Annotated in this window: 68 protein-coding genes and 2 pseudogenes (1 of these 70 running past the window's edge); 53 read left to right on the forward strand and 17 right to left on the reverse strand. The window is 72.1% G+C overall.

What is annotated here, in order from left to right; all coding sequences use genetic code 11:
• Positions 1-427 carry the 5' portion of an EAL domain-containing protein gene (locus tag G472_RS33795; RefSeq protein WP_169732826.1) on the reverse strand. Its footprint begins 2,582 nt before the window's first position, so only the first 427 of its 3,009 coding nucleotides appear in the window; its start codon is at positions 425-427; its stop codon lies beyond the left edge, outside the window.
• Positions 428-654: 227 nt separating this feature from the next.
• Here G472_RS33795 and G472_RS33800 point away from each other — a divergent pair, with 227 nt between their 5' ends.
• Both G472_RS33800 and G472_RS33805 read left to right on the forward strand, forming a co-directional pair.
• On the forward strand, positions 655-1,674 hold the full coding sequence (locus G472_RS33800) for a GntR family transcriptional regulator (protein ID WP_084536716.1): 1,020 nt from the start codon (positions 655-657) through the stop codon (positions 1,672-1,674).
• A gap of 45 nt (positions 1,675-1,719) precedes the next feature.
• On the forward strand, positions 1,720-2,163 hold the full coding sequence (locus G472_RS33805) for an NUDIX hydrolase (RefSeq protein WP_035692793.1): 444 nt from the start codon (positions 1,720-1,722) through the stop codon (positions 2,161-2,163).
• Here the strand turns inward: G472_RS33805 and nikE are convergent.
• The 6 genes and pseudogenes from nikE to G472_RS38175 all read right to left on the reverse strand — a co-directional run bounded on the left by nikE (position 2,160) and on the right by G472_RS38175 (position 6,202).
• Entirely contained in the window at positions 2,160-2,969 is an 810-nt protein-coding gene (gene nikE, locus G472_RS0117125) for a nickel ABC transporter ATP-binding protein NikE (RefSeq protein WP_029009362.1), read from the reverse strand. The genes G472_RS33805 and nikE overlap by 4 nt on opposite strands.
• A pseudogene (locus G472_RS38170) lies at positions 2,966-3,515 on the reverse strand (ATP-binding cassette domain-containing protein); the annotation flags it as partial. The pseudogene G472_RS38170 and the gene nikE, both read right to left, overlap by 4 nt.
• A 52-nt stretch (positions 3,516-3,567) precedes the next feature.
• Complete coding sequence (locus G472_RS33815) at positions 3,568-4,278, reverse strand: ABC transporter permease subunit (RefSeq protein WP_245593516.1); 711 nt, start codon at positions 4,276-4,278, stop codon at positions 3,568-3,570.
• Complete coding sequence (gene nikB, locus G472_RS0117140; RefSeq protein ID WP_029009363.1) at positions 4,275-5,219, reverse strand: nickel ABC transporter permease subunit NikB; 945 nt, start codon at positions 5,217-5,219, stop codon at positions 4,275-4,277. Before nikB ends, G472_RS33815 begins: the two co-directional genes overlap by 4 nt.
• A gap of 15 nt (positions 5,220-5,234) precedes the next feature.
• A complete protein-coding gene (locus tag G472_RS38875; protein ID WP_156927153.1) occupies positions 5,235-5,387 on the reverse strand; it encodes a hypothetical protein in 153 nt (50 codons plus the stop codon).
• A 290-nt stretch (positions 5,388-5,677) separates the two neighbouring features.
• Positions 5,678-6,202, reverse strand: coding sequence for a helix-turn-helix domain-containing protein (locus tag G472_RS38175; RefSeq protein ID WP_084536717.1), 525 nt, complete (start codon positions 6,200-6,202; stop codon positions 5,678-5,680).
• Positions 6,203-6,415: 213 nt separating this feature from the next.
• Here G472_RS38175 and G472_RS0117155 point away from each other — a divergent pair, with 213 nt between their 5' ends.
• Genes G472_RS0117155 through G472_RS0117165 form a run of 3 tightly spaced genes read left to right on the forward strand, consistent with a single transcriptional unit; the run spans position 6,416 to position 8,111 of the window.
• Positions 6,416-6,715: a helix-turn-helix domain-containing protein gene (locus G472_RS0117155; protein WP_029009365.1), complete on the forward strand. Its 300-nt coding sequence runs from the start codon at positions 6,416-6,418 to the stop codon at positions 6,713-6,715.
• A 2-nt stretch (positions 6,716-6,717) separates the two neighbouring features.
• On the forward strand, positions 6,718-7,656 hold the full coding sequence (locus G472_RS37315; RefSeq protein WP_051340936.1) for a ParB/RepB/Spo0J family partition protein: 939 nt from the start codon (positions 6,718-6,720) through the stop codon (positions 7,654-7,656).
• 2 nt (positions 7,657-7,658) lie between these two features.
• Positions 7,659-8,111 (forward strand): hypothetical protein, encoded by a 453-nt coding sequence (locus G472_RS0117165; protein WP_029009366.1) that lies wholly within the window; start codon positions 7,659-7,661, stop codon positions 8,109-8,111.
• Between the two features lie 15 nt (positions 8,112-8,126).
• Here the strand turns inward: G472_RS0117165 and G472_RS38880 are convergent, their stop codons facing one another.
• Complete coding sequence (locus G472_RS38880; protein ID WP_156927154.1) at positions 8,127-8,582, reverse strand: hypothetical protein; 456 nt, start codon at positions 8,580-8,582, stop codon at positions 8,127-8,129.
• A gap of 100 nt (positions 8,583-8,682) precedes the next feature.
• Between G472_RS38880 and G472_RS0117170 the strand changes: the two genes are divergently transcribed.
• The 15 genes from G472_RS0117170 to G472_RS0117240 all read left to right on the forward strand — a co-directional run bounded on the left by G472_RS0117170 (position 8,683) and on the right by G472_RS0117240 (position 16,727).
• A complete protein-coding gene (locus G472_RS0117170; RefSeq protein WP_029009367.1) occupies positions 8,683-10,767 on the forward strand; it encodes a transposase domain-containing protein in 2,085 nt (694 codons plus the stop codon).
• Between the two features lie 70 nt (positions 10,768-10,837).
• Positions 10,838-11,602: an AAA family ATPase gene (locus G472_RS0117175; protein WP_051340937.1), complete on the forward strand. Its 765-nt coding sequence runs from the start codon at positions 10,838-10,840 to the stop codon at positions 11,600-11,602.
• A 3-nt stretch (positions 11,603-11,605) separates the two neighbouring features.
• Positions 11,606-12,193 (forward strand): hypothetical protein, encoded by a 588-nt coding sequence (locus G472_RS33825; RefSeq protein WP_051340938.1) that lies wholly within the window; start codon positions 11,606-11,608, stop codon positions 12,191-12,193.
• A 3-nt stretch (positions 12,194-12,196) separates the two neighbouring features.
• Positions 12,197-12,523 carry a hypothetical protein gene (locus tag G472_RS0117185; RefSeq protein WP_029009369.1) on the forward strand — a complete coding sequence of 109 codons (327 nt, stop codon included), beginning with the start codon at positions 12,197-12,199 and terminating at the stop codon, positions 12,521-12,523.
• Entirely contained in the window at positions 12,520-12,894 is a 375-nt protein-coding gene (locus tag G472_RS0117190; RefSeq protein WP_029009370.1) for a hypothetical protein, read from the forward strand. The genes G472_RS0117185 and G472_RS0117190 overlap by 4 nt, the downstream gene beginning before the upstream one ends.
• Positions 12,891-13,019 carry a hypothetical protein gene (locus G472_RS40625; protein ID WP_281173346.1) on the forward strand — a complete coding sequence of 43 codons (129 nt, stop codon included), beginning with the start codon at positions 12,891-12,893 and terminating at the stop codon, positions 13,017-13,019. The genes G472_RS0117190 and G472_RS40625 overlap by 4 nt, the downstream gene beginning before the upstream one ends.
• A gap of 7 nt (positions 13,020-13,026) precedes the next feature.
• Positions 13,027-13,836, forward strand: a complete 810-nt coding sequence (locus G472_RS33830) for a DUF3164 family protein (protein ID WP_051340939.1) — start codon at positions 13,027-13,029, stop codon at positions 13,834-13,836.
• An 8-nt stretch (positions 13,837-13,844) separates the two neighbouring features.
• Positions 13,845-14,165 (forward strand): hypothetical protein, encoded by a 321-nt coding sequence (locus G472_RS0117205; protein ID WP_029009371.1) that lies wholly within the window; start codon positions 13,845-13,847, stop codon positions 14,163-14,165.
• Positions 14,158-14,436 carry a hypothetical protein gene (locus tag G472_RS0117210; protein WP_029009372.1) on the forward strand — a complete coding sequence of 93 codons (279 nt, stop codon included), beginning with the start codon at positions 14,158-14,160 and terminating at the stop codon, positions 14,434-14,436. Before G472_RS0117205 ends, G472_RS0117210 begins: the two co-directional genes overlap by 8 nt.
• Complete coding sequence (locus G472_RS0117215) at positions 14,429-14,761, forward strand: hypothetical protein (protein ID WP_156927155.1); 333 nt, start codon at positions 14,429-14,431, stop codon at positions 14,759-14,761. Before G472_RS0117210 ends, G472_RS0117215 begins: the two co-directional genes overlap by 8 nt.
• Complete coding sequence (locus tag G472_RS0117220; protein WP_029009374.1) at positions 14,758-14,997, forward strand: hypothetical protein; 240 nt, start codon at positions 14,758-14,760, stop codon at positions 14,995-14,997. The genes G472_RS0117215 and G472_RS0117220 overlap by 4 nt, the downstream gene beginning before the upstream one ends.
• Before the next feature lie 13 nt (positions 14,998-15,010).
• Positions 15,011-15,292: a hypothetical protein gene (locus G472_RS0117225; RefSeq protein ID WP_029009375.1), complete on the forward strand. Its 282-nt coding sequence runs from the start codon at positions 15,011-15,013 to the stop codon at positions 15,290-15,292.
• A 10-nt stretch (positions 15,293-15,302) separates the two neighbouring features.
• The gene (locus tag G472_RS0117230) at positions 15,303-15,575 is read left to right on the forward strand and encodes a hypothetical protein (RefSeq protein WP_156927156.1); all 273 of its coding nucleotides are present in this window, start codon (positions 15,303-15,305) and stop codon (positions 15,573-15,575) included.
• A gap of 7 nt (positions 15,576-15,582) precedes the next feature.
• Positions 15,583-16,290, forward strand: a complete 708-nt coding sequence (locus G472_RS37320) for a hypothetical protein (protein WP_156927157.1) — start codon at positions 15,583-15,585, stop codon at positions 16,288-16,290.
• On the forward strand, positions 16,287-16,727 hold the full coding sequence (locus G472_RS0117240; RefSeq protein ID WP_029009378.1) for a regulatory protein GemA: 441 nt from the start codon (positions 16,287-16,289) through the stop codon (positions 16,725-16,727). The genes G472_RS37320 and G472_RS0117240 overlap by 4 nt, the downstream gene beginning before the upstream one ends.
• Positions 16,728-16,735: 8 nt before the next feature.
• On the opposite strand, the gene G472_RS0117245 is transcribed toward G472_RS0117240, so the two are convergent.
• Complete coding sequence (locus tag G472_RS0117245) at positions 16,736-17,107, reverse strand: hypothetical protein (protein ID WP_029009379.1); 372 nt, start codon at positions 17,105-17,107, stop codon at positions 16,736-16,738.
• Positions 17,108-17,709: 602 nt separating this feature from the next.
• Here G472_RS0117245 and G472_RS0117255 point away from each other — a divergent pair.
• The 32 genes from G472_RS0117255 (at position 17,710) to G472_RS0117415 (ending at position 43,308) form a co-directional block, all read left to right on the forward strand.
• On the forward strand, positions 17,710-18,222 hold the full coding sequence (locus G472_RS0117255; RefSeq protein WP_051340940.1) for a hypothetical protein: 513 nt from the start codon (positions 17,710-17,712) through the stop codon (positions 18,220-18,222).
• A gap of 16 nt (positions 18,223-18,238) precedes the next feature.
• Positions 18,239-18,823: a hypothetical protein gene (locus G472_RS0117260; protein WP_029009382.1), complete on the forward strand. Its 585-nt coding sequence runs from the start codon at positions 18,239-18,241 to the stop codon at positions 18,821-18,823.
• A complete protein-coding gene (locus G472_RS0117265) occupies positions 18,823-19,032 on the forward strand; it encodes a TraR/DksA C4-type zinc finger protein (RefSeq protein ID WP_035692796.1) in 210 nt (69 codons plus the stop codon). The genes G472_RS0117260 and G472_RS0117265 overlap by 1 nt, the downstream gene beginning before the upstream one ends.
• A gap of 2 nt (positions 19,033-19,034) precedes the next feature.
• Entirely contained in the window at positions 19,035-19,421 is a 387-nt protein-coding gene (locus G472_RS0117270; RefSeq protein WP_029009384.1) for a hypothetical protein, read from the forward strand.
• An 8-nt stretch (positions 19,422-19,429) separates the two neighbouring features.
• On the forward strand, positions 19,430-19,738 hold the full coding sequence (locus tag G472_RS0117275) for an ArsR family transcriptional regulator (protein ID WP_156927158.1): 309 nt from the start codon (positions 19,430-19,432) through the stop codon (positions 19,736-19,738).
• A gap of 3 nt (positions 19,739-19,741) precedes the next feature.
• Positions 19,742-20,401: a phage protein Gp27 family protein gene (locus G472_RS33840; RefSeq protein WP_035692798.1), complete on the forward strand. Its 660-nt coding sequence runs from the start codon at positions 19,742-19,744 to the stop codon at positions 20,399-20,401.
• Between the two features lie 2 nt (positions 20,402-20,403).
• Positions 20,404-22,104 (forward strand): hypothetical protein, encoded by a 1,701-nt coding sequence (locus G472_RS33845; RefSeq protein ID WP_051340941.1) that lies wholly within the window; start codon positions 20,404-20,406, stop codon positions 22,102-22,104.
• On the forward strand, positions 22,091-23,707 hold the full coding sequence (locus G472_RS0117290; protein ID WP_029009386.1) for a DUF935 domain-containing protein: 1,617 nt from the start codon (positions 22,091-22,093) through the stop codon (positions 23,705-23,707). The genes G472_RS33845 and G472_RS0117290 overlap by 14 nt, the downstream gene beginning before the upstream one ends.
• The gene (locus tag G472_RS38180; protein WP_084536719.1) at positions 23,707-24,960 is read left to right on the forward strand and encodes a phage head morphogenesis protein; all 1,254 of its coding nucleotides are present in this window, start codon (positions 23,707-23,709) and stop codon (positions 24,958-24,960) included. Before G472_RS0117290 ends, G472_RS38180 begins: the two co-directional genes overlap by 1 nt.
• Positions 24,961-25,297: 337 nt before the next feature.
• Positions 25,298-26,290, forward strand: coding sequence for a phage protease (locus tag G472_RS0117300; protein ID WP_051340943.1), 993 nt, complete (start codon positions 25,298-25,300; stop codon positions 26,288-26,290).
• A complete protein-coding gene (locus G472_RS0117305; protein ID WP_029009388.1) occupies positions 26,291-26,698 on the forward strand; it encodes a hypothetical protein in 408 nt (135 codons plus the stop codon).
• A 10-nt stretch (positions 26,699-26,708) separates the two neighbouring features.
• Positions 26,709-27,602 carry a Mu-like prophage major head subunit gpT family protein gene (locus G472_RS0117310; RefSeq protein WP_029009389.1) on the forward strand — a complete coding sequence of 298 codons (894 nt, stop codon included), beginning with the start codon at positions 26,709-26,711 and terminating at the stop codon, positions 27,600-27,602.
• A gap of 10 nt (positions 27,603-27,612) precedes the next feature.
• Complete coding sequence (locus tag G472_RS0117315) at positions 27,613-27,837, forward strand: HI1506-related protein (protein ID WP_029009390.1); 225 nt, start codon at positions 27,613-27,615, stop codon at positions 27,835-27,837.
• 15 nt (positions 27,838-27,852) lie between these two features.
• A complete protein-coding gene (locus tag G472_RS0117320) occupies positions 27,853-28,272 on the forward strand; it encodes a gp436 family protein (RefSeq protein ID WP_029009391.1) in 420 nt (139 codons plus the stop codon).
• Between the two features lie 3 nt (positions 28,273-28,275).
• Positions 28,276-28,722, forward strand: a complete 447-nt coding sequence (locus G472_RS37330) for a phage virion morphogenesis protein (protein ID WP_051340944.1) — start codon at positions 28,276-28,278, stop codon at positions 28,720-28,722.
• Entirely contained in the window at positions 28,719-29,195 is a 477-nt protein-coding gene (locus G472_RS33860; RefSeq protein WP_051340945.1) for a Gp37 family protein, read from the forward strand. Before G472_RS37330 ends, G472_RS33860 begins: the two co-directional genes overlap by 4 nt.
• On the forward strand, positions 29,192-29,407 hold the full coding sequence (locus tag G472_RS0117335; protein ID WP_029009392.1) for a hypothetical protein: 216 nt from the start codon (positions 29,192-29,194) through the stop codon (positions 29,405-29,407). The genes G472_RS33860 and G472_RS0117335 overlap by 4 nt, the downstream gene beginning before the upstream one ends.
• Entirely contained in the window at positions 29,407-30,861 is a 1,455-nt protein-coding gene (locus G472_RS0117340; RefSeq protein ID WP_029009393.1) for a phage tail sheath subtilisin-like domain-containing protein, read from the forward strand. Before G472_RS0117335 ends, G472_RS0117340 begins: the two co-directional genes overlap by 1 nt.
• Before the next feature lies 1 nt (position 30,862).
• On the forward strand, positions 30,863-31,384 hold the full coding sequence (locus tag G472_RS0117345; protein ID WP_029009394.1) for a phage major tail tube protein: 522 nt from the start codon (positions 30,863-30,865) through the stop codon (positions 31,382-31,384).
• Between the two features lie 2 nt (positions 31,385-31,386).
• On the forward strand, positions 31,387-31,710 hold the full coding sequence (locus G472_RS0117350) for a phage tail assembly protein (RefSeq protein WP_029009395.1): 324 nt from the start codon (positions 31,387-31,389) through the stop codon (positions 31,708-31,710).
• 125 nt (positions 31,711-31,835) lie between these two features.
• Positions 31,836-34,703, forward strand: coding sequence for a phage tail tape measure protein (locus G472_RS40630; protein ID WP_051340946.1), 2,868 nt, complete (start codon positions 31,836-31,838; stop codon positions 34,701-34,703).
• A complete protein-coding gene (locus G472_RS33870) occupies positions 34,700-35,146 on the forward strand; it encodes a phage tail protein (protein WP_029009396.1) in 447 nt (148 codons plus the stop codon). Before G472_RS40630 ends, G472_RS33870 begins: the two co-directional genes overlap by 4 nt.
• Complete coding sequence (locus G472_RS0117370; RefSeq protein ID WP_029009397.1) at positions 35,143-35,367, forward strand: tail protein X; 225 nt, start codon at positions 35,143-35,145, stop codon at positions 35,365-35,367. Before G472_RS33870 ends, G472_RS0117370 begins: the two co-directional genes overlap by 4 nt.
• A complete protein-coding gene (locus G472_RS0117375) occupies positions 35,364-36,425 on the forward strand; it encodes a phage late control D family protein (RefSeq protein ID WP_029009398.1) in 1,062 nt (353 codons plus the stop codon). Before G472_RS0117370 ends, G472_RS0117375 begins: the two co-directional genes overlap by 4 nt.
• Positions 36,418-36,843, forward strand: coding sequence for a phage baseplate assembly protein V (locus G472_RS33875; protein ID WP_169732827.1), 426 nt, complete (start codon positions 36,418-36,420; stop codon positions 36,841-36,843). Before G472_RS0117375 ends, G472_RS33875 begins: the two co-directional genes overlap by 8 nt.
• A gap of 13 nt (positions 36,844-36,856) precedes the next feature.
• Positions 36,857-37,159, forward strand: a complete 303-nt coding sequence (locus G472_RS0117385; RefSeq protein ID WP_029009399.1) for a PAAR domain-containing protein — start codon at positions 36,857-36,859, stop codon at positions 37,157-37,159.
• Positions 37,159-37,536 (forward strand): GPW/gp25 family protein, encoded by a 378-nt coding sequence (locus G472_RS0117390; RefSeq protein ID WP_029009400.1) that lies wholly within the window; start codon positions 37,159-37,161, stop codon positions 37,534-37,536. The genes G472_RS0117385 and G472_RS0117390 overlap by 1 nt, the downstream gene beginning before the upstream one ends.
• Positions 37,533-38,642 carry a baseplate assembly protein gene (locus G472_RS0117395; protein WP_035692801.1) on the forward strand — a complete coding sequence of 370 codons (1,110 nt, stop codon included), beginning with the start codon at positions 37,533-37,535 and terminating at the stop codon, positions 38,640-38,642. Before G472_RS0117390 ends, G472_RS0117395 begins: the two co-directional genes overlap by 4 nt.
• On the forward strand, positions 38,635-39,879 hold the full coding sequence (locus G472_RS37340) for a phage tail protein (RefSeq protein ID WP_051340947.1): 1,245 nt from the start codon (positions 38,635-38,637) through the stop codon (positions 39,877-39,879). The genes G472_RS0117395 and G472_RS37340 overlap by 8 nt, the downstream gene beginning before the upstream one ends.
• Positions 39,876-40,226 (forward strand): hypothetical protein, encoded by a 351-nt coding sequence (locus tag G472_RS0117405; protein WP_029009402.1) that lies wholly within the window; start codon positions 39,876-39,878, stop codon positions 40,224-40,226. The genes G472_RS37340 and G472_RS0117405 overlap by 4 nt, the downstream gene beginning before the upstream one ends.
• An 8-nt stretch (positions 40,227-40,234) precedes the next feature.
• On the forward strand, positions 40,235-42,673 hold the full coding sequence (locus tag G472_RS0117410) for a hypothetical protein (protein WP_029009403.1): 2,439 nt from the start codon (positions 40,235-40,237) through the stop codon (positions 42,671-42,673).
• A gap of 2 nt (positions 42,674-42,675) precedes the next feature.
• Positions 42,676-43,308: a DUF4376 domain-containing protein gene (locus G472_RS0117415; protein WP_029009404.1), complete on the forward strand. Its 633-nt coding sequence runs from the start codon at positions 42,676-42,678 to the stop codon at positions 43,306-43,308.
• Between the two features lie 93 nt (positions 43,309-43,401).
• Here the strand turns inward: G472_RS0117415 and nikA are convergent.
• The 4 genes and pseudogenes from nikA to ubiT form a co-directional block, all read right to left on the reverse strand.
• Positions 43,402-44,856 (reverse strand): annotated as a pseudogene (nikA, locus tag G472_RS33885) (nickel ABC transporter substrate-binding protein).
• A gap of 106 nt (positions 44,857-44,962) precedes the next feature.
• Positions 44,963-45,868 carry a ubiquinone anaerobic biosynthesis protein UbiV gene (gene ubiV / locus G472_RS0117425; RefSeq protein WP_029009405.1) on the reverse strand — a complete coding sequence of 302 codons (906 nt, stop codon included), beginning with the start codon at positions 45,866-45,868 and terminating at the stop codon, positions 44,963-44,965.
• Between the two features lie 14 nt (positions 45,869-45,882).
• A complete protein-coding gene (gene ubiU, locus G472_RS0117430; RefSeq protein ID WP_029009406.1) occupies positions 45,883-46,881 on the reverse strand; it encodes a ubiquinone anaerobic biosynthesis protein UbiU in 999 nt (332 codons plus the stop codon).
• Positions 46,882-46,884: 3 nt separating this feature from the next.
• Complete coding sequence (gene ubiT, locus G472_RS33890) at positions 46,885-47,505, reverse strand: ubiquinone anaerobic biosynthesis accessory factor UbiT (RefSeq protein WP_035692802.1); 621 nt, start codon at positions 47,503-47,505, stop codon at positions 46,885-46,887.
• Positions 47,506-47,704: 199 nt separating this feature from the next.
• Between ubiT and G472_RS38885 the strand changes: the two genes are divergently transcribed.
• Complete coding sequence (locus tag G472_RS38885) at positions 47,705-47,860, forward strand: hypothetical protein (RefSeq protein WP_156927160.1); 156 nt, start codon at positions 47,705-47,707, stop codon at positions 47,858-47,860.
• Positions 47,861-47,868: 8 nt separating this feature from the next.
• Here the strand turns inward: G472_RS38885 and G472_RS0117445 are convergent, their stop codons facing one another.
• The 4 genes from G472_RS0117445 to G472_RS0117460 all read right to left on the reverse strand — a co-directional run bounded on the left by G472_RS0117445 (position 47,869) and on the right by G472_RS0117460 (position 52,655).
• The gene (locus G472_RS0117445) at positions 47,869-49,374 is read right to left on the reverse strand and encodes a cytochrome D1 domain-containing protein (protein WP_035692803.1); all 1,506 of its coding nucleotides are present in this window, start codon (positions 49,372-49,374) and stop codon (positions 47,869-47,871) included.
• A gap of 320 nt (positions 49,375-49,694) precedes the next feature.
• The gene (locus tag G472_RS0117450; protein ID WP_029009408.1) at positions 49,695-50,531 is read right to left on the reverse strand and encodes an aldo/keto reductase; all 837 of its coding nucleotides are present in this window, start codon (positions 50,529-50,531) and stop codon (positions 49,695-49,697) included.
• A gap of 107 nt (positions 50,532-50,638) precedes the next feature.
• Entirely contained in the window at positions 50,639-51,436 is a 798-nt protein-coding gene (locus tag G472_RS0117455) for an enoyl-CoA hydratase-related protein (RefSeq protein ID WP_051340950.1), read from the reverse strand.
• A 112-nt stretch (positions 51,437-51,548) separates the two neighbouring features.
• Complete coding sequence (locus G472_RS0117460; protein WP_029009410.1) at positions 51,549-52,655, reverse strand: branched-chain amino acid ABC transporter substrate-binding protein; 1,107 nt, start codon at positions 52,653-52,655, stop codon at positions 51,549-51,551.
• Positions 52,656-52,692: the final 37 nt, after the last annotated feature.

A 52,692-nucleotide genomic window follows, 5' to 3' on the forward strand; every position in this document is an offset into this window, starting at 1 on the left:
CGCCGAACACCAGCGGCACCGGGCCGAACAGGCGGTCGCGCAGGCGCAGGCCGAAGGCCAGGGCCGCGTCGTCGGTGCTGACGATCAGGTCCGGGCCCGACCCGGCGAAGCGGTGCGCCAGAAGGGTTTCCAGGGCGTCCAGGTTGGCGTCGGTGGGGTGGCGCTTCCAGTCCAGGAACACCACCTCCGGCTCCGCGTCGGGCCGGATGGCGTGAAGGCCGCTCCGGATGCCCTCGTCCTGGCGGTCCGTCCACTCGTACCCCGGGTGATAGGAATGGAGGATCAGGACGCGGGTCCCGGCGCCGAGGGGCACCGCGCCGGACAGCGGCGCCGACCACAGGGCCACGAAACACAACACCGCCAGCACGGCCGGCCAAAGGACGGGGACCGTCGGCGCCCTCCGCCGGGTGACGTGGCAGGATCGCATGGTGCGTCCACTCCCCGGCGACCGGACCGCCGCGTCGCCGACCATTCAGGATCATGCTGCATCAGGGCTCGGTTGCCGCGGCCCCGTCAACCCGATAGAGGTCCGTCATCCTTAAGCCGGAGCGGACCCGGGTGTGCCACCCCGGTCCGGCCGGGGACCAAAGCGGGTGCGCCGCCCCGGCGCACGCGCTACACTGGCCCTTCCACCGGTTCTGGCTGCACGGACGCATGGACGCAGAGGCAGAGGGCGTAGCGACGGGGCGGACCCCGCGGCTGACCGATCAGGTGGTCGGCGAGATCGAGCGGCGCATCGCCGCGGGCGAGCTGGCGCCCGGACTCACCCTGTCGGAACTGGGGCTGGCGGAGACGTTCGGGGTCAGCCGGGCGCCGGTGCGCACGGCGCTGCGCCGCCTGGAGCGCAACGGCCTGGTGCGGCGGGCCGACGGGCGCCGCGGCTATGTGGTCGCCGCGCCCCCGGCCCGCGGTTCCGCCACCGCCGCCGCGCCGGTCGCCGCCACCGCCGACGCCGAACCGGCCCCCCGCAAGCTGACCGCCGCCGCGAGTTGGGAGGGGATCTACCGCGACGTGTCCCGCCGGACCGTGGCCCGCGCCGCCTTCGGCCGGTGGCGGATCATCGAGACGGAGCTGGCGGCCCATTACGGCGTCAGCCGCACGGTGGCCCGCGAGGTGCTGGCCCGGCTGGAGCACGTGGGCATCATCCGCAAGGACGCAGGCTCGCGCTGGTACCTGCCCGCCCTCACCGACGGGCGGGTGGGCGAGCTGTACGAGATGCGCCGCCTGCTGGAACCGGTGGCCCTGCGCCAGGCCGCCGCGCACGCGCCGCGCGCCCTGCTGGTGCGCATGCGCGCCGACCTGGAGGCGGTGAGCGACCGGCCGGAACGGGCGCTGCCCCGTGATCTCGACCGGATGGAGCAGGATCTCCACATCGAACTGCTGTCGTTCGCCGACAACGCCACGCTGGTGGAGACGTTGCAGCACTACCACGCGCTGCTGATCACCAACGCCGTCCTCTACGAGGCGACCAGCGGCAGCTTCATCGCCGACCCCTTCATCGCCGAACACCTGGCCGTGGTCCGGGCGCTGGAGTCCGGCAACCCCGGTGCCGCGGCCGAGCACCTGGAGGAGCATCTGCGCATCTCCGGCGGCCGCGCCCTGCGCCGCATCGAATGCCTGGTGCGCACCGGCACGCTGGAGCCCCTGCGCTACCTGGCGCCGCTGCCCCTGTGATGGCCGGCCCCCGAAGCACCGAAACCTGAAAGGGACGGGTCAGCGATGCCGATTCCGGTGGAACCGTCCCGCCCCGTCGCCGCCGTCCTGGCGGTTGTGCCCCGCGGCGACGGGGTGCTGCTGGTGCGCCGTGCCAACCCGCCGGACGCCGGGCTGTGGGGGTTTCCCGGCGGCAAGGTGGAGTTCGGCGAGGCGCTGCCCGACGCCGCCGTGCGGGAACTGCGGGAGGAGACCGCGGTCACGGCGGAGCCGGTGCGGGTGCTGACGGCGCTGGACGCCTTCGAATGGCGCGGCGCACCGACGCCGCACCGCCATTTCATCCTGGTGGCGGTGCTGTGCCGCTGGCTGGAGGGCGAACCGGTGGCCGGCGACGACGCGCTGGAGGCCCGCTGGTTCTCCCTCGCCGACCTGACCGACGATTCCCCGGACCTCAGCCGGGACGTCGCCGCCGTCGCCCGCCTGGCGGCCGCGGCGGTGCCGCCGCCTTAACCGGCGGCCCGCTCCGCCCCCGCGCGCACCGGCATCGCCGGCAGCACGGCGTCCCACAGGCGGCGGGCGGCGGGGTGGGTGAAGCCGTGGCCGGAGGTCACCGGCCGCTCCTCGACCACCCGCCCGCCGTCCAGCACCACCACCCGCTCGCACAGGCGCGGCACCAGGCGCAGATCGTGGGTGACGAACAGGAACGCCGTGCCCAACGGCCGGCGCAACGCCGCCAGCATGTCCAGGATGCGGATCTGCATCACCAGGTCCAGGTTCGACACCGCCTCGTCCAGGATGATCAGCGCCGGTTCGGGCGCCAGGGCGCGGGCGATGCAGACGCGCTGCACCTGGCCGCCGCTCATCTGGCCCGGCAGCTTGCCGGCATCCTCCGGCGCCAGGCCGACCAGGGTCAGCAGCTCCGCCACCCGGTCGGCCCGGCCGGCCGGCGACAGGTCGGTGAGGTGGCGCAGCGGCTCGGAGATGATGCGGCCCACCCGGTGGCGCGGGTTCACCGCCCCGAACGGGTCCTGGAACACCACCTGGACGGCGCGCCGGTAGGCGCGCAGATCGGCACCGCGCAGTCCCGCCACGGGCGCGCCGCGGAACAGCACCCGCCCCTCGCCCGCCGGCTCCAGCCCCGGGAGCAGGCGGGCCAGCGTGCTCTTGCCGGAGCCGCTGGCCCCCACCAGGGCCACCCCCTCCCCCTCGCCCACCGTCAGGGTCACGTCGTCCAGCACGCGGCGCGGCGGCGGGCCGCCGAACAGGCCGGCGGGACGGTAGGTCTTCGCGACGCCTTCGGCGGCCAGCAGGATCATCGCAGCTCCTCCCCCGGATAGAGCGCCAGGTGGGCGGCCACCAGGGCGCGGGCGGGCGCGGTGCGGGGGGCCGCGAACAGCGCCCCGACCGGCCCGGTCTCGGCGATGCGGCCGCCGTCCATGACCGCCACGCTGTCGGCCAGGCGTGCCACCACCCCCATGTCGTGGGTGACCAGCAGCACCCCCAGCCCGCGCTCGCCGGCCAGCCGCTCGATCAGGGCGAGGACCTGCGCCTGCACCACCGGGTCCAGGTCTGTGGTCGGCTCGTCCGCCACCAGGAAGGGGGCCTCGCTGACCAGCGCCAGCGCCAGCATGACGCGCTGGAGCATGCCGCCGCTCATAAGGAAGGGATGCAGGGCGCGCACCCGCTGCGCATCCGGCAGGCCCACGGCGTGCAGGGCGTCGTCGAACAGCCGGTCGGCCGTCCAGCAGCACCCGCCCGCCGGTGGCGGTCACGCCCGGCGGCAGGATGCCCTGAAGCGCCAGACAGGTCAGCGACTTGCCGGAGCCGCTGGCGCCCACCAGGGCGGTGACGGCGCCGCGCCGGCCCGCCGGGTGGCCAGCCCCAGCCCCTCCACCCGCAGGGTCGCCGGCCCGGTCATGTGCCGCGCTCCGCCGCCAGGCCGAGGAAGGACAGGCCCGCCACGTGCAGCATCATGTGGCCGATGTCGAGGGTGGCCGGCACCACGAGCTGGGCCATGACGCCCGGCAGGATGTGCTCCCGGAACACGGTCAGGCGGCCCGCCCCGGCCACCCGCGCCGCCAGCACATGCTCGCGCTCGCGCAGGGACAGCACCAGGCCGCGCACCAGGCGGGCGTACCACGCCCAGTGGGACAGGGCGATGGCCAGCACCACGTTGGTCAGCCCGGTGCCCAGCACCCCCACCATGAACATGGCCAGCACGAAGGTCGGGACGGTCAGGAAGATGTCGCACAGGCGCATGATCACCTGATCCACCCGCCCGCCGGCGAAGCCGGCCAGGCCGCCCACCCCGATCCCCAGCGCCAGCACCAGCGCCAGCACGGTGGCGACCGCCCCAAGGGAGACGCGGGCGCCGTGCACCAGGCGCGCCAGGATGTCCCGCCCGAGATGGTCGGTGCCCAGCCAATGGACGGCGTCCGGCCCCTGGAGGCGCCGCGCCAGATCGACCGCGGTCGGATCGTGGGGGGTGATCAGCGGTGCCAGCAGGGCCACCGCGACCAGCGCCGCGGCCAGGCCGGCCCCGGCCGGGACCACCCCGGACCGCATCCGGTCCCACAGCGCCGGCCGCGTCCGGCCCCATCCCGCCGGGGTGTCCGTGTCCATCATGCCCCGGCCTCCCCCGAGAGGCGGATGCGCGGGTCCAGCCAGGCGTACAGGATGTCCACCGCGAGGTTGCACAGCACGAAGATCAGCGTCATCAGCAGGGTGAAGCACTGGATGACCGGATAGTCGCGGTTGTAGATGGCCGACACGACGTAGCGCCCCACCCCGGGCCAGCCGAAGATGCTCTCCACCACCAGGGTGCCGCCGATCAGCTCACCCACGTGCATGCCGATGGCGGTGACGATGGGCAGCAGGGCGTTGCGCACGATGTGCCCGCCGACCACCCGCGTTTCGCCCAGGCCGCGCAGGCGGGCGTACAGGACGTGGCGCTGGCCCGCCACCTCCAGCATGCCGGTGCGCAGCATGCGGGCGTTGATGGACAGCGACATGAACGCCGCGGCGAAGGCGGGCATGATCAGGTGCTCCGCCCCGCCCCGCCCCATGGGCGGCAGCCAGCCCAGCGACACCGAGAAGAACAGCACCAGCAGGAAGCCCAGCCAGAAGTTCGGCACGGACACCCCGACGAACGCGACGGCGCGCACGATATGGTCGGGCAGCCGGTCGCGACGCAGGGCCGTCCACATGCCCAGCGGGATGCTCAGCGCCAGCGTCAGCAGCAGGGCCGCCGCGCCGAGCTGGAGCGTCGCCGGCAGGTAGTACAGCAGCTCGTCCAGCACCGGCCTGCGGTTGACGTACGACAGGCCGAAATCCAGGTGCAGGGCGTTCCACAGCCAGGTCAGGAACTGTTCCGGCAGCGGCCGGTCCAGGCCGAGGTAAAGGCGTGCCGCCGCCACCGCCTCGTCGGTCGGCGGAACCTGCGACAGGCGCAGGTAGTCGAGGGCCGGGTCCCCCTGCCCCATGCGGAGCAGCAGGAACGTCATCAGCGACACCCCGATCATGATGGGCGGTAGCAACAACAGCCGCCCGAGGATGAAGCGCACCATGGTCAGCGGGCCCCGTCAGCGCGCCGCGGGGCGGATGGTTTCCAGGGGGATCTCGTTCTTCGTCGCGCCGAAGGTGACGCCCTCGATGGTGCTGCGCGCCACCGCGATGCTGGTCATGTAGGACAGCGGCAGATAGACCGCCTGGTCGTGCAGGGTGTCCCCCGTCACATTGATCTGGAGTGAGGCGGGATATGGCGGGACCGGGCGGGATATGGCGGGATCATCACCAAAATCAGAGGGATAGCGGTCACCGACGCGGCGGCGCGGGCGGGCTGCTTTGATCCTGGAGTGGGCGGCCAAAAGTCGCGCCGCGCCAATTGATGCTGGAGCACGATCAGAAGGGCCGTCGTCGTTAGCCGGAGGCGGTGCGCATATCGGACTATGCACGATATGCGCGTATCCGGCATGTTCAATTCTCATAAACGAATGCGGGTGTATGCCGGGCACCATGGGGGCTTTCACGAGCCTGACGCCGAGTGTTTGCCTTTGGCGGTGGTGCCCTTGCCGGAGCGCAGTTCCTTGTCGAGTTGGGTGATGATCAGAGGGATCATCGCGCGGCGAATGGCCGGGTCGGTGTGGGTAACGGCGATCTCTCCGGCCTTCTCCGACACCAGGGCACCGAAGTCCTTGTCGGCCAAGCGTGCGCCCCGCTCGCGATAAAGGCCGGCGATCGCGGCATACAGCTCCCCGAACGTCTCATCATCAAGGCCGGGCGCCATAACAATCGCCGGCGGCGGAACGGCGGGCGCCGACTCGTCCGGCCGCATCGGCCCCTTTCCCGTTGCCAACCATTCCAGAGCGACCCCGACAGCGCTGGCGAGGGCGATCAATCGTTGTCGCGATGGGTCCGAGTCGCCGGCGCGGTACTTGTCGATGACGCTCCGAGACAGACCGGACTTCTGCGCAAGCGCTGCCGGCCCGCCAGCCAGTTCCACGATCGTGTTTACACGTTTGCGGAAATCGCTGTCCACGTCAGAGTTCATGGCCTGAACCCTGACGCAAGGACGCCCATTCGAAAACGGCGTCAGAGTTGTTTAATATCAAAGTCTTACGCGCAGATCCGGCGCCGCCCACGAATGCGGAACCCTGACGCCACTTTCGTGGTTGCTCGGCCTTCACATTCATGTATGATTTCCCCGTTCGTCCAAAACAGCACAGCGATCCGGCCTGGCGGGGCCGGTGTGACAGGGGGGGCAATGGCGCGTACCACGGGCGACCTCAGCCCGGCCGAGATCCGGTTCCGGCTGAACCAGAAGGGCCTGACCTACGCCGACGTCGATCGGGCCTGCGGCCTGAAGGACGGGACGGCGCGGCGGGCGGCACGGCAACCGCACCCGGATGGCGAGCTGGCCATCGCGGAGATGCTGTCGTGCTCGCCGCGGGAACTCTGGCCCTCGCGGTTCAACGCGGATGGTGAGCGCCTGAAGCCTCAACCCCCTGAAAACTATACGGACCCGCCGCGGCTTTCGCACCGTCAAAAGCAAAGGGCTGCGTGAACATGAAGCCGTTGGGTCTGCAAGATGTCCCGATTTCCGCCATCGACACCGGGTTCCGGCTGCGCGCCGTGGACGAGGGGTACGTGGCGCTGCTGGCCGAGAACATCAGGGACAGCGGGCGCCTGCGCCAGCCCGTCGAGGTGCGCGTCCTGAAGGGCGGCGCCTATCGCCTGATCGCCGGCGCACACCGCCTGGCCGCCTGCACCAAGCTGGGATGGGAGGCCATCCCGGCGTTCGCCTTCGAGGCGACGGAGGACGAAGCCCGGCTGGCCGAAATCGACGAGAACCTTGTCCGTCACGAGCTGAACCCGCTGGATCGCGCCACGTTCCTGGTCGAACGCAAGGCGGTCTACGAACGGCTGAACCCCGACACGAAGGCCGGCGTGGCCGGCGGCAAGGCGCGGCAGGGTTCAGCAAACGAAATCGTTTCGTTTGCTCGGGACACCGCGGAGCGGGTCGGTCTGACCGACCGCACCATCCAGTTGGCGGTCAAGATCGCCACCGGCCTCGCTCCCGACGTCAAGGCGGCGGTGGCGGGCACACCCATCGCCAAGGTCCAGGCTGAACTGCTGGCGCTGGCCAAGCTGGGGCCGGCGGAGCAGCGCGCGGTGCTGGGCATGTTGCTGGGCGACGCGCCGAAGGCGACGTCGGTGAGGCAGGCAATGGCCCTGCTGACCAACCGGCCGGCCAAGGTGGCGGACGGCTTCGTCAAGCTGCTGACGGCGTGGCGACACGCCAGCCGGGAGGAGCGCAGTCAGTTCCTGCGACATCTGGTGGGCGATGCGTCCCACCAGCTCGGCTTCCGGATCGACACGCTTCCGGTGCCGAAGAGCGCCGCGCCCATGGCCGCGCCCGCCGACACGGGCGGTGACGAGCAGATCGACCTGGAAGAGGTGATCGTCGCCCTCAACGCCGCCGATCCTGACGCGCCGGGGACTTGACCATGGCCCGGCGCCCCCACGATCCGCACACGCTGGACCTACTGTCCTGGACGCCGCCGGAGCCGACGCGGGCGTTCGCCCGCGAGGACATCCGGGCGGCCAGCCTGCGGTCCATGGTGGCCAAGGCGGTGTCGCTGGCACTGAAGGAGTGCGGCAAGTCGCGCGAGGAGGTGGCCGAGGAGATCGGCGCCTACCTCGGCGAGCCGTGCTCGAAGCCGATGCTGGACGCCTACGCCTCGGAAGCGCGTGAGGATCACGTGGTGAACGTCGTGCGCTTCCTGGCGCTGATCCACGCCACGGGTGACCAGCGCCTACTCCAAATGCTGGCGGAACCGTTCGGCTGGGCGGTGATCGACCAGAAGTACCTGCCGGCGATCGAGGACGCGATGCTCGACGCCAAGATCGACGAACTCACGCAACGCCGCCAGTTGGCGCGCAAGCGGTGGAGGGGCTGATCATGTTCCAACCGTTCATTCGTCACCCGACCGTGCATCGTCTTGCGCGACTTCTTCCGGAAAGGGGTTTCCTTCGTCGAACGGCCACAGCGTCGGATAATTCGCAATCAGATCCACGGCTGCCCGCGCGGCTTGAGCGGACACCATGCGATAGGCTGGTCCTGGACCAACACCGTATCGGGCCGTCGTTTCAAGAAACGCCAGACCACATCGCGCGTGGTAAAGCGCCAGCAGAAGAAACATGGGGCGATCTCCCACGGCCACCTTGCGGAGCAGCGACTTGCGCTGTGTCGGCGTGGCGGCAACGAAGGTCAGCAGCTCGTTTTGTCTTTCCAGAGCCGCCGCGGCCACCCTGTCCCGCCCTTGATCGCGGCAGGTTGTGGCGAGCGCTGCGAGATCGCATTGGCGCACTTGCTCAAGCAATTCGTGAACGTGCGTCCAGGCTTCCGACGCGTAGCGGTCGATATCCATTCCTGCCCTCCGAAGTGAGGAATGCGGGAAACACTACTCCGGGCAATCGACGGGAGTCGACCGCCAGCCGTTACCGCTTCCCCTTGCGGGAGCCGCAGCCATGAAGGAGTGGTACTCCGCCGCCGAACTGGCCGGCATGGCGCTGCCCGGGCTGCCCGGTACGGAAAGCGCCACCATCCGACGAGCGAAGGCCAAAAACTGGCGCTCCCGCCCCCGCGGAGGCCGGGGCGGCGGGCTGGAATACCACGTATCGGCCCTGCCCTCGACGGCGCAGATCACGCTGACGCTGGCCGCGAAGGCCCGGACCGGGGCCGAGGCGATCCCGGCCGAGCCCGCCGCGGCCGACCGCCCCGACCGCGACACGCTGTGGGGCTGGTACGACGCCGCCACGGAAAAGAAGAAGGCCGAGGCGAAGCGCCGGCTGGACATCCTCGACGCGGTGGAAGTGCTGTACCGCAACGGCCTGCGCCGCGACGCCGCCGTCATGTCGGTGGCGGCGCACCACAAGGTCGGCGTCTCCACCGTCTACACCTGGATGAAGCTGGTGGAGGGGCGCGACCGCGCGGACTGGCTGCCGGCGCTGGCGCCGCGCCACACCGGCCGCATCGCCACCGTCGAGTGCGCGCCGGAAGCGTGGGACATGCTCCGTTCGGATTACCTCCGTCATGCCGCACCCCCCTTTTCGGACTGCTATGAGCGCATGAAGCGCGCGGCCGACGCGCAGGGGTGGGCGGTACCGTCGGAACGCACGCTGCTGCGGCGCCTGCACGCCACCGTGCACCCGGCGGTGGTCGCGATGTGCCGGGAGGGGACCGAGGCGGTCAAACGCATGTACCCCGCGCAGGAGCGCGACCGCACCCACTTCCACGCGCTGGAAGCCATCAACGGGGACGGGCATCGCTGGGACGTGTGGGTGCAGTGGCCGGACGGTGAGGTGGCGCGGCCGAACATGGTGGCGTTCCAGGACCTGTACAGCGGCATGATCCTGTCATGGCGGGTGGACCGGACAGCCAACAGTTGGGCGGTGCGCCTCGCCATCGGCGACCTGGTCGAGACCTGGGGCATCCCGCGCAAGGTGTGGCTCGACAACGGCCGCGACTTCGCCAGCAAATGGCTGACGGGCGGGACGCCGAACCGCTACCGCTTCACGGTGCGGGACGAAGATCCGGTCGGCATCCTGACGCAGTTGCTGGGGCCGGAGAACATCCACTGGACCACCCCCTATTCGGGGCAGTCCAAGCCGATCGAGCGGGCGTTCAAGGACTTCGCGAACGATATCGCGCGGCACCCTGCCTTCGAAGGCGCCTACACCGGCAACTCGCCCGTGGCCAAGCCGGAGAACTACAAGTCCCGCGCCATCCCGCTGGAGCGCTTCCTGGAGATCCTGGTCAGCGAGATCAACCAGCACAACGACCGCGCCGGCCGGGAGGCCCGTGCCTGCCGGGGCCGCTCGTTTCGGGACACGTTCCTGGAGAGCTACGCCAGCGCACCCATCACCAAGGCGACGGAGGAGCAGCGGCGGCTGTGGCTGCTGGCGGCGGACGGGGTGACCGTCAATTCCCGCGACGGCACCGTCAAGCTGTTCGATAACCGCTACTTCGCGGAGTTCCTGCATCTGCACCGCGGCGACAAGGTGATCGCGCGGTTCGACCCGGAGTTCCTGCACGACGGGCTGCACATCCACCGGCTGGACGGTGGCTATCTCGGCCATGCGCCGGTGCTCGACCCTGCCGGTTTCGACAACACCGAGGCGGCGCAGACCCACAACCGCGCCCGCAAGGCATGGCTGCGCGGCGTGCGCATGATGGCCGAGGCCGAGCGGCGCATGTCGCCGGAGAAGGTGGCGGATCTGGTGCCGCCCAATCTCGGGCCGGCGGTGCCGGCTGAGGCGCGGGTGGTGCAGCTCGCCCGCCCCACCCTGGACCTGAAGCGCGCGCCGGAGCCGGAGCGCACGGACGGCCAGGAACAACGCCACACCGCACTGATCGCCGAGTTCCGGCGGCCGGCCGAGGTGCCGCGGGACGAACGGACCGAACGGCTGGAATGGGCGATGCGGACCGAGGCGGCGATCGCCGCCGGGACAGCGACGCCGGAGGAGGCGGAGCGGTTCGCGCGCTACGCCCGGCAGCCGGAATGGAAGGCCCACAAGCGGCTGGCCGCCGACTTTGCGCAGGCCACGGCCTGAACGAAACAGCCCCCGGCCCTTTGCCGAGGACCGGGGGCGGAACAGGAAAGCATTGCCGAGGATGAACGATATGACCATCACCCCCTTTCCCGTCAAGCCCGGATCGGGCGATGAGATGCCGGACACGGCCCCGCTGGCCAACGTCGCCCTGTTCGCCGAGCTGCTGGAGCGGTTGCTGGGCCGCCACCGCAACCTGCCGGGCATGGCGGTGTGGTACGGCCCCAGCGGCTACGGCAAGACGAAGAGCGCCGTCTACGGGGCCAACCGCTTCCGGTCCTACTACATCGAGTGCGGCGCCACCTGGACGCAGGCGAAGTTCTGCCGGTCGCTGCTGACCGAGCTGGGCCTGCCGCCGACCGGCACCGTGGCCGACATGGTGGAGCGGGCGATCGGCGCGCTCAAGGTCAGCCGCCGGCCGCTGATCATCGACGAATTCGATCACGTGGTGGCCCGCAGGTACGTGGACGTGATCCGGGAGATCCACGATCAGTCCGGCGCTGCCATCGTGCTGATCGGCGAGGAGCTGCTGCCGCACAAGCTGAAGCAGTTCGAGCGCTTCCACAACCGCGTGCTCGACTGGCAGCCGGCCCAGCCCTGCGATGCGCGCGACGCCGGCATCCTGGTGCAGGTGTTCGCGCCCGGTATCGCCGTGGCGCCGGACCTGTTGGCGCGCATCGTCCGGGTGTCGGACGGCCGGCCGCGCCGCATCGCGGTCAACCTGGACCGGGTGCGCGAATACTGCGAGCTGGAAGGGTTGGGTGCCATCGATGCCGACCGCTGGGGGGTGCGCCCGCTGTTCTCCGGCGAGCCACCGGCGCGCCGGGCGGGAGCGTGAGCCATGGCGCGCAAGCCCGCCCACATCGTGGCGCAGATCACCGTGCGCGTTCCGTACGGCCAGGACGGCGTGTGGCAGGTGATCCGTGAGCTGCGAACGGTCACGTTGGGCGGCCTGCTGGAGCGGGTCGAGGCGGACCGGAGAACCGTGTCGGGTTACCTGGAGCGGCTGGAGCGCGGCGGCTTCATTGCCCGCGGCGTCGACGGAGCGTGGAGCCTGACGGTCGACCAGGCGGATACGCCCCGCCTGCGGCCGGACGGCACGCCGGCCCGCGAGGTCGGCCGGGGGCAGGAAAACCTGTGGCGCAGCATGAAGATGCTGGACCGCTTCAGCGCAGACGATCTGGCGCGGGCCGCCAGCACGCCGGATGTGCGGGTGTCTGCCGCCGCGGCCGCCAGCTACGCCCACCGTCTGCACCGCGCCGGCTACCTGACCGTCGAACAGCCGGCGGCAAGAGGACGGCGGGGTAAGGCGGTCTACTCCCTCGACCCGCGGATGAACACCGGACCGCGGGCGCCGATGGTCCAGGCCACAGACTTCATCTTCGATCCCAACACCCGGCGCGTGCATGGCGCCGCCGAGGGGAGGTGAGGCATGTCCCAATCCCGAACCCTGATCGCTTTCGCCCGGGACCTGCACCGCGTGCCGCCGGGCTTCGCCGCGCCGCGCGGGCTGTCGGGCGCCGAGGTGTCGCTGCTGGCTCATCGGCTGGACCGCATGGCCGAACCGCTGGTGGGCCTGGTGCCCGCGGCGGCCGAGCGGCTGCGGCTGACCGCGGCCGCGCTGACCGGCGCCCCCGCCCGCAAGGGCGTCACCGCCGCCGAGCTGACGGAACTCTGCGTGTTCCTGGCGATGCTGTCCGGCTACGTCGCGCTGCACGAGCCGGCGGCTGATGCCGCGGACGACGGGAGGGCGGCATGATGCGCGCCCCCCTGCCGCCGATCGGCGCCACGATCGAAGTGACCTGGCCCGGCCACAAGCCGGCCCGCTATGAGCTGCGGTGCTACCGCGACCTGGGCGACGGCCGGTACGTCGTGCTGGCCCTGGATGCCGGCGCCAACTTCGTCTCCTTCCGGGTCGGCCCGGCGGACGGCGGGTGGGTCGCGCTGCCGCCCGTCATGGCGGTGTCCGGCGCGATCCGGCTGGCCGAGCGGGTCCGGCGGGGTGAGACCCTGCCGGGGCCGGCCACGGCGCCGCTGGCGGCGCTGGCGGACGCGGTGCTGGCCCTGGCGGGCCTGCTGCCCGTGGACGGCCGGCCGGCGCCGCTGGTCTGCGTGGAGGGCTGCGCATGAGCGCGCTCGCCATCGCCCTGTTCGGCGCCCTGCGCCGCCCCTTCCGCCGGCCCGCGCGGCCGGCCACCTGGCACCCGGAGCGCCTGGCGCTTGGCGGGGCCGTCACCATCACCACCAGAAGGTAGGCAACCCATGACCACATCCGCGACCGAGCGGCCCGAGGGGCACCCTCTTGCCGACATCATTCCCGCCCTGCCGCCGGGCGCACCTACGCTGGCCCGGCACCTGCGCTGGGCGCTGGACACCATCGCCCGCAAAGTCCCGGGTGCTGTGGACAGTGACGATTTCGATGCCGCCCGGCAGGTGCTGGCCGGGCTGCCGGGCGTACCGTCCGGCACCGTTGCCATGGAGGGCCGCACCTTCTGGCGTGAGGAGGACGGCCGGCTCACGCCCGAGAACCTGGTCAGGGCGGAGAAACTGTTGGAGGACGCCTTCGTCCGCGCCGTCGCCGGCGGGGCGCTGGCCATCAGTGCCAGCCTGTCGCGCTTCAAAGTTCTGTCGTTCAGCGAGGCGAGCGCTCTGATCGACGCCATCGCCCGCGACTACGGCGTGCAGATCGGCGGGAAGGCCGGCAACACCGCATTCTTCACCTTCGACCGCGCCTTCAAAGTGCAGATCCAGGTGCAGGAGCGGGTGACGGTCGGCCCAACGATCCAGATCGCCAAGGAGGCTCTGAACGAGTACCTGCGCGAGGCCGATGCGTCCGACGAAGTGAAGGCGATCATCAACTCTGCCTTCGGTCTGGATGATCAGGGCCGGGTGCGCGTCGCCGAGCTGGTGCGGCTCAAGCGGCTGAACATTCAGCATTCACGCTGGCGCGCGGCGATGGCCGCGATTGACGACGCCATGGAGACGGCGGGCAAGGCCATCTACCTGCGCGTCTACCGCCGTCGCGAGGATGGCCGGTTCGACCTCATTCCGCTCGACCTGGCCAGCGCGTGAGGTGTCCCATGGGAAAAAGCGTCGACACCACCCGCGTGATCGTGGAAATCCCCGAATGCCCGCCGGGGCTTGGCGACCGGCAGGTCAGGGACCTGGAGCGGCTGCTGTCGGAGGTGGCGTCGCTGGCTGTCGCGATGCGACCGGCCGACGGCGGCCGGGTGCCTCAGGAAGAGGTCGAGAAGATCGAGGTGATGGCGCAACGGAGCACCAGCGCTGCGGAGGATCGCGACGTCTGCCTGCGGCTGGCGGCCGTCAGTCTGGTCGGGGCCATGGTGTACAGGAGCCGGCGGGGCCGGAAGGCTACCGGAAAGGCGGCCGGCCATGGCTGAACTTCCCAACCGTTGCGCCGTGCCGGGCTGCCCCTGCACCGTCAAGCGCGGCCTTCTGATGTGTCTCGCGCACTGGCGCCTGGTGCCGCGCGCCCTCCAGACGGCGGTCAACCGCACCTGGCGGAATTTCTGTTCCGCCCGCGGCGTCGGGGCCGAGCTGCGCGGCAAGGCGCTTGACGACTACCGGGAGGCCCGCGCCAGGGCCATCGCGGCCGTGCGGCGCGAGGAAGCCCTGGATGCCGGCGTGCCGGGGGAGGCCGCCCATGGCTGACCTATCTCTGACCTGCACCGTGGAGCTGGTGGAGTACCCGCCGCGCTGGGATGGGCCGGCGGGGGACGCGCTGGCCCGGGTCCTGTCCGACGTCGCGACCGAGCGGGTCCGGCAGGTCGCCAGGGGCTATGACGCCGCCCACGATGATCAGCACACCAATGCGGGGTTTGAAGATCACCTCTTCGAACGGATGTTGCTGCTTGACGCGGCCCGGCCCGAGGATCGCGCCCACCACCGCCGCCGGTGGGTGCAGATCGCCGCCCTGGCCGTGGCGGGCATCGAGCGCCTCGACCGCCTGCATGCCACCGATGGGGGTGCCTCATGACGGCCCCCGTGCATCTCGTCCTGTCCATCACCGTCCATGGCGACGACGACGGCGGCGTGCCGGTGCTCCAGGTCGTCGGCCTGCCGGACGCGCCGGAGGTGTGGGCGGTGGTCGACGACGCCGGCGCCGTCCGGTCGCTGTGGCGGGTGCGGGGTGTCCCGGCCCGCCTGCCCGAGCAGCCGATCGCGCCCCATCTGCCCTCGGTCGCGGCCCTGTGCCGCGGCGCGCTGGCGTAGGGAGAGGCCCCCCATGACCCGCGCGGTGCAGGATCTGGCCCTGGTGCTCGGCGTCGACGCCTACCGGCTGCGGCGCGGCCTGGCGCTTGACCAGGCCAGCCGGCGGGCGCTGGCCGATCACTTGCTGCTGGCAGCCGTCGCCCTGTCCGGCCGGACGCCGCCGGCGCGGGTCGACGCCGATCCCGCCGCCCTGATCGCCGCCGCGGTGGAGACCGCCCGCGCGGCCGGCGTGCCGGCGCCGGAGATCGTCGCGGCGGTCAACGACGCCCTGGAGCGCTGCGTGCGCCCGAACTGAGGAGATGACCATGCGCGCACCCACCAAGCTGCCGGTGTCCGAGGCCGGCTACAACGCCGCCTTCAAACTCGCCCAACTCGCCGAGGAGGCATTTCGCGGTCTGACGGCGGCGCAGGCGATGGAGGCGATCGCAATCCATGCGGGGGCCTGTGCTTTCCAGAACGCGGCCCCCGGCAAATCCGCCGAGGTGCTGGCGGTGCTGCAAATGATGATCGCGCAGGTGCACGACGGCTGCTGCCGTGGTGCCGGTGTGCCCGCCGGCCCGGCTGCCGGCAACGCCTGAGGCCGCCATGACGACAAGCCTCAAGCCCGCCGCCAACGCCCTCTCCCGGCACAAGAGGGAGCAGCCCAAGGACCCTGACGACTGGTATGTCGAGGAGGCGTTTTGCGTCCACGTCCTGCTGGACGTCCTGGAAGAGCTGGGCCTGCTGTCGCCGGGCCGGCCGGGCACGGTGCTGGACCCGCACGCCGGCATGGGCACCATCCCCGGCGTCTGCTGCGCGCGCGGCCTGTGCGACGTCACGGGGTCCGATCTGCGCGACCGCGGCTTCCCCGGCGTGACTGGCGGCGTCGACTTCCACGGCCTGCCCGCCTACGCGGCGCAGTCGCACAACTGGGTGATCACCAACCCGCCCTATTTCGGCGGCGCCGGGCCGCTGGCGACGCTGGAGCGGGCAGCGGCGGTGGCGCGGGACGGCATCGCCTTGCTGGTGAATATGCCGTTCCTGGCCGGCCAGAGCCGGCATGTCGTGTTCGCGCGGCCGGCGCCGGGCTGGGCGGTCAGCGACGTCGTCATCCTGTCCATGCGGCCGAGCATGCCGCCCGGCGCCGCCCTGGTGGCCGGCGCCGTCAAACAGAGGGGCGGCAAGGAGGATTTCTGCTGGGTCGTGCTGCGGCCCCGCGACCGGGTCGACGGAGCGGCGCGCATCCATTGGCGCATGCCTCGGCCGGAGCACACGCCGCCCGGCCGCGGGCTGAAGAGGAGCGGGACTCCATGAAACCGGACACCACCGCCCGCCTGATCGCGGCCGTCCAGACCTGCCGGCGCAAGGTCGCCGGGCTGGACGACGACACCGCCTGGCGCGATTTCCTGGAGAGGACCGGTGGCAAGCGGTCGCTGCGCGCGATGACCGGTCCCCAGCTCGGCCGCGTGCTGGACGCCCTGCACGCGGCCGGGGCGCCGCGCCGATCGGCGGGACGGCCGCGCTACGCGGACTCCGCGCAGGTGCGCATGATGCGGGGGCTGTGGCTGGAACTGGCTGACCTGGGAGCCGTCCAAAGCCGCGCCGAAGGGGCATTGAACGCCTTTATCAAGCGCCAGACGGGGCAGGATGTCGGCCGTCTCGACACGACGGCCGCCCACAAGGTGATAGAGGCGCTGAAGCGCTGGGTGGGGCGCGCGCAGGCGAAAGCCGGCGGAGCGCGAGCGTCATGAGAAGCGCCTTATCGGCATTTGAGCGCCATCCCATTCGCGATCGCGACATAGCTTGCGGCATGGAAATCCAGGCCGGTGGCCTTCTCGAAGGCGTCGTTCAGGATCTTCAGCCGGGGTTCTTTCCAACGCTCGACCGCTTTGTGGTGCTCGGACAGCATCTCCATGGTAAGGGGTTGCCCCGCCGGCGGGGCGGGCTTGATGCCGAACAGCCTGTCGGCCTCCTTCTGCAACTTTACCCGTTCTTCGTTCTCGTACTTGCACCAGATCGGCAGGACGGCACGCACCTCTGCCTCGCCGGGGAGGTCGGCCGCCACCACCACGGGCGGGACGGCAAGGGGTGCCGCAAAGGCGAGCGCGGCGAAGAGCAAAAGCAGGCGCATGGAGCGTCTCCGGTTGTGGTCATCCGGAACACTCGCCCGCTCGACGGACGCTCGTCAACCGTCATGGTTGCGGACCAATTTCAATGACAGCCGGATCGCCCCCCCTCGTCCTCCCCGGCGTCCTGGGCGAGATTGCCGAGGCTGCCGGCGAGCCGGCTGCGCTGGCCGTAGCGCGGGCGAAGGGAGGGAGGCGCGCCTACTTCCCGGCCGCACCAACGGCGGATCACTGGCTGGTCCGGGCGGTGGGGCCCGAGGCCGCCGCCACGATCTGCGCACATCTGGTGGCCGGCGGCACAGGGCTGGAGATCCCCGTGCCACTGGGACCTACGGGGACACGGCAGCGGGTGTGGGCGACCATTATCAGGGCGTTGGCTGAAGGCGCAACCACGGGCGATGCCGCCCGACTTGCCGGCGTTGACGAACGGACCGTCCGTCGCCATCGTAACGGGCACGTGCGGGGTGTGGCTGGCGACGACCGGCAGGGCGAGCTGTTCTAAAGGGGAGGCTGCCTTGGATGGGGCACCCCCCCGGACATCCGTCCGGGTGCTGCCGCGCGATAGGGGTAGCCAGAGTAGCGGGACAACCGACCGAGGTCCCGCGCCATGTCCCTCAAATCCCCTTGCCTGTCGCCGCGCCATTTGCGCGATGACGTGATCATCCCCGTGCTTCGCATCTGCGCCGGTGACGACGCGCCGGGTTTCGCCTCCGCCGCCGGCGTCGAGCTGGTGCTGGGCACCGCGGCCGTGGAGTCGCGACTGCGTGCATTGCGCCAGATCGGCGGCGGTCCGGCGCTGGGGTTGTGGCAGATGGAGCCGGCAACGCACGAGGATATCTGGGCGAACTTCCTGCGCTACCGGGCGAAGCTGGGCGAGCGCATCCTGATGCTGCGCGGCGAGTGCCCGCCGAAGGAGCGGCAGCTCGTCACCAATCTGGCCTACGGCGCCGCCATGTGCCGCGCCCACTACTACCGGCGGCCCGAGCCGCTACCGGCAGCCGGCGACGTGCTGGCACAGGGCTTTTACTGGAAGGCCCACTACAACACCCACCTGGGGGCCGGCAAGCCGGGCGACTACGTCGACGTCTGGCGCACGCTGGTCGCCCCCTTCCTTACCTGATCCGGGGAGCGCCCGCATGAACGCTGCGATTGCCTTCGTGGGCCTGGTGGCCTGCGCCCTTTTCAGCCGCGGGGTGTTCCTGCTGCTGCGGCCCGGCTCCCGCCTCGCTGACCTGGTGGCAGGCAAGCTCGCCGTGCTGATCGGAGCCATCACGCTGATGGCCGTCATTTCCCCTGCTTTCGCCGGTGAGAGGGTCTACGCCGTACCGATCCCGCCGGAGCTGCTGGCCGGCGCCGTCGACCTGGCCCTGGTGGCGCTGGCGACGGTCGGCGGCTTCGTGGTGCGGCGCGTGCTGGTCTGGTTGAAGGTCGACACCGACAGCAAGCTGGCGCGGCGCCTGGATGACGGGATGGTCATCGCCCTGGGCTGCGCGCGCGACCGGCTGCTGCTGATCGGCGCCAATCTCGACACCATCCAGACCAGGTCGGAGATGGTGGCGATCGCCGCCCGCTACCTCCTGCCGAAGATGCCGGAGACCATGAGGGCGCTGCGCATCGACGCGGCCGGCCTTGAGGAGCGGCTGGCGGCTCGCCTCGACCAGGTGGTGCCGCTGCCGGGTCAGGCTACCATTTCGGGCCGCCCGGTGCCGGACGATCTCTGATGGACGACGCCGACCGCGCACAGGAGGTGCTGCTGCTGTCCCTGGACGTGACCGTGCCGGTTGCAGCAGTTCGGGCCCGGCTGGCTGCTGCCGGTGCGTCAGCCTGCACCGACTGCGGTGACCCGATCGACCCGGCGCGCCGCGCCGCCCTGCCGAGCGCCACCCGGTGCTTCGGATGCCAAAGCGACCGCGAGGGGGGAGCATGTTGACCATGGCCGACGCAAAGGAGTGGGCGGCGTTGCTGGGGCTGGCCTGGCTGATCGTCGCCCCGGCCGGCCTGTGGTGGCTGGCCAAGACATTTCCGACCAGGCGGGAACTGGACGCCGTTCACACCCGCGTCACCAAGGCCGAGGAACGCCTGGCCGATGGCGACCGGCGCATCTCGGGGCTGGACGCCTCCGTGCGCGAGGCCATCGGCGCGGCGCATGCCGCGCGCGACGCCGCCGACAAGGCGACCCGGGCGGCCGAGAAGATCGGCAGCGCCCGGGTCGAGCTGGCCGAGCTGCGGGGCGACATCAAAATGCTGACCGCGATCCTGACGCGGCTGGAAGGCGACAGCCGCCGGATGATCGACGGACATCTTTCCATGACGGGATGACCATGACCATGAGCATGAGCGACCAGGTGCGCCGCGTCTTCGACGCCGATCGCCGCCTCACCTGCCTGCGCATCCTGTGCGAGGGCGGCGGCCGGGCCAGTTCGTCGACCCTGGAGAAGTCGCTGCGCCTCTTCTCTTTCGGGCGGGTCGATCGGGCATCGACCAACGCTGACGTGCGCTGGCTGGCCGCTGCCGGATTGGTGGAGACCGAGGAGCTGCGCCCGGACCTGCTGGCCGTGACCATCAGCGCGAGGGGCGAGCGGGTCGCCCGCGGCGAGGAGTTCATTGAGGGCGTGTCGCGCCCGTCGAGGGACTGACCAATGGCGGGCAAGCCGTCCAAGGTCGATAAGCTGCCGGAAGGGTTGCGCGAGGGGATCGCCCAGCTCTGGACGTCCGGCCGCTACACCGTCGATCAGATCCTGACGCACCTGCATGATCTGGCCGCCGGCCGGCGAACGATGTTGCCGCCGGAGCTGGACGTTGCTGTGTCCGTGACGCCCGAGGCGCTGCCGTCACGGTCGCGCCTGCACGCCCACCTCCAAGGTGTCGATCAGGTCGCCGATCGGCTGCAGCGGTCACGAGCGGTCGCTGAAGCGCTGGTCAAGAAGCTGGGCGATGAGCCGGAGAGCCGGACAGCCCGGCTGAACATCGAGCTGCTGCACTCCGCCGTGCTGGACCTGTTCATGGCGGCCGATGAGCAGCGGGCGTCCGATGGCGGCGGCAGCGACGACGCGCCCGAAGGCCCGCCGGTTCCGATGACGCCCGAGACGGTGATGTTCCTGGCCAAGGCGCTGAAGGACCTGTCGTCGGCCCGCAAGACCGATGCGGACCTGATCTTGCGCATGCGCAAGGAAGTGGCCGCGGAGATGATCAAGAAGCTGGACGCCGCCGAAACGGCCGCCAGGGCCGCCGGCGAAAAGGGCCTGTCACAGGCGCGCATCGCCCAACTCCGCCAGGTGCTGGCGGTCGGAGCGGTTTAGCCATGGATGCCGGCCGGGTGGCGGTCCGGGAACCGCCGGAGAGCGCCATCGACCGGATCGAGGCCGGCCGCGCCACGGCGGCCGACCTCGATCCGCTGTCCGAAGGCTTCCTGCTGAAGCACCAGCGCAACTGGATCGCCGATCCGGCACCGCTGAAGATCGCGCCGAAAGGCCGGCGGACCGGCATGACCTTCGCCGAGGCGCACGACCATGTGCTGATCGCGGCGGCCAGCCGCGAGGCCGGCGGCGACCACTGCTGGTACATCGGCGACACCGCCGAGAAGGGGCGCGAGTTCATCACCACCTGCGCCAACTTCGCCCAGACCGTCGCCAACGAGCTGTGCGCCATTGAGGACTTCGTCTTCGACGATCAGGAGGAACAGCCGGACGGCACGGTCAAGACCCGGCAGATCACCGCGTGGCGCATTCGCTTCGCCTCCGGCCACCGGATCACCGGCCTGTCGTCGCGGCCGGCGGCGATCCGCGGTCTTCAGGGTGTCGTCGTCATCGACGAGGCCGCTTTTCACGCCGACGTCGGCAAGGTGCTGGAAGCCGTACTGGCCCTGCTGATCTGGGGCGGAAAGGTGCGCATCATTTCGTCTCATAACGGTGCGACCAACGCGTTCAACACGCTGTGCAAAGAGGCGGAGAGCGGCAAGTTTCCGGCGTCGATCCACCACGTCCCCTTCGATGTGGCGGTGACCAACGGCCTTTATGAGCGGGTGTGCCTGGCGCGCGGCTGGACGCCCTCCGTCGCGGGTAAGCGCGCCTGGTACAACCAGATCCGGGCCGCCTACGGCACCCGCACCGCCGCGATGCGCGAGGAGCTGGACGCAATCCCGCGCGAGGACAGCGGCACCATGCTGGCGCTGGCGCTGATCGAGGCGGCCATGACGCCGGACTATACCGTGGTGCGCTGGGAGAAGCCGGCGCCCGATGCGGACGGCCGGGAGTTCGTCGATTGGCCGGAGGCCCGCCGCCGCGCCCATATGGCCGCGTGGATCGAGGCGCACGTCCAGCCCGCGCTGGACCGCCTGCCGTCGCGTTGGACCTACGGCATCGGCGGCGACTTCGCCATGCGCCAGGACCGGTCGGCCTATGCCGTCGCCTTCGCCGATCAGCAGCTCGCCCGCCACGTGCCGCTGCTGGTCGAGGCGCGCGAGTGCCCCTACGACCAGCAGAAGCAGATGCTGTGGCACATCGCCGACTTTCTGCGGTCAAAGCGCCGGCTGGGGTCGGGGGTGCTGGACGCCGGCGGCAACGGCATGGTGCTGGCGCAGGAGGCGCGCCAGCGTTACGGCGCCGAGCGGATCGTGGAGCTGATCGCCACCGACGCCTGGCTGCGGGTGCATTCGACGCAGCTCAAGACGGCGTTCGAGGATCGTACGATCCGGATCGGCGCGGATCTCGACGTGCGCGACGATCTGCACCAGTTCCGCCTGGTCAACGGCGTCGGCCGCATCCCCGCCGACGTGCGCAAGGTCGGCACGGACGGTGGGCGCCGCCACGCCGACGCGGCGATCGCCATCCTCAACGCCCATGCCGCCACCGCGGCGCCGGCCGAAACCATTGCCTATGAGGGTCTGCCCAAGCGCGGGCTGCCGCCGGGCGGCGACCGCCACGGCTTTCCCGGCGACGGCATCATGCAGGCCATGAGCCGCGCCGCTCGCCTCCTGTTCGGAGCTGACGATGACCGGTACTAGCCCCATCCTGGGCCCTGACGGGCGCCCCATGAAGCGCGTGGAGCGCGCCGCCACGAAGGCCGCGCTGACGGAGGAAGTGGCAGCCCCCTCGCTGTTCGGCGTCCGCCGCGTCTGGCAGGAGGCGATCGCCCGCGACCTCACCCCGGCGCGGCTGGCCGGCCTGCTGCGCCGTGCGGCCGAGGGTGACGCCGACGCCTATCTTGCGCTGGCCGAGGAGATGGAGGAACTGGACCTGCATTACGGCTCCGTCCTCGGCACCCGCAAGCGCGCCCTGTCCGGCATCGAGCCGCGCGTGGAGGCCGCCAGCGACGAGACGCGCGACCAGGAGATCGCGGACGCCGTCCGCAAGCTGGTCAACCCGCTGGTGTGGCCCGATCTGGTCGAGGACCTGCTGGACGGCCTGGGCAAGGGGTACAGCGTCGTCGAGATGATCTGGGACACCGCGGCCACGCCCTGGACGCCGGCGCGCTACGAACACCGCGACCCGCGCTGGTTCACCTACGACGACGCCAGCCGGCGCCGGCTGCTGCTGAAGGATGAGGCGGCGCCACGGGGCGCCGAGCTGCCGCGCCACAAGTTCATCGTGCACGAGCCGCGCCTGAAGAGCGGCATCCCCATCCGCGGCGGGCTGGCGCGGCTGGCGGCCTGGACCTTCATGTTCAAGCACTACACCGTGCTGGATTGGGTGCAGTTCTGCGAAACCTACGGGATGCCGATCCGGCTCGGCCGCTATGGCGCCGGCGCCGGGGAGGCCGATCTGCGGGTGCTGCGCCAGGCGGTCATGAACCTGGCTCGCGACGCGGCCGCCATCCTGCCCGACACCATGCGCGTGGAGTTCGAGCAGGTCGCTGCCGGCGGCGGCGGGTGGGAGGTGTTCCGGCGTCTGGCCGAGTACCTGGACAAACAGATCAGCAAGGCCGTGCTGGGTCAAACGATGACGGCCGACGACGGCGCCAGCCTGGCGCAGGCGAAGGTGCACAACGACGTGCGCCAGGACATCCTGCGCGCGGATGCGCGCCAGCTGAACGCGACGCTGAACCGCGACCTGGTGCGGCCCTTCGTCGACCTGAACTTCGGGGCGCCGCCGAACGGCTATCCGCTGCTGCTGCATCCCGTTCTGGAGCCCGAGGACGTCGCGCTGCTGGTGGACAGCCTGGCGAAGCTGGTGCCGATGGGGCTGGAGGTCGAGGCGTCGGTGGTGCGCGACAAGCTGGGCCTGCCCGATCCGCCGCCGCAGGAGAAGCGCGGGCCGGAGGTGGTGTTGCTGCGCGCGCCGGCAGCGCCGCCGCCGGACCTGGCCGGGGTCGCCAACCGCGCGGGCTGCGGGTGTCCGGCCTGCGGCGGTCTCGCGCGGGCGACCAACCGGGAAGATGCCGGTGACGAGCTGGACGAGCTGGCGGCCGACATGCTGGACGGCTGGCGGCCGATGATGGCACCGCTGATCGATCCCGTGGTCGCGACCATCCGGTCCGCCGGCAGCTATGAGGAGGTGCTGGCCCGCCTGCCGGAGCTGGCGGAGCGCATGGATGCCGACGCGCTGATCCGGGCGCTGGCGCGCGCGACCTTCCTGGCGCACGCCGCCGGCGATGGCGGTGATCGCTGATGGCCGCGTATAGCGAAAAGCCCGGCTTCGGGTTCCCCACCGGCCCGGACGCCGAGACGCTGGCCTATCTCAAGGCCAAGGGCTGGGCACCGGCCTTCTCCCACAAGGATGTCCGGGGTGACGAGCACGCCTTCGCCTTCACCGTCGCGAAGGCAACGCAGATGGACGTGCTGCGCACCATCCGCGAGGAGCTGGAGCGGGCGCAGGCTGCGGGAGAGCCGTTCGACGCCTTCCGACGGCGGGTGACGCCGCGCCTGATCGAGCTGGGCTGGTGGGGTGAGGGCGAGGTGGAAGACCCCAAGGCGGGCGGTGCGAAGCGGCCGGGGCAGCTCGGCAGCCCGCGCCGCCTGAAGACGATCTTCGAAGCCAACATCCGCACCGCCCATGCGGCCGGCCAGTGGGCGCGGATCGAGAGGACCAAGGACGTCCTGCCCTACCTGGTCTACGAGCTGGGACCGTCGGAGCGGCACCGGCCGGAGCACGCGTCCAAGAAGGGGCTTCTGCTGCCGGTGGACAGCCCGTTCTGGAGGGCCTGGATGCCGCCGAACGGTTGGGGTTGCAAGTGCCGGGTCCGCCAGGTCTCGGCCGCCGAGGCGCGGCGCCGGGGCTGGGACGTCTCGGCCGAGCCGGACGTGCCGATGCGGCAGTGGACCAACGACCGGCGCGGCGAGACGATCGACGTGCCGGTGGGCATCGACCCCGGCTGGGCCAACAACCCCGGCCTGACGCGACGGCGGAACCTGGACGCGCTGACGGTGGACAAGCTGGCCGCGGCGCCGGCCGATCTGGCCCGTGCAGCCATCGCCGATATGGTGGCCCATCCCCGCTTCGCCGATTGGCTGGACCGGCCGGACGGGTGGTTCCCGGTGGCCCGCCTGCCGGACGAGGTGGCGGCGGCGATCGGCGCCAGGACGCCGGTGGCGGTGCTGTCGCCCGATACCATGGCCAAGCAGAAGGGTGAGCTGCCGGGGCGGCCCGGCCACCCCGAGCTGACCCTGGAGGAGTACCGCACGCTGCCGTTCCTGGGCGGCGATCCGCAGGAGGTGATCCGGAACGCCGAACGCACCGTCGTGGTCATCCGCCGCGACGGTGCGCTGTATCTCGCGGCCGTGAAGGCCGACGCGGAAGGGAACGCCGTCTTCGTGAGCAGCTTCCGCCGCACCAACGCGCGCGACGTCGATCGGGAGCGCGACAGGGGACGCGTGATCTGGAAGGAGGGGCGCGCGGTGGGGACTTCCCGTTCCCCCACATGACGCTCCGGCGGAAACCGCCGTGCTACGGCTGGAAGGTTCACCGTGTCGCGCGCGCCCTGTCCGTAAGATAGCACCGTTCGGGCCGGGCTTCCAGATGCGCGCCGGGACGGCCTTTCGCGCGCCGCCGGCCCTACCCCCATCGGATGGGCGTTCCCCCGCGTAAGATGCCTCTTACGGCCTCTTAAAGGGCATCGCAGGGAGCGGCTGTGGACGGGGTGCCGCTCCGCGCCTATGGTGGGGGAGAACGCCATCCGATCGCACGCCCCGGACATCTGTCCGGGTGCCGGCGGACGGCGGATCGGGCGAGGGTGGCGCTTCCACCGGACAGCCCGATCCCATGACCGCTCCCGCTCCCGATCATCATTGCGCCGCCGACCGCGCCGAACGCCGCGCGCTGTGCTTCGCGCTGCCGGCCGGCGGCGCGGCCCCGGAGTGGATCATGCTGCTGCCGGCCGGGGGCGTGGTGTCCGGCATCGACGGTCGGCGCTGGACGCTGAGCGATCCGGCCCGCGTGGTCGACGCCTTCCGGGATCGCGGGCTGGACCTGGTGGTGGATTGGGAGCATGGCAGCGAGACGCGCGCGCTCGCCGGCGAACGCACCCCGGCGGCCGGCTGGATCCAGGAGTTGGAGCTGCGCGACGGCGCCGTGTGGGGGCGCGTCACCTGGACCGAGGCCGGCCGCGCCGACATCGAGAGCGGCGCCTACCGCTACATCAGCCCCAGCTTCGATTTCGTCCGCTCCACCAAAGAGATCGCGCGGCTCACCTCCGTGGGCCTGGTGCACGCCCCCAACCTGCCGGCGCTGCCGGCGCTCAACCGCGAGGAGTTGATGGACCTGAAAGCTCTTTGCCGGGAACTCGGTCTGGCGGAGACCGCGACCATGGACGAAGTCCTGGCCGCGGTGCGCCGTACGAAGAGCGACCTGGCCACCGCCACCAACCGGGCCGAGACGCCCGACATCGCCCGCTTCGTGCCGCGCGCCGATTACGACACCGCCGTGGCGCGCGCCACCAACGCCGAGAAGGCGCTGGCGGACGTCGAGGCTGCGACGCTCAAAGCCGACGTCGACGCCCTGATCGAGCGGGGCAAGGCGGAGGGCAAGATCAGCCCGGCGACCGAGGACTTCTACCGCGCCCAGTGCCGCGACCGCGCCGGCGTCGACCGGTTCCGCGACTTCCTGAAGGCCGCGCCGAAGGTGCTGGACCCGTCGCCGTCCATCCCGGGCAAGCCGCCGGCCGGTGACGGGACTCTGTCCGACGACGACCGCGCCGTGTGCCGTCAGATGGGCTTCACCGAAGACGACTGGCGCAAGCACAGGGAGGGCCGATAGATGGCCGCCCTCACCGCCGGCCGGCGTACGCAGCAGCGCGCCGGCGACATCGTGTCCCACCCGCTGGCCGCGGCCGCCGTCATCCACCAGGGCGGCCTCGCCTGCCTGAGCGCCGCCGGCTATCTGGTGCCCGGCGCCACCGCCACGACCCTGACCTGCGTCGGCATTGCCGCCGAGAGTGTCAGCAACGCCGGCGGCGCGGCCGGCGCGGTGTGCGCGGACGTGCGGCGCGACGGCGCCTGGCGCTTCGACAACGCCGCCGCCGACCCGGTCGGCCGCCCGCACATCGGCAAGACGGCCTGGATCGTCGACGACCAGACGGTCGCCGCGACCGACGGCGGCGGCACGCGCAGCGCCGCCGGCACCGTCATCGACATCGACGCTGACGGCGTCTGGATCGAGTTCTAAGGAGACCCCTATGCGCGTGATCACCGCCGCCCTGCTGGCCAGCGCCAGCCAGGGCTTCCAGATGGCCTTCAACACCGGGGTGGAGGCGGTCGAACGCACCTGGCCCAAAATCGCCATGGAGACGCCGTCCTACGGCCGGTCCGAGATCTACCCCTGGCTGATGAGTCTGCCCGGCACCCGCGAGTGGATCGGCGAGCGGTTCATCAACAGCCTGGAAGCCACCGGCTTCGAAGTGGTGAACCGGACCTTCGAGAACACCTATGGCGTCAAGCGCACGGACATCGAGGACGATCGCCTGGGCATCTACAGGCCCGCCTTCGCCATGCTGGGCGAGTCGGCGGCCGAGACGCCCGACGAACTGGTGTGGGGCCTGCTGCCGGCCGGCTTCAGCACGATGAGCTGGGACGGTCAGTATTTTTTCGACGCCGACCACCCCGTGATGGATCGGGACGGTCGGGTGACGTCCATGTCCAATTTCGGCGGCGGTACCGGCACGCCCTGGTATCTCGTCTGCACCAAGCGGGTGCGCAAGCCCTTCATCTTCCAGAAGCGGACGGAGGTGGAGTTCGTCCGGCAGGACCAGCCGAGCGATGAAACCGTCTTCATGCGAGACGAGTTTCTCTACGGCGTGCGCCTGCGGTGCAGCGCCGCCTACGGGTTCTGGCAGATGGTCTACGCCTCGCGCCAGCCGCTCAACTCCACCACCTTCGACGCCGCCTACGCCGCGATGTGCGCGATCAAGGGCGACTACGGCCGGCCCCTCAACAACAAGCCCAACCTGCTTGTCGTGCCGACCAACCTGCGCGGCGCCGCGAACGAGGTCATCAAGGCCGAGCGCCTGGCCAACGGCGCCACCAACACCAACCGGGATCTCGTGGAGATCCACGTCGAGCAGCGGCTGTAAGGAGGCCCCGATGACTGGTCATCTGCGCATCGTCGCCAAGCGTGACGGCTTCCGCCGCGCCGGCCTTGCCCACCCGGACCGGCCCGTCTTCCACCGCCGCGCCGACCTGACGGACGAGCAGGTCGCGGCGCTGATGGACGAGCCGATGCTGATCGTCGACGAGATGGACCCGCCCGATGCCGCGACGCCGCCCGCCAGGACGGCGAAGGGCAAAGCCGCCGACGCGGCGATCTGATCGCAGGAGCCGCCCATGTCGTACGCCACCCTGCAAGACCTGATCGACCGCTACGGGTCGGACGAGCTGGTGCAGCTCACCGATCGCGCGGAGGTGCCGACCGGGGCGATTGACGAGGCTGTCGTGGAACGGGCGCTGGATGACGCCCGCCGGCTGATCGACGGCTACGCGGGGGCGCGCTACCGGCTGCCGCTCGCGCCGGTGCCCGATCTGGTGCGCCGCATCGCCTGCGACCTGGCGCGCTACTTCCTGCATTCGAACGCACCGACGGAGCTGGTCAAGGACAGCCACAAGGAGGCCCTGCGGCTGCTGGAGAAGGTGGCCGCCGGCGCGGTCGTGCTCCAGGCGGCCGGTGCGGAGGCGCCGGCGTCTCCTTACACCGGCGCTGCCTTCATCGCCGGCGGGGATCGCCTGTTCGGGCGCCGGGGGGGCTGACCGATGGCCGGTGCGCGGATCGAGGTGGCGGGGGCGGAGGCGGTGCGGCGGCGCCTGGTGGCGCTGGCGCAGGGCATCACCGACAAGCGCCCGCTGCTGGACAGTCTGGGCGGGCTGGTCGAAAGCCAGACGCGCCGGCGGCTGTCTCAGGACAAGGAAGGGCCGAACGGCGAGCCCTGGCCCGACTGGTCGGACAGCTACAAGGCCACGCGCCGGACCGGTCACCACCTGCTGGAGAGCACCGGCACGCTGATCGACAGCGTCCATTACATGGTCCGCGGCGACGCGGTCGAGGTCGGATCGGGGATGGTCTACGCGGCCATCCACCACTTCGGCGGCGCCGAGGCCGGCAAGCCGGAGATCCCGGCCCGCCCGTGGCTGGGCGTGTCCGAGGAGGACGGCCGGGAGATCGACGAGGTGCTGGGCGACTGGCTCGGGAGGATCGCGTGATTCCGGACCTTGAAACCGCCATCGTCGAGCGCCTGGGCGGCGCCGTTCCGGGCATCCGGGTTGAGGCGTTCCCCGAAGACCCCGCGTCCTACGCGCTGAAGCACCCGCGCGGCGCCGTGCTGGTGGGCTACGGCCGCTCGACCTACGGCAAGCCGGAAGCGCTGGGCGTGATCGCGCAGGAGCGACGGCTGGAGTTCGACATCACCGTTCTGGCGCGCAACCTGCGCCAGCACGACGGGGCCTATGCCCACCTGGAGGCCGTGCGCGTGGCGCTGACCGGCTGGCGACCGCCGGGCGCGCGCAAGCTGTACCCGCTCCGCGACCGCTTCCTGGGCGTGAGCAACGGCGTCTGGCGCTACGTCATCACCATCGCGACCTCGGCCGTGGCGCTGGAGACGGCCGAGACCGAACAGGCCGCTCTGCTTCGGCAGATCACGCTTGGCGAACGCCTTACCATGGGAGACGAGCCTTGACCCTCTACCGCTACAGCGGTCCGCCCTCCGGCGCCACCGTCGACGGCAAGGAGGTGCTGCTGCACCCCGGCGCCGACGTGGATCTGCCCCGCGACAACGATTACGTCCGCACCCTGGTGGCGCTGGGTCATCTGGCGCCGGTCCCGGTGTCGGCGGGGTCCGGGACGGACCGGGCGCCGCGCAGGGCGACCAAGAGTGAAGGAGCCGCCTGATGCCCGCCAACTTTTTGCACGGCGTCGAGACGGTCGAGGTGACGAAGGGGGCGCGGCCGGTCCGCCAGGTGAAGACGGCCGTCATCGGTCTGATCGGCACCGCGCCCGTCCATCACCTCGACGCCGGCGACCGGCGCATCAACGACCCGTTCCTGGTGCTGTCGGATCGCGATGCCGGCCGTCTCGCCGGGCCGGCCCTGTCCGGCTACACCGTCCCGCAGGCGCTGGACGCGATCGCCGACCAGGGGCGCGGCACGGTGATCGTCATCAACGTGTTCGACCCGGCCGTCCACAAGACGGCGGTTGCCGCCGAGGCGGCGACGCTCGGTGCCGACGGCACGGTGGCGCTCGCGCACGGCGACATCATCCAGGCGACGGTGAAGAGCCAGGACGGCACTGTCACGTACGCGGCCGGCGCGGACTACAGCCTGGACCGGGTGACGGGCACGCTGACGCGCCTGACCGCCGGCGCCATCACCGCCGGCGCCAGCCTGACCGTCGACTACGACTATGGCGATCCGTCCAAGGTCACGGCGGCCGACATCATCGGCAGCGTCGACGTGGCGGGCCGGCGGCTGGGCATGCAGGGGTTCCTGAACAGCTACAACCTGTTCGGCATGTTCCCGAAGATCCTGATCGCCCCGGTCTACTGCACACAGACATCGGTGGCGGTGGAGCTGGAGGTGCTGGCGGCGGCGTCGAAGTGCCGGGGCATCGCGCTGATCGACGCGCCGATCGGCACGACGCGCGACCAGGCGATCACCGGCCGCGGGCCGTCCGGCGCCATCAACTTCGGCTTCTCGTCCGAGCGCGTGGTGCTGTGCTATCCGCACCTGAAGGTCCACGACGCGGCGACCGGCGCCACCCGCCTGGAGCCGTACAGTCAGCGTCTGGCCGGCGTGATCGCCGCGACCGACGACGAGTTCGGCTACTGGTTCAGCCCGTCCAACAAGGTGATCAAGGGCATCGTCGGGGCCGAGCGCGACCTGTCGGCGATGATCAACGACCCGACCAGCGACGTGAACCTGCTGAACGAGGCCGGCATCGTCACGATCTTCAATTCCTTCGGCACGGGATTGCGGACCTGGGGCAACCGGTCCAGCGCGTGGCCGGCGTCGACGGCGCAGGGCAACTTCATCCAGACGCGGCGCACCGCCGACATGGTCCATGAGAGCCTGGAGTACGCGATGCTCCAGTTCATCGACCTGCCGATCAACGACGCGCTGATCGACAGCATCGTGGAGACGGGCAACGCCTTCATCCGCACCCTGATCGGCCGCGGGGCGCTGACCATCGGGTCGCGCTGCGAATTCAACAAGGAGAAGAACCCGCCGACCGAGCTGGCGGCCGGGCACCTGACCTTCGACCTGATCTTCTGCCCGCCGCCGCCGGCGGAGCGGATCACGTTCGAGAGCTTCATCGACATCACCTTGCTTGCCAATCTCGGAGGCTGACATGGCGATCGAGCTGAACACGATCTTCAACGCCAATGTCTATCTCGACGGCACGATGTCGCTGATCGGGCGCGCCGGCGAGCTGACCCTGCCCGAGATGTCGGTGGCGACGAGCGAGCACAAGGCGCTGGGCATGTTCGGCACGCTGGAGCTGCCGGGCGGGCTGAAGGCCATGACGTGCCAGATCAAGTGGACCGGCTTCTACGCCGACCATCTGCGCGCCGCCGCCAACCCCTTCAGGACCCACAAGCTCCAGGTCCGCGGCAACCTGGAGAGCTGGACGGCCGAGGGTCGGACGCGCGAGGTGCCGGTGGTCTGGCACCTGACCGCCGCCTGGACCACGGCGAAGCTGGGCGTGCTGAAGCCGCAGGAGGGTGCCGAGTTCGACGACGAACTCGCCGTCAGCTACGTCAAGGTCCTGCACGACGGCGCGGCCGTCGTGGAGATCGACGTCTTCAACAACATCTGGACCGTCAACGGCGAGGACGTCCTGGCCCGCTGGCGCGCCAATCTGGGAGTGTGAGCATGACCGCCAGGACCGACACCGATGCGCGCACCGTGACCCTGCCCGGCGGCCGGGTGGCCTGCATCCGCAAGGGCAAGGGCCGCGATCTGTTGCAGGCCGCCCGCATGGCCGGCGGCGCCGGCGACGGGATGAAGCTGACCATGGCCATCATCGCCGTGCTGACCGTCATCGACGGCCGGCCGCTGGTGATCGAAGACGTCGAGGAGATGGACATGGCGGACGTCATGGTCCTGATGGGGGCCGTCACGGGAAACGGCGCCTCCTCGTTGAGCAGCATTTCGTTGCCCTCCGGATCGACGGAGGGTTCGCCCACGCCGAGCTGATGGCGATGGACTGGGACGATCTGGTCCACGAAACGGCGGCGCTGGCGGAGTACGTCCGCCGCCGCAAGGCCGCCCGGGAGGCGGCCAACCGGCGCTGATGGCGCGCAATCCCGAACCCGGACACCATGGCCAACCCCTTTGACATAGCCGTCGTGCTGCGACTGGTCGACCAGTTGACCGGCCCCCTCGGCCAGGCGACGGCGGCGGTCGAGAACGTCGATCGCGTGGCCAAAGCCGCGCAGGGCCTGCGCAACTTCGGTCAGCAGGCCGCCGTGACGGGCGCCGTGGTGTCGGGCGCCGGCGCGGCCATCGCGGCGTCGCTGTCCACGGTGGTCAATCCGGCCGCATCCTTTGAAGCCGCCATGGATGCCGTCGGCGCGATCGGCCGGGCCAGCGACGATGAACTGGCCCGGCTGACCGAAACCGCCCGGATGCTGGGCGGCACCACATGGGCATCCGCCAGCCAGGCGGCCGACGGCATGCGCTTTCTGGCGGCGGCCGGCTTCGCCGCCAACCAGACCATCGCGGCCATGCCGGGCATGCTGGATCTGGCGCGGGCCAGCGGCGCCGGCCTGGCCTCGACGGCGGATGTCGCCAGCAACATCCTGACGGGGTTCGGCCTGGAAGCGGCCGAGATGGGCCGCGTCGCCGACGCCATGACGGCCACCTTCACACGATCGAACGTCACGCTCGGGATGCTGGGCGAAACCATGTCGTACGCGGCGCCGGCGGCGGCCGGTGCCGGTCAGAGCCTGGAAACCGTCGCGGCCATGGCCGGCAAGCTGGGCGACGCCGGCATCCAGGGATCGCGTGCGGGCACCGCGATCAACGCCATGCTGAGTTCGCTGGCCGGCCCGACCACCGCGGCCACGAAGCTGCTGGACAGCTTTGGGGTGGCGACGACGGACAGCGCCGGCAACCTGCGCAACATGGTCGACATCCTGACCGACCTCGCGAAGGGCATGGAGGGGATGGGCAACGGCGCGCGGCTGGACGCGCTGGCCACCATCTTCGGTCGCGAAGCGGCGGGCGCGGTCAACGTCCTGCTCGACCAAACGGACGGCCGGCTTCAGGATTTCGTGTCGACGCTGGAGAGCGCGGGCGGAGAGGCGGCCGCGGTCGCCCTGCGGATGGGCGACAACTTCGAAGGTGCGATGGCCGGCATCGGATCTGCCGTGGAAAGCGTGCAGATCTCGTTCGGGACGCTGCTGCTGCCGGCCCTGACCGAGGGGGCTCTCCGCGTGGCCGACATCGTCCGCGCCATCACGGTGTTCGTCGAGAGCAACCGGGATCTGGCGCGGACGATCGGCCTGGTCGCCGCGGGCGTGGCTGCCGCCGCCGTCGTCATCGGCCCCGCGGTGCTGGCCGTGGGCGCCCTGGCCAGTGCCGCCGGCATGCTGCTGCCCGTGCTGGCGGCGCTCGTGTCGCCCATCGGGCTGCTGATCGCGGCGCTGGCCGGGGCAGCCGTTTTGATCCACCGCAACTGGGACGGCATTGCGGCCTTCTTCGAAGGGCTGTGGGTCGGCATTGTCGCGGGCATGGCGCCTCTTCAGCCGGCCTTCGATGCGCTGGCCGCCGCGGTCACCCCGATCCTGGACGCCGGCGCCGGCGTGCTCGATTGGGTCCGGTCGCTGATCGCGCCGGTGGATGGCCTGGCCGGGGCGGCTGCGGAGCTGGGGCAGAGCTGGGGGGCCGCCATCGGCGGGATGGCGGCGGCGCTGACCGCGCCCTGGCTGACCGAGACGGCGGCCCTGGTGGCGTCCGCATGGGGGGTGCTGCCGGCGGTGTTCGACGCGGTGGGCAGCGCGCTGGGCCGCCTGCGGGATTGGGGGCAGGCGTTTTTCGCGGGCTGGATCGATGGCTTCCGGTCCGCGTTCGACCTGTCCCGCTTCGCGGCCCTGTCCGAGACGCTGGGGCCGCTGGGCAGCGCGCTGGGCGTGCTCGGCACCGCCGTGGCGGGCCTGTTCGACCGACTGGCAGCCCTGTTCGCGGGAACGGGCGACGCCACGGGCGGGCTGGCCAGCCTCGGGGCGCTGGCCGGCGCGCTGGCCGGTGGCGCGCTGAACACCCTGGCCGACCTGATCGCCATGGTCGCGACGGTCCTCACCGGATTGACCCAAGCCCTGGCCGGCGTGCTGTCCGGCGACTTCGGCGCCGTCGTGGCGGGGTGGCAGACGGCGCTGGGCGGGGTGTTGACCTTCTTCGACGATCTGGTGGCGCGCCTGACCGGCCTGTCGCTGTACGACGCCGGCGCGGCGATCCTGCAAGGGCTGGCCGACGGCCTGTCGGCCGGCGCGTCGGCGGCACTGGCGGCGATCGAAGGGGTCGGTGCGTCGATCATCGGCCGCTTCAAGGCGCTGCTGGGCATCAACTCGCCGTCCACCCTCTTCGCGCAGTTCGGGCAGTGGATCATGGATGGCCTGGCGAAGGGGCTGACGGAGAAGGTTCAGGCGGTGCTCGATACCGTGTCCGGCGTGGCCGGCGGCGTGGTGGGAAAATTTAAGTCGCTGCTGGGCATCAACTCGCCGTCCACCGTCTTCGCCGGGTTCGGTCTGAACATCGTCGAGGGGTTGGAGAACGGCATCAACGACAACGGCGCCGACGCCGCGGCCGCCGCGGCCGGCCTGTCACGGGCGGTGACCGCCGCCGCGGCGGCGGCGGCCCTGGCGCTGCCGCTGTCGGTGTCCGCGGCGGCGGCGGGCATTCCCGATCCGGGAGCGGCGGCACGGGCGATGGTCGTGCCGGCGGTGGCACCGCTGGCCGACCGGGGCGACGCCATGGCCGGCGGCGGGATCGGCGGCGCCTCGGCCGGCGGCGGCGCGCCGGTGACCGTCAACCTGTCGGTGACCCTCGACGGCGGCGATCCGGACGTGGTCCGGCGCCTGGAGGAGTGGGTGCGCGGCGACGGCGGCCGGCTGATCGCCGAGGCGGTCCACCGCGAGGACGAGCGCCGGGCGCGCACGGCCTTCGATCCGCGGGGGCGTGGCCGATGAGCACCGCCCTGATCCTCGGCCCCGTGCGGCTGGACACCCGCTCCGTCGTCCGCTTCAGCGTGACGGACGGCTGGCAGTACCCCGACCACGACGTGGTGGAAACCAAACCGAAGCTGCAATGGACGGGGACCCAACTGCGCAGCGCCAGCATCGGCCTGTGCTTCCACATGCGCTGGTGCGACCCGGCGGCGGAAATGGCGGCGCTGCACGGCCTGGGCGGTGCCGTGCGGGCGTGGCCGCTGATGCGCGGCACCGGCGCGTGGCTCGGCCGCTTCGTGGTGACGAACCTGAGCGAGACGGACCGGTGGACCACGCCGGACGGCGCGCCCCTGTGGGTCGAGGCCGACCTGAAACTGACCGAATGGGCCGGCCAGCCCCTGACCGGCATCGGCCCGGCGCTGGTGCGCGCCATCGCCACGCCCCTGCTGCGGAGGCTGCGGTGACGGATACGGTTATCGAGCACATCACGGTGGACGGCGACCGCTGGGACCTGCTGGCCATGGACCATTACGGCGATCCCCACGGCTATGCCCGGATCGTGCGCGCCAACCCGCACGTGGCGCCCACGCCGCTGCTGCCCGCCGGCGTGCGCCTGGCCATCCCGGTGATCGAGCGGCCGGTGTCGGCGCACGGCCTGCCGCCCTGGAAGCGGGGGGGGCGATGAACCGCGTGGACACACCGGTCTGGACGCTGACCTGGCAGGGCACCGACGTGACGGCCGACATCGCCGCCATGGTCACCGGCCTAACCGTCACCGACCGCAAGGACGGCGAGAGCGATGAGCTGGCGGTGACGCTGGAGGACCGCGACGGCCGCTGGCGCGGCGACTGGCTGCCGGAGAAGGGCGACGTGCTGGAGGCGACGCTGGGCTACGCCGGCGGCCCCGTCGTCGACGCCGGCACCTACCAGGTGGACGAGGTGGATCACAGCGGGCCACCCGATCGGCTGGAGGTGCGCGCCCTGGCCGCCGGCGTGACGGAGGCGCTGCGCACCAGGCGGCACCGGGCGTTCGAGGGCCGGACGCTGGCGCAGATCGCCGCAGCCGTGGCGGCCGACCACGGCATGGCGGTGATCGGCGATCCCGCCAGCGAGGCCCTGCAACGGGTGACGCAGGCGGACGAGACCGACCTGGAGTTCCTGAGCAAACTGGCGGCCGAGCACGGCTACGTCTTCTCGGCCCGCGCCCGCCGGCTGGTGTTCATGAGCGAGGACGAGCTGCTGTCGGCCGACCCGGTCATGACCCTGTCGCGTGCCCTGCACCACCCGGTGCGCTGGCGCTTCCGCGTGACGGCCCGGCAGGTCTACACCGCCTGCGAGGTGCGCTACCTGGACCCGGCGACCAAGCGCACGCGGACCGTCACGGTGAAGGCCGCGGGGCAGGAGACCAAGCCCAAGGGCGGCTCTCAGCGAACCGGAGGTTCGCCTGACGCCGTCAGCGGAAGCAAAGCTTCCGTGAAAGGCGATCTCCTGCGCCGGCGCATGCGGGTGGAGAGCGAGGCGCACGCCCGGCAGAAGGCGCAGGCGCTGCTGGACCGCGCCAACCGCGGCGAGGTGCGCGCCAGCCTGACCTTCCCCGGCCGGCCCGACCTGGTGGCCGGGATCAACGTCGTGCTCGCCGGGTTCGGCCGCGCCTGGGACGGCACCTATCACGTCACCGGGTCGACGCACCGCATGGTGCGCGGCGGCGGCTACACCACCGACATGGAGGCCCACCGTGTATAGGCGCGCGATCGTCGAGGCGGTTGATGCCGCCACCGCCCGCGTCCGTGTCCATTTTCCGGACGCGGACGGGATGGTCAGCTGGTGGCTGGAAGTGCTGCAGCAGCGCACGCTGGGCGACCGGTCGTACTGGATGCCCGATGTGGGCGAAGCCGTCGCCGTCCTGATGGACGAGCGGGACGAGGCCGGCGTGGTGCTGGGCGCCATCTACTCCGCCGCCGACCCGCCGCCGGTGACGTCGGCCGACACGCGCCACACCGTGCACCGGGACGGCGCGGTGTTCGAGTACGACCGGGCCGCCCACACCTGGACGGTGGCGGTGCCGACCGGCGGGCGGATCGCGATCAGCGTCGGCGGCACGTCGCTGGTCATGGACGACGCCGGCGCCCGCGTCGTCGCCCCCCGCATCGACCTGAACTGAGGGAGCGCCCGCGATGCCCGCCGTCACCCGCCTTGGCGACACCTGCACCGGTCACGGCTGCTGGCCGCCCCGGCCCAGCGCCGGCGCGTCGCCCGACGTGTTCGTGGACGGCCGACCCGTGCACCGCGTCGGCGATGCCTGGGCTGCCCACACCTGCCCCGACATCCCGGAGACCCACGCCGGCGCGCTGGCGGCGGGCAGCCCCACGGTCTTCGTCAACGGCCGGCCGGCCGGCCGCATCGGTGATCCGGTGTCCTGCGGCTCGGCCGTCGCGACCGGCAGCGGGACGGTGTTCGCCGACCGGGGGGGTGCGTGATGACGGGGCTGCCCGCGGTGGACTGGTCGCTGATGCTGGATGGCCCCGGCCGGACGGTCGAAGGCCCCGACGACGTGGCGCAGGCCGTGCGCATCATCATCACCACGCCGCTCCGGTCCGATCCGCACCGGCCCGATTTCGGCTGCGATCTACAGCCGTGGATCGACCTGCCGGTGCCGGTGGCCGCCCCCGGCATCATCGCCGCCGTGCGTGACGCCCTGGACCGCTGGGAGCCGCGCCTGTCCGTCCTGGACGTGGCCGTCGCGCCCGGCGCGGCCAACGCGGCGGGCGACGGCGCCGGCCTGATGATCACCGTGACGTGGCGGCTGGCGGGCGCCCCGGCGGGCGCCTTCCGGACCGAGGTGGCCATCCGATGATCGACCTGTCGGCGCTGCCCCGCGCCCGCTTCATCGACACCGACCCGGCGGCGCTTGCCGCCGCGATGGTGGAGAGCTTCGGGTCGATCTCCGGCCGGTCGCTGCTGCCGGCCCAGCCGGAGCGGCTGTTCCTGGACTGGCTGGCCTACCAGTTCGCGTTGCAGCGCATGGCGGTGCAGGATGCGGGCGAACAGACGCTGCTGGCCTACGCGCGCGGGCAGAACCTGGACCATCTGGGGGCGCTGCTGGGCGTGGAGCGCCTGCCGGCGCGGGCGGCCAGGGCGGTGTTCGAGGTGCGGATGGCCGCGCCGGCCGACACGGATCGCACGGTCGGCCCCCTGGCGGTGTGGGCGCCCGATCGCGCCCGCGCCTTCGTCGGGACGGTGACGGTGCCGGCCGGCGCCGTGACGGCCGAGGCGGTGCTGGTGGCCGACGTTGCGGGCGCCGCCGGCAACGGCTATCTGCCGGGGCAGATCACCGTTCCGGACGCGCCTGTCGCGGGGGTGGCGGCGGTGTCCAACGTCGGTGTCAGCCACGGCGGCGCCGACATCGAGGACGATGAGCGCCTGCGCCGGCGCATCCAGGAAGCACCCGAGAGTTTCAGCGTCGCCGGACCGGACGGCGCCTACCGCTGGCACGCGCTGTCGGCCCATGCGTCGGTGCTCGACGTCGCGGTGACGTCGCCGCGGCCCGGTGCGGTGACGGTGCATGTGCTGACCGACACGGGCCTGCCGTCCGACGCGGTCCTGGCCCTGGTGCGCGCGGCCCTGTCGGCCGCGTCGACCCGGCCCCTATCCGACACGGTGACGGCGGCGCCGCCGGTGGCGGTGCCCTATGCCCTGGACGCCACGGTGTGGCTGCGCGCCGACGCGGACGCACCGACGGTGCGGGCGCGCGTCGAGGCGGCCGCGGCGGCCTGGACGGCGGAGCGGGCGCGCGGGCTGGGCCGCGACCTGATCCCCAGCCAGGCGGTGGTGGCGCTGTCGGTGCCCGGCGTCCACCGCGTCGAGCTGGCGGCGCCGGCGTTCCGGCCGCTGGCGCCGCGGGAATGGGCGACCTGCACGGGCATCGCGCTGGCCTTCCGGGCGGAGACGGCCCATGGCTGACGTGCACAACCTGCCCCTGCCGGCCGGCATCGACGGGGAGCCGTTCCGCACCTTGGCCGCCCTGGCGGCGGCCGAGTTGCGGGCGATCGACGCGGCGCTGCCGCGCCTGGCCGTCTACCGCGTCGCCGACGTCGACGCGGAGCTGCTGCCCCTGCTGGGCTGGCAGATGCATCTGATGCGCGAGGGGTGGGACCTGGCCGACACGCCGGCGCGGCGCCGCGCGCTGATCCGTGACGCCATCCTCTTGCACCGGATGAAGGGCACGCCGGCGGCGGTGACGCGCGCCGTCGCCGCGCTGGGCTTCGACGGCGCCCGCGTGGTCGAGGCGGCGGCCGAGCTGCGGCGCGACGGCACGGTGCGGCGCGACGGCGGGGAGCCGTACGGTGACCGGTGGCGTTGGGCGACGTTCAGGCTGGAGTTGCCGGTGGCGGCCGACGCGGCGCTGGACGGCGACACCGTCCGCCGGCTGGCGGCCGCGATCGGGGCGTGGAAGCCGGCGCGCTCCCACCTGACGGCGCTGGGGGTGCGGGTCGAGGCGGCGGCCGGGCGCGACACGGTGCCGGCCCTGCGCGTCGGCCTGCGCGCCGGCCTGACGCTGCGCGCGGCACCACCGGCCGAGCGCGACGGGCGCCATGCCCGCGGCGGCTGGCGGCCGGTCGGCCGGCATGGCGCCTTCACCTATGACGGGTCAGCGACGCGGGCCGGGCTGCCGGTCGGCGGCCCTGTCATCGGGCCGCCGCCACTCACCGCCCGCCTGCGCGCCGGTCTGCACCTGCCGGCGCGCCGGGCACCGGGGCTGCCCCGCGACGGCGCCATCCGCATGGACGGCCGCCGGACCCGCGCCGACAGCGGACCCGTAATGCGCATGGGCCTGCGCGTGCGGCGCCGCGTGCCGCTGGCAGGGTCGGTCGGCTTCCGGGTGGCGGACCCGGGGGCGCTGGTGATCACCCATGTGGGGCTGGGCGCCAGCACCGCGCCCGAGGCTGACCACCTGACCGACGCGCTGCTGGTGCCGGTGACGCCCGTGCCGGACCCGCCCTCCCTGATCGTGCCGTGGACGATCGCCGCCGGCGTCGCCGCGGGCATGGACGTGGGGGAAATCGGGCTGGTCTGCGCCGACGGCAGCCTGGCCGTCCGCATCGCCTTCGGCGGGCCTGTACCGATCGGGCCCGACGAAGAGTGGACCGACACCTGGCACCTGGTGCCCGCCCCGACCCGTGAGGAGCTGCTGCCGTGACCGATTTCCTGCCCGTCTACTACGACACCGTGCGGAGGCTGCTGGCGACCGGAGACCCGGATATGCGGCTGACCCATGTGGGGCTCGGCACCTCCGGCGCGCCCGACGCCGAGACGCTGACCGATGCGGTGCTGGTGCCGATCGCCGAGGTGCATCTCCCACCCGATCAGCCGCGCAAGGCTTTGCTGCACTGGCGCGTGCCGGCGGGGACGGCCACCGGCCTGATGGTGCGCGAGATCGGGCTGCTGAGGGCCGACGGCGTGCTGGTGGCGCGCCGGGTACGGGCGAGCGCCATCGAAAAGACCGGCGATATGGAGATCGGCGACCTTTGGGACATCGACGTGTAGGGGGGGAGATGGGTACGCTCGAAAACCTGGCGCCGGTCTGGCGCGACGCGATCACGCAGCTGGAAGTGACCGACGCCATCACCGGCGGGCCGGACGGCAACGATAACCGACCCCACCGGGAGCTGGCGGAGCGCACGCTGTACCTGCGGGACCGGCAGGACGCTCTCGCCGCGGCGGTCCAGGACCACGCCGGCCGGGTGGCGCTTCTGGAGACGTCGGGCACCACCGCCGTCGCCGACGCCCTGCGCATCAGCTGGGCACTGAGCGACCGGGGCTTCGACTTCGAGCTGTTCGTTGCGGGCCATTCCTGGCGCGACCTGGCGCCGGTGGGCGGCGCAGCTACCGTCGCCGGCGATGATTCCGTGGACGTCGCCTCGACCGCGGGCGTGATGCCCGGCCAGACCTACGTGATCCACGAAGGCGGCACCACGCGGGCGGTGATCACCGTGGCGCAGGTGCTTTCCGCCACCCGCCTGCGGGCCACCGCGCCGATCGGCGTGACGCTGACCGGGGCGACGCTGTCCCGCACGTCCTGGACCGTCGGGACGGGGGCGGCGACGGCCGGCCACGGCGGGGTGCTGCTGTCGCGCCCGCTCTCCGCCCTGCGGTACACGTCGGACGGGCGGGTGGTCATCCGGCGCGACGGCGGGGACGGCACGCTGTCGGTCGCCTGGCGCCGCTCCGGCGAGCCGGCCTGGACGGAGGGGCGGCTGCTGGATACATCACAGCGCGAGCCCGGCACGCGCGATGAAGAGTGGGCCATCGGCGGCGGGGACGCCGTCGAGCTGCGGGTGACCGCCGCCCACGGACCCGGCGCCGGCGACATCGGGGTGCACTTCTTGGTAGCGCTAACGGCGCCGGAGGCCGGCGTGGCGACCGCGGTGCGGCGGCCTGCCGTAATCGACCCGGCGAACGGCGATGTGGAGATCGGCGAGACGCCGACCCTGACCGGGGCGGCATACCTCTCGCTGTATGGGCTGCCACAGGGGGCTGCGGAGTTCCGTGTTGCCCTGGACGAGGGGATGCAAAGCCTCGTCCACGCTGCGGTGACGGGGGCCGCCACCGCCTACGCGGTTCCGGCCGGGCCGCTACAGACGGGGCGGACGTACTGGTGGAGCTGCCGGTACGCCGATATCGAGGGTACGTGGTCGCCGTGGTCGGAGCCGGCAGGCTTTGCGACAGCGTCGACCTTCATCTACATCCAGAAACCGTCCGCGATCTCGCCGGCGTCGGGCGCGACGGGCGTGTCGCTGACCCCGACGCTTCAGTCGTCAGCTTTCGCCGTCCACGGCGGCACCGATGTGCACGTCAGCTCCCGCTGGCGCATTTACGCCGACGCCGCCTGCACCAACATGGTGCATTCCCACGTGCCGGCGATGGCGCTGACCTCCTACACGGTGCCGGCCGGCGTGCTGGCGGCCGATACGCCCTACTGGTGGACGGTCGAGCACCAGGGGCAGGCCCTGGGGTGGACGCAGCCGTCCCTGGCCGCGGCCCTGCGCACGCAGAGCCTGCCGGCGGCGCCGACGCTCCTTGCGCCGACCGAGGGCGCTACCGGGGTGGCGCTGTCCCCCACGCTTCAGTCCAGCGGCTTTTTCGTGGCGGGTGGCGGCACGGACGTCCACGTCGCCTCGCGCTGGCGCGTGTCGCTGCCCGACGGCACGCTGGTGCACGACAGCGGCGACACGGCCGCGCTGACGTCGTACACGGTGCCGGCCGGCGTGCTGTCGCCCCTGACGGCCTACCGCGCGGAGTGCCGGCACAGGGGGCAGGCTCTGGGCTGGGGGCCCTGGTCGGCCGCGGTGACCTATACGACTGCCGCGCCCTCCGGGTCGCAGGTGTTCACGTCATCGGGAGTATTCACCGTGCCCGCGGGCGTGACCAACCTCAAGCGGGTTCGCGTCATCGGCCCCGGCGGGCGAGCGTACAATGACACCTGGAACGGCGGCGGCGGAGGCGGCTACGCCCGCCGCAGCAACATCGCGGTCACGTCGGGGGAGCAGATCCCGGTGACCGTTGCGATGGGACAGACGACGTCGTTCGGGACTTACGTTTCGGCCACACCCGGCGCGGACAGCTCCGCCGGCGGCGAATACCCCGCCAAGACCTGGCAGCCCGGTGGCATCGGGGCCGGGGGCGACGTGACCGCGACCGGCGGGCAGGGGACGCCCTGGGAGTACGCCTGGGGCGGCTCCTGCGAGGGCTGCGGCGGCGGCCGCGGCGGCGAGGACGCGCAGGGCAACCCGGTCAGCGGCGGGACGCAGGCGGTCCCGGCCAGCGGCCCCAAGCCCACCTCGGGCGGCGCGCGCGGCGGCCTGGCAGTCCACGATGAAGGGCCGAACGGGGGGATGGGTGGGTGGTCCGCGCACCATAGCGGCTGGAGTTACGGCGGCGGCGCCGTGCGGGGTGGTCCCGCCGGCATCGGCATCTGCATTGTGGAGTGGTGACCATGTGGGCACGCATTGACGACACCGGGCGCTGCGCCGAAGTCACCGACGCCGATCCGGCCGGCCGGTTCCACCCCTCCTTGCGCTGGGAGCCGGTCCCGGACGCGCTGCGCGATTGGGTGGACCACCGGTACGTCGCGGTGGAGGGCGGAGGTGTTGCTCCCCCGTCGCCGGCCTACATCCGGACACAGGCGCTGGAGCGCCTTACCGAGCGGCGATGGCGCGCCGAAACGGGGGGCCTCACCATGCCGGACGGGGCGCGGTTGCTCACGCGCGACCGCGACAAGATGCTGTTGAATGGTGCACGCGACAAAGCCCTGGAAGAGATCGACGAGACCGTCGCAGCGTCCCTGGCCAATGGGGGTACGGCTGAGGATGGGCGCGCGACCGGACTTGCGCTTGTCCACACGGTCGACCTGGGAGGGCGTCCGCTCACCGCGACGAACGCGCAGTTCATCGCGATGGCTCGGGCCATCGGCACTCATGTGCAGTCGTGCTTCGACCGGTGGGGGGAGATCTGGCATGCCATCGACGCCGCCGAGACCTGGCAGGACACCGTCGCCGTCTACGCGACGGAGATCGACCGAGGCTGGCCGGGGAGCGATGCGCCATCACCGGAGGAAGGGGGAGCCTGACGCTCCCTTCCCACCCCGCCCCGCGAGCAGCTATCGCCAGTCCCACGCGCTCCAGATTTGAGTGTCCCACACTCCAGATTTAAGCGGCGCGCTTCACAGGGTGGTCAGGATGGTGCGGTAGAGGTCGCGGCGCCGGTCCTCGTCCACCGTCACCAGCACCTCGCCGATCATCCGGTCCAGCTCCGCCTTCATGGGCAGGCCGCTCTGGGCCTGAAAGTCGGCGTGCGACGGCCGGCGCATGGAGGCGACCGACGCGTGCGGCTCGTACGGCGCGCCCCAGGAATTGTTGAAGATCATGCCGAAGCGGCCGTCCTTCTGGCGGGCGTAGAAGGCGCCGGGCTCCTCGCCGACCAGGGCGACGTCGATGCCCACGGCCCGGAGGTTCGCCTGGATCACTTCGGCGACGGCTTTCTCCTGCGGCTCATTGCCGACGAAGCACAGATCCAGGCGCAGCGGCCGCCCGTCCTTCACGCGGATGCCGCCCCCCGCCGGCCGCGTCCAGCCCGCCGCGTCCAGCAGGGCCGCGGCGGCGGCGGGGTCGTAGCCGGCCGGCGGCAGGCCGAGGTCGCTGTAGGGCATGTTGGGGGCGAACAGGGTGTCCGCCACCGGTTCCAGCCCGTGAAGGATGGCCTCGGCGATCGACCGCTTGTCCACCGCGTGCTGGATGGCCCGGCGCACCGCCGGCTCGTCGGTGGGCGCGCGTCCGGAGTTGACGGCGAGCAGGCGGGTGGCCTGCGGCTGCGACACCCCGGTCCACAGCCGGCCGGAATCGCGCATCCGGGCGAAGGCGTTGGCGCTGATCTGGCTGCCGCTGCCGTAGATCAGGTCGATGCCGCCGGTCTCGAACGCGATGACGCGGGAGTTGGAATCGGGGATGACCTTGACGAGCAGCCGGTCGAAGGCGGGCTTCTCGCCCCAGTAGCGGTCGTTGCGACGGTACAGGTCGTACTCGCCGAGGCGGCTTTCCGCCGCCCACGGCCCCGTCCCGATCGGCGCGACGATGCCCTCGGCGGTGGAGCCGCCGGCGGGGATCGCCGACGGCACGACGAAGCGCAGCGGCCGCACCAGCGCCAGATCGAACAGGGCGGTTTAATAGGGCTGTTTGAGCGTCAGGCGGACGGTGCGCGGGTCCACCGCCTCGACGCCGGCGATCTGGTCCACCAGGGCCAGCCAGCGGTGGCGTTCCGCGTTCGCCAGGACGGCTTCGACGTTGGCCTTCACGGCGGCCGCGTCGAAGGGGGTGCCGTCGGAGAAGACGACACCGTCGCGCAGGGTGAAGGTGTAGCTCAGCCCGTCGTCGGACACCGTCCAGCCCGTGGCCAGCCACGGTTCCAGCGTCCCGTCGGCGCGGTAGCGGACCAGCGGCTCATAGACGAACGCCTGGGCGACCATCTCGTTGGGCGAATAGAGGTGCGGGTTGAGCGGGCCGGCGTTGCGCGGCCAGGAGTAGGTGAGCGTCGTCTCCGCCCGCACCGCCGGCGCCGCGACCGTTGCCGCCAGCACCGCCACTGCCGCCAGCACCCGCGCCGCTCCCCCGATCCGCCCCATGATCACCCCCTGCCCATGGCACGGCCCCCGCCGCGCGGTCGGCGGTCATCATCGGCCGGGGTCGGTAGGAAATCCAAGAAATTTTTCATACCGCACCGGCATTGGCCTACGCCACCCGCTCATAGCCCGCGCGGTCGTGGTAGAAGCCGTCGGCCAGCGGCATGCCGGCCACCAGATCCGCCAGATCCGCGGACAGGGCGGCGGCGTCGCGCCGGCCGTCCAGGACGTCGCGGAAGCCGCGGGCGACGCGCACCATGTCCACCGCGTGGGGTGAGAGACGCAGCCGCCGCACCCCCTGCGCCGTCAGGGCTTCCAGCGCGCCCGACAGGTCCAGGCAGGCATGGGACAGGGTCTGCGTGCCGTTGACGGCCAGAAAGGGCTGGGCGTCCAGCGTCGCCACCGCCAGCCCGTCGGGGTCGTTGCCGCACACGAACTGGCAGCCGTCCTTGTGCAGTCCGTGGCTGCGGGCGTGGTAGCAGCGGGCCGAGATGGCCAGGGGCATGCGGCCGAACACCTGCACCTCCACGTCCACGCCGAGGTCGGCGGCGGCGGCGGCCAGAACCCCCACCGATGGTGCCGGCAGTTCCGGGTTCAGGGACACCGATAGCGCGCCGCGCGCCGCCATCCAGGCCAGCGTCGCCTCGTTGTAGACATTGACGTACGGCCCCACCAGGTGCGGGCGGCCGGCCAGCAGGGCGACCGCCGCCAGATCGTTGGCCTCCACCGGGCCGGGGGCGGCCTCCACCAATTCGGCCAGAGCGGCGCGTTCGCGCTCGGTGGTCACCAGGATGGGGGTGCTGAGGACGACGGTCTTGCCCGCGGCCTCCAGCCGCTCCACCGCCGGGCCGAACTGATCGGCCAGGAAGGGCAGGCGCTTGGAACAGACGATCTCCCCCAGGTGCACCACGTCCACCGGCGCCTCGTCGGCGATGCGGGCGTAGAAGTCGCACCAGCGCTCGGCCGGCCAGTTGAACAGCACGGGGCCCAGCGTCAGCAGGGGCGGCGTGGTCATGGTCGTCTCCTTCCTCATCGCCAGGAGCGCCGGTAGGCGCCCGCGGTGTCACGGCCGCCCTCGACCGCCCCGTCCAGCCCGGCGTCGAGGCCGGGGTCGTCCACCCGCCCGGTGCGGGCGAAGCCGTCAATGGCGCGGCGGTAGGCGGACACCACGGCCGCCACATAGGCTTTGCCGCGCTGGCGCCCCTCGATCTTCAGCGCCTTCACCCCCGCCTCGTGCAGGGCCGGCAGGAGCGGCAGGGCGTTCAGGCTGGTCGGCTCCTCGAACAGGTACGACGCCTTGCCGGCCGCGGCGAAGCGGCCCTTGCACAGGGTGGGATAGCCCGCCGGCTCGCCCGCGGCGAAGCGGTTGATGGTGAAGCCGCCCAGGCGCGACACCAGGTCCTCGCCGCGCTCCTCGTAGCGCACATGCTCCGCCGGGGAGCACACGCCCTGCCGGTTGGGGGAACGGCCGGTGGCGTAGGAGGACAGGGTGCAGCGCCCCTCCGCCATCGGGCACATGCCGCCGAACACGAACACCTCGGTCTCCACGTCGGTGCCGGCGACCAGGCCGCGGATGTCCGCCACCGTCAGCACCCGCGGCAGCACGACGCGGCGCACCCCGAACGCCTCGCGGTAGAAGCGCACCGCCTCGGCGTTGGAAGCGGACGCCTGCACCGACAGGTGCAGCCGCAGCCCCGGATGGGTGCGCGCGGCGTAGTCCAGCAGGCCCAGGTCGGCCAGGATGACCGCGTCGGCGCCCAGGCGCGCGGCGTCGTCCACGGCGCGGCGCCACGGCTCCACCCGCCCCGCCGCGGGGTAGGTGTTGATGGCGACGAACAGCATGCGGCCGCGGGCGCGGGCGTAGCGGATGCCCTCGGCCATCTCCTCGCGGCTGAAGTTGAGGCCGGGGAAGTTGCGGGCGTTGGTCTCATCGCGGAAGCCGGCGTAGACCGCGTCAGCCCCGGCGTCCACCGCGGCGCGCAGGGCCGCCGGCGTGCCGGCCGGGCAGATCAGCTCGAACGGGGCCATGGCTCAGCGCCCCTCCCGGTCGAAGGCGGCGAGGCGCCGCTCCACCGCGGCGACCCGGTCGGCCAGCGGGCGCAGCAGGGCCGCCCGCACCTCCTCCAGCGCCACCAGCGCCCGCCCGGCGGCGCGCCGCGCCGGCGGCACCGCGCGCGCCAGCGGCCCGAAGGCGCCGGCCAGGTCGGCGACCACGTCCATGTCCTCGCCGTCGAAGGCGTTGCGCACCGCCAGCACCAGGGCCGTGTCGCCCTCGATGCGCAGGGTGCGGCGGAAGAACAGGGCGTCGCCGTCGATGCGCCCCTCCAGCAGGTCCATCAGGTCGGCCAGCGGCCCGCGCACCGCCGCGTCCGGCGGTGGGTCGTCGGGGCCTGCGACACGCAGCCGCACCGCCGGTCCGACGTCCAGAAGAAAGGCCGCGGGACGGTCCGCCGGCTCGATCCGCAGGGTCGCGGGCGGCAGTTCGGCCAGCGCGGCGAAGGCGCGGGGGTGGCAGCGGGCGACTCGACCGACGACCAGATCGAGCACGCGGCCCGACAGCGCCGGCGCGGTGCGGCCGGCCAGCGCCACGGCGACGCCGGCGGCGGCGGCCTCGATGCGGCGGACGGCAAGCTCGGGCGGAATCGGCGGCATACAAGGCACTCCAAGGGGATTCGGCGAACCGGGGCGGCTGCTCCGGACGTCATCGGGTTGACCGTCATCAAGCCGGCGCGGGTCCGGCGCGCCTACCCTCGTCCGCGAAGGCCGGCCGCCGGATCCTTCCGGTGCCTAAGGAGTTCGGACCGAAGGCGTGGCGGCGGCATTGACGGAGATCAAACGGGGGAGTCCGGTCATGACCGTCGTCCAGTTCGCACTTCTCGCCTCGACCGCCGCCGGCATCGCCACGGGGATCGCCCTGCACCGCAGCGGCGCCATCGGCACCGGCGGCCTGGCGACGGCCACCGCCGCCGCCGTCGTCATCGCCGCGTTCCTCTACTCGGCGCAATAGCGCCGGGCTCAATGGCTGGTGCCGCTGGAATAGGAAATCTTGTTCCAGACGTTGTACTTGCCGATGGGCTTGCGCATGGGCAGGCGGGCGACCTCCGCGAAGGTGGCGGCGTCGTAGACGACCAGCGCGCCCTCGTCCTCCATCACCGACACCAGGGCGTGGCGGCCGTCGCGGGTGAACTCCACATGCGCCGTCAGCTTGCCCGGCGCCGGGCGCAGGGTGCGGACGATCTCCAGGGTGCGGGTGTCGATGACGGGGATGACGTCCTTTTCCCGGCCCATGTAGGCGTCACCCCAGGCGTAGGGCGTGGTCTCGTGGCCGCGCAGGAAGAAGCCGGGACCGGGCATGGCGATCCGCCGCAGCGTCGTCCACGTCCCCGTGTCGATGACGCTGATCACCGCCTCGCGCAGGTGCGGCGTCGCCATCACCGTGCGCCCCTCGTGGCTGAAGCTGATGCCGGAGCCCAGATGGGGCATGCCCGGCAGGTCCAGCTCGGCCACCATGGCACCGGCGTCCATGTCCACGACGATGCCGCGTCGGCCGTCGCGCGAGGCGCCCATCAGGTGGCGGTAGGGCGGATCGAAGAAGAAATCGTCCAGGTGGTCGGCGGTCTCCATCCGGCGCACCGGGAACCGGCCGGGCTCACCCCAGGGGATCTCCCACACCTCCCTGATGTCCTTCAGCGCCGCGACGAAGGCGCCGCGCGGCGGCATGGCGTAGACCGCCGACACGCGCGAGCCGTTGCCGGCCGCGTCGGCCACGGGGATCACCGCCAGCGGGTTGAGGTCGCCGGCGTCCAGCGCCACCAGCGTGTGGGGCAGCGTGTTGCCCACCATCAGCACGCGCCCGTCGGCGGACACGGCGACGTTGCGGGTGTTGACGCCGGCGCGCACCTCCGCCACCAGGGCCAGGGAGTGCAGGTCGTACTTGGCGATCCAGCCGTCGCGCGAGGCGAGATAGACGAACCGGCCGTCGGGGGAATACTTGGCGCCGCCGTGCAGGGCGAACCGGCTGGGGAAACGGTCCAGCACGGTGAAGCGGTCGCCGTCGACGATGCTGACGTGATGGTCGCCGGCCTCCACCACGGTGAACAGGTTCAGCGGGTCGGCGCCGTGCTGCGGTGCCGCCGGCAGGGTGGCGGGATCCCGGTGGAGGATGCGCGAGGCGGTGATCTCCGCCTCCCCCCAGACGGGCATGGCGGGCAGCGGCGTGAAGACGTAGGCGGCCAGGGCCGTCACCGCGGCGTCGTCCAGCACGTCCGCGGCGAAGCCCGGCATCTGCGTCGCCGGCCGGCCGTGGCGGATGATGGATTCGGCCTCCGCCGGCTTCAGGCGGCCCAGGTTCTCCGGCAGCAGGGCGGGGCCGATGGCGCCCAGCCGGTCGCCGCCGTGGCAGGCGGCGCAGTGCTCGGTGAACAGGCGCGCCGGGTCCGGCGGTGCGGCGAAGGCCGGCGGAAGGTGCAGCGCGGCGCTCAGCGCCAGCGCCGCCAGGGCGACGGAACGCGTCGTGGGCATGGTTGCGGACTCCCGGTTCCGGCCGAACGGCCGTGCCGCCACTCTGCCCGATCCCGCCCCCCGGACCTTGACGGCCGTCAAGACGCCGCACCGGCCGCGGGGCCCCGGCACGGTCAACGGAAAATGTCCCCCGGCCGTGCGGCCGGGGGATGAAGTCTGCGTTGGGAGAGATTGCCCCCCGTCCGGGCCGTGCGAGCCGTTCGGGAGAAGTAGGCAGCAATCCGAGGCGAAGTGTTAAGCGGATCGCCCCTGCGACCACTTGACGATGGTCAAACCGGGCGGGAAAAAACGTTTGCGCATTCTTCCGGATGGCCGGAACCTTACAGCATCTCCAGCGGGCGCGGCCGGGTGGGCGGCGGGAAGGCGCGGTCCAGTTCGGCCAGTGCCGCGTCATCCAGGCGCACGTCGAGGGCGGCGCGGTTGTCGCGCACGTGCTCCGGCGCCGACGCTTTGGGGATGGCGATGACGCCGCCGCGCAGCACCCACGCCAGCGCCACCCGGGCCGGCGTGGCGCCCAGCCGGTCGGCGACGCGGCGCAGGGCCGGGTGGTGCAGCAGCCGGCCCTGCTCCACCGGGGAATAGGCCATGACGGGAACCCCGCGCTGCCGGCACAGGGGCAGCAGGTCGTATTCGATGCCGCGGCGGGTCAGGTTGTAGAGCACCTGGTTGGTCTGCACCCCGTCGCCGCCGGGCGTGTCCGCCAGCTCCTCCATGTCGGCGGGGTCGAGGTTGCTGACCCCCCAGGAGCCGATCTTGCCGTCGCGCATCAGCGCCTCGAACGCCTCCACCGTCTCGGCGAAGGGGGTGCCGCCGCGCCAGTGCAGCAGGTAGAGGTCGATGCGGTCGGTGCCCAGCCGGCGCAGGCTGCGCTCGCACGCCGCCACGGTGCCGCGGCGCGACGCGTTGTGGGGCAGCACCTTGCTGACCAGGAACACCCCGTCGCGGCGCCCGGCGATGGCCTCGCCCACCACCTCCTCGGCCCCGCCGTCGGCGTACATCTCGGCCGTGTCGATCAGCGTCAGGCCGAGGTCGAGCCCCAGGCGCAGCGCGGCCACCTCGGCGGCCCGCCGGCGCCGGTCCTCGCCCATGTACCAGGTGCCCTGGCCGAGCACGGGCACGGCCGCGCCGCAGGGAAGCAGGGTGGTGGGAACGCTCATGGATCGGCCTCCTGGTCCGCGTGTCGTGCCATCGGCAACGGACGGACAATCTGCGGCGGCCGGGCGGCGGCGTCCAGGGCGGGGCGAACCTTTTTCCGCCCCGCGGGTCAGCGGCCGGTGAAGACGGGCGGGCGTTTTTCCAGGAACGCCGCCATGCCTTCGCGGGCATCGTCCAGGGTGAGCGTGCGGTGGAACAGCCCGCGCTCCACCGCCAGACCGGCGGCAAGAGGCATATCGTCGGCGGCCCGCACCGCCGCCTTGATCATCGCCGCGACCGGTGCGGACAGGGCGGCGATGCCCGCCGCCGCCGCCAGCGCCTCGGGCAGCAGCCGCTCCGCCGGCACGACGCGCGACACCAGGCCGGCGCGCTCCGCCTCGGCGGCGTCCATGAGACGGCCGGTCAGCAGCAGGTCGAGCGCCCGGGCACGGCCCACCGCCCGCGGCAGGCGCTGGGTGCCGCCGGCCCCCGGCATGGTGCCCAGCCGCACCTCGGGATGGCCGAACACGGCGGTGTCCGCGGCGATCACCACGTCGCACATCTCCACCAGCTCGCACCCGCCGCCCAGGCAATGGCCGTGGACGGCGGCCACCACCGGCTTGGTCACCGCCGCCAGAGCCTCGCAGCAGCCGGCGAAGCCGGTGCGCACCGCCTGCTCCGCCGGCATGGCGGCCAGCGCCCGCACGTCCGCCCCGGCGCAGAAGTGGCGCCCCGCCCCGGCCAGCAGCAGCACGCGCACGGCGGCATCCGCGTCCAGCCGGGCGAGCGCCGCGGCCAGCGCGTCGATCAGCGCCGGCGACAGGGCGTTGAGGGCCTCCGGCCGGTTCAGCGTCACCTGCACCACGCCCTCGCCGACGGGGCGCACGATGACGGGGGCGTCGTCGGAACGGGGGACGGCGGGGCTCATGGCGCTCTCCGGGACGGTTCACGGGACCGTCCCGACCATACGCCCGGCGCCGCCCGCCGGCAGGCGAGTAATCGGCGGCGTCGGGTGAGCGGCGTTCACCCGACGCGCGCGATCAGTTCCCGGTGTAGGGCGCGTAGCGGCCCTCGCTCCACTCGTACAGCACGTAGTTGGGGTTGACGTTGTCGCCCTTGGCGTCGAAGCGGATCTGCCCGACCACCGTGTCGAAGGTGCCGGCGCGCAGGGCCGCGGCAAGCTTGCCGCCGTCCGCCTCGCCCGCCTGCTGGAGTCCCTGGGCGATCACCTGGACCGTGGCGTAGCTGTAGAAGGCGAAGTTGCCCGGTTCGCTCAGGCCGGCGCGGCGGAACGATTCGACCAGTTGCCGGCCGGCCTCGCTGCTCGCCGCCTCCTCGCTGTCGGTGAACAGGGTGCCCTGGCCGGCCGGGCCGGTGATGGACCAGAACTCCGCGTTGTTCAGACCGTCACCGGCGACGAAGCGGGCGTCCAGGCCCAGTTCGCGCGCCTGGCGCACGATCAGCCCCAGCTCCGGGTGGTAGCCGCCGTAGAAGACCGCCTCGATGCCCCGCTCCTTCAGGTTGGTGACCAGCGCCGAGAAGTCCCGCTCGCCCGCCGTCACCGACGCGCGGAAGGCCACCGGCGTCCCCGCCTCTTCCAGGGTGCGGGCGACCACGTCGGCCAGCCCGCGGCCGTAGGACTGCTTGTCGTCCAGCACCGCAACCCGCCGGCCGGCGTAGCGCTCGGCCAGGAAGCGGCCGGCCACCACGCCCTGCTGGTCGTCGCGCCCGCACACCCGGAAGACGGTGTCGTAGCCGCGGTCGGTCAGCGCCGGGCTGGTCGCCGTCGGCGTCACCATGACGATGCCTTCCTCGTTGTACACCTCCGACGCCGGGATGGCCGAGCCGGAGCAGAGATGGCCGTTGACCGCCACCACACCTTCGGTGGCGAAGCGGTTGGCCACCGCCACCGCCTGGCGCGGGTCGCAGGCGTCGTCACCCACCCGCAGCACCAGTTGCCGGCCCAGCACGCCGCCGCGGGCGTTGATGTCCTCGATCGCCTGGCGGGCGCCGTACACCGTCTGCTCGCCCAGCGCCGCCACCGCCCCGGTGGTGGCCGTTCCCAGACCGATGACGATGTCGGCCTGCGCGGCCGCCGGAGCGGCCAGCAGCAGGGCCGCCCCGATGAAGGGAATGCTGCGGTTCATCCCTGTATCCTTCCGTTGTCTTTTGCTTTCGCAAGGG

The sequence above is a fragment of the Azospirillum halopraeferens DSM 3675 genome (genome assembly GCF_000429625.1).
Lineage (GTDB): Bacteria > Pseudomonadota > Alphaproteobacteria > Azospirillales > Azospirillaceae > Azospirillum > Azospirillum halopraeferens.

Coding starts and splice junctions, on each gene's coding strand:
- G472_RS0117340 (WP_029009393.1), top strand. CDS start 29,407: ATGCCCGCCAACTTTTTGCACGGCGTCGAGACGGTCGAGGTGACGAAG.
- G472_RS38880 (WP_156927154.1), bottom strand. CDS start 8,582: ATGGATATCGACCGCTACGCGTCGGAAGCCTGGACGCACGTTCACGAA.
- G472_RS0117320 (WP_029009391.1), top strand. CDS start 27,853: ATGTCGTACGCCACCCTGCAAGACCTGATCGACCGCTACGGGTCGGAC.
- G472_RS0117225 (WP_029009375.1), top strand. CDS start 15,011: ATGACCCGCGCGGTGCAGGATCTGGCCCTGGTGCTCGGCGTCGACGCC.
- G472_RS0117230 (WP_156927156.1), top strand. CDS start 15,303: ATGCGCGCACCCACCAAGCTGCCGGTGTCCGAGGCCGGCTACAACGCC.
- G472_RS0117460 (WP_029009410.1), bottom strand. CDS start 52,655: ATGAACCGCAGCATTCCCTTCATCGGGGCGGCCCTGCTGCTGGCCGCT.
- ubiT (WP_035692802.1), bottom strand. CDS start 47,505: ATGCCGCCGATTCCGCCCGAGCTTGCCGTCCGCCGCATCGAGGCCGCC.
- G472_RS0117270 (WP_029009384.1), top strand. CDS start 19,035: ATGGCCGACGCAAAGGAGTGGGCGGCGTTGCTGGGGCTGGCCTGGCTG.
- G472_RS0117350 (WP_029009395.1), top strand. CDS start 31,387: ATGACCGCCAGGACCGACACCGATGCGCGCACCGTGACCCTGCCCGGC.
- G472_RS0117375 (WP_029009398.1), top strand. CDS start 35,364: ATGAACCGCGTGGACACACCGGTCTGGACGCTGACCTGGCAGGGCACC.
- G472_RS0117190 (WP_029009370.1), top strand. CDS start 12,520: ATGATGCGCGCCCCCCTGCCGCCGATCGGCGCCACGATCGAAGTGACC.
- G472_RS0117395 (WP_035692801.1), top strand. CDS start 37,533: ATGATCGACCTGTCGGCGCTGCCCCGCGCCCGCTTCATCGACACCGAC.
- G472_RS33800 (WP_084536716.1), top strand. CDS start 655: ATGGACGCAGAGGCAGAGGGCGTAGCGACGGGGCGGACCCCGCGGCTG.
- G472_RS33840 (WP_035692798.1), top strand. CDS start 19,742: ATGGCGGGCAAGCCGTCCAAGGTCGATAAGCTGCCGGAAGGGTTGCGC.
- G472_RS0117185 (WP_029009369.1), top strand. CDS start 12,197: ATGTCCCAATCCCGAACCCTGATCGCTTTCGCCCGGGACCTGCACCGC.
- G472_RS33815 (WP_245593516.1), bottom strand. CDS start 4,278: ATGATGGACACGGACACCCCGGCGGGATGGGGCCGGACGCGGCCGGCG.
- G472_RS0117255 (WP_051340940.1), top strand. CDS start 17,710: ATGTCCCTCAAATCCCCTTGCCTGTCGCCGCGCCATTTGCGCGATGAC.
- G472_RS0117265 (WP_035692796.1), top strand. CDS start 18,823: ATGGACGACGCCGACCGCGCACAGGAGGTGCTGCTGCTGTCCCTGGAC.
- G472_RS0117410 (WP_029009403.1), top strand. CDS start 40,235: ATGGGTACGCTCGAAAACCTGGCGCCGGTCTGGCGCGACGCGATCACG.
- G472_RS33870 (WP_029009396.1), top strand. CDS start 34,700: ATGAGCACCGCCCTGATCCTCGGCCCCGTGCGGCTGGACACCCGCTCC.
- G472_RS0117245 (WP_029009379.1), bottom strand. CDS start 17,107: ATGCGCCTGCTTTTGCTCTTCGCCGCGCTCGCCTTTGCGGCACCCCTT.
- G472_RS38180 (WP_084536719.1), top strand. CDS start 23,707: ATGGCCGCGTATAGCGAAAAGCCCGGCTTCGGGTTCCCCACCGGCCCG.
- G472_RS0117275 (WP_156927158.1), top strand. CDS start 19,430: ATGAGCATGAGCGACCAGGTGCGCCGCGTCTTCGACGCCGATCGCCGC.
- G472_RS0117205 (WP_029009371.1), top strand. CDS start 13,845: ATGGGAAAAAGCGTCGACACCACCCGCGTGATCGTGGAAATCCCCGAA.
- G472_RS0117385 (WP_029009399.1), top strand. CDS start 36,857: ATGCCCGCCGTCACCCGCCTTGGCGACACCTGCACCGGTCACGGCTGC.
- ubiV (WP_029009405.1), bottom strand. CDS start 45,868: ATGACCACGCCGCCCCTGCTGACGCTGGGCCCCGTGCTGTTCAACTGG.
- G472_RS0117415 (WP_029009404.1), top strand. CDS start 42,676: ATGTGGGCACGCATTGACGACACCGGGCGCTGCGCCGAAGTCACCGAC.
- G472_RS40630 (WP_051340946.1), top strand. CDS start 31,836: ATGGCCAACCCCTTTGACATAGCCGTCGTGCTGCGACTGGTCGACCAG.
- G472_RS37315 (WP_051340936.1), top strand. CDS start 6,718: ATGAAGCCGTTGGGTCTGCAAGATGTCCCGATTTCCGCCATCGACACC.
- G472_RS33825 (WP_051340938.1), top strand. CDS start 11,606: ATGGCGCGCAAGCCCGCCCACATCGTGGCGCAGATCACCGTGCGCGTT.
- G472_RS0117305 (WP_029009388.1), top strand. CDS start 26,291: ATGGCCGCCCTCACCGCCGGCCGGCGTACGCAGCAGCGCGCCGGCGAC.
- G472_RS0117390 (WP_029009400.1), top strand. CDS start 37,159: ATGACGGGGCTGCCCGCGGTGGACTGGTCGCTGATGCTGGATGGCCCC.
- G472_RS0117210 (WP_029009372.1), top strand. CDS start 14,158: ATGGCTGAACTTCCCAACCGTTGCGCCGTGCCGGGCTGCCCCTGCACC.
- G472_RS0117345 (WP_029009394.1), top strand. CDS start 30,863: ATGGCGATCGAGCTGAACACGATCTTCAACGCCAATGTCTATCTCGAC.
- ubiU (WP_029009406.1), bottom strand. CDS start 46,881: ATGGCCCCGTTCGAGCTGATCTGCCCGGCCGGCACGCCGGCGGCCCTG.
- G472_RS0117165 (WP_029009366.1), top strand. CDS start 7,659: ATGGCCCGGCGCCCCCACGATCCGCACACGCTGGACCTACTGTCCTGG.
- G472_RS0117175 (WP_051340937.1), top strand. CDS start 10,838: ATGACCATCACCCCCTTTCCCGTCAAGCCCGGATCGGGCGATGAGATG.
- G472_RS0117155 (WP_029009365.1), top strand. CDS start 6,416: ATGGCGCGTACCACGGGCGACCTCAGCCCGGCCGAGATCCGGTTCCGG.
- G472_RS0117300 (WP_051340943.1), top strand. CDS start 25,298: ATGACCGCTCCCGCTCCCGATCATCATTGCGCCGCCGACCGCGCCGAA.
- G472_RS0117445 (WP_035692803.1), bottom strand. CDS start 49,374: ATGCCCACGACGCGTTCCGTCGCCCTGGCGGCGCTGGCGCTGAGCGCC.
- nikB (WP_029009363.1), bottom strand. CDS start 5,219: ATGGTGCGCTTCATCCTCGGGCGGCTGTTGTTGCTACCGCCCATCATG.
- G472_RS0117455 (WP_051340950.1), bottom strand. CDS start 51,436: ATGAGCCCCGCCGTCCCCCGTTCCGACGACGCCCCCGTCATCGTGCGC.
- G472_RS33845 (WP_051340941.1), top strand. CDS start 20,404: ATGGATGCCGGCCGGGTGGCGGTCCGGGAACCGCCGGAGAGCGCCATC.
- G472_RS0117450 (WP_029009408.1), bottom strand. CDS start 50,531: ATGAGCGTTCCCACCACCCTGCTTCCCTGCGGCGCGGCCGTGCCCGTG.
- G472_RS0117310 (WP_029009389.1), top strand. CDS start 26,709: ATGCGCGTGATCACCGCCGCCCTGCTGGCCAGCGCCAGCCAGGGCTTC.
- G472_RS33805 (WP_035692793.1), top strand. CDS start 1,720: ATGCCGATTCCGGTGGAACCGTCCCGCCCCGTCGCCGCCGTCCTGGCG.
- G472_RS38885 (WP_156927160.1), top strand. CDS start 47,705: ATGACCGTCGTCCAGTTCGCACTTCTCGCCTCGACCGCCGCCGGCATC.
- G472_RS0117260 (WP_029009382.1), top strand. CDS start 18,239: ATGAACGCTGCGATTGCCTTCGTGGGCCTGGTGGCCTGCGCCCTTTTC.
- G472_RS37340 (WP_051340947.1), top strand. CDS start 38,635: ATGGCTGACGTGCACAACCTGCCCCTGCCGGCCGGCATCGACGGGGAG.
- G472_RS0117215 (WP_156927155.1), top strand. CDS start 14,429: ATGGCTGACCTATCTCTGACCTGCACCGTGGAGCTGGTGGAGTACCCG.
- nikE (WP_029009362.1), bottom strand. CDS start 2,969: ATGATCCTGCTGGCCGCCGAAGGCGTCGCGAAGACCTACCGTCCCGCC.
- G472_RS0117170 (WP_029009367.1), top strand. CDS start 8,683: ATGAAGGAGTGGTACTCCGCCGCCGAACTGGCCGGCATGGCGCTGCCC.
- G472_RS0117315 (WP_029009390.1), top strand. CDS start 27,613: ATGACTGGTCATCTGCGCATCGTCGCCAAGCGTGACGGCTTCCGCCGC.
- G472_RS38175 (WP_084536717.1), bottom strand. CDS start 6,202: ATGAACTCTGACGTGGACAGCGATTTCCGCAAACGTGTAAACACGATC.
- G472_RS37320 (WP_156927157.1), top strand. CDS start 15,583: ATGACGACAAGCCTCAAGCCCGCCGCCAACGCCCTCTCCCGGCACAAG.
- G472_RS0117220 (WP_029009374.1), top strand. CDS start 14,758: ATGACGGCCCCCGTGCATCTCGTCCTGTCCATCACCGTCCATGGCGAC.
- G472_RS0117240 (WP_029009378.1), top strand. CDS start 16,287: ATGAAACCGGACACCACCGCCCGCCTGATCGCGGCCGTCCAGACCTGC.
- G472_RS0117290 (WP_029009386.1), top strand. CDS start 22,091: ATGACCGGTACTAGCCCCATCCTGGGCCCTGACGGGCGCCCCATGAAG.
- G472_RS33830 (WP_051340939.1), top strand. CDS start 13,027: ATGACCACATCCGCGACCGAGCGGCCCGAGGGGCACCCTCTTGCCGAC.
- G472_RS40625 (WP_281173346.1), top strand. CDS start 12,891: ATGAGCGCGCTCGCCATCGCCCTGTTCGGCGCCCTGCGCCGCCCCTTC.
- G472_RS37330 (WP_051340944.1), top strand. CDS start 28,276: ATGGCCGGTGCGCGGATCGAGGTGGCGGGGGCGGAGGCGGTGCGGCGG.